Origin of the sequence: Rhizobium sp. PDO1-076, from assembly GCF_000247475.1 — a bacterium.
Taxonomy (GTDB): domain Bacteria; phylum Pseudomonadota; class Alphaproteobacteria; order Rhizobiales; family Rhizobiaceae; genus Allorhizobium.
Genome location: NZ_AHZC01000199.1, coordinates 1 through 44,088, shown reverse-complemented (window position 1 = coordinate 44,088; position 44,088 = coordinate 1). Strand labels below are relative to the sequence as shown.

Genomic DNA, 44,088 nt, shown 5'->3' with positions numbered 1-44,088 from the left:
GGTCACCATGTTTCCCATGGAAATACCAAGCGAGTCTTTGTCAGACAAAGGTGTGACCTCCTTCGAGAGGTCGCCGGCCGCAATCATGTTGGCGATGTCGGCCGTGCTCTTCAGGTTTGCTGTCATGCGATTGATCGTTTCGATGAGGTCCTTGATCTCGTCATTGCTCTTGACCTGGACATTCTGGTTGAGATCACCAAGGGCAACGGCTTCTGCCACGCCTGACACCTTACGAAGACCCGAACTGATGCCGAGGGCAATCCAGAAGGCGACGACGGTCGAGAACACGAGAACCGCAAGGACTATGCCGATCAGAATGCTTCTGGAGTTGTCGTATTGCACATTCGTGGCCTCATCGGTGGCCCGCAAGTCCTTGCCGATTTCTGCGTTGAGGCCCGACAATGCCGTTAGCAGCGTGGCGGTAACGCTTGCGCCTTCGCCCATCGAAATCTGACCGGCCAGCGCGTTGGATTCCGTGGTGTTTTCCTGCGCCAGTCTCAGAATGCGATCTTGAACCTCAAACCACTTTGGCAAATCGCCGCGAAACTCGGAGACCTTTTGTCTGATTGCAGCTGTGTCGTCATTGTCGAGCTGGCTCAATAGTTCGTTTATCTTAGAACGATCTTCCGCCACTTCGCGGGAATACGAAGTGATTTGAGCGGGATCGGTGTTCATCACAGCATTTTTCTCAGCGCGGATCGAACTATAGACGGAATCCAATAGATCGCTGGAATTTTGAAGATTGGTTGCAGGGCCTTCTACGATCTCGGTTATTGCCGAATTCAGTGAGGACAAATTTGTTACTGCCAACGCTGCCATGCCGCTGGTCATCAGAATGATGAGCCCAAAAGCCACAGCCAGCTTAAGCTTAATTGTGAATCTCATAATATCCCCTATCGCCACCCGAAATGTGGTGCGGTTGTCGTTGCTCAAATACTCAGTATCGTTCTGGTCGCGAGGTTGCAGGGCCGTGATGCATTCACCGCTGCCATTTGCGAGGTTTGGGATGTTCGGGTCCGGACAGCCGTCTTCCGGACCCAAGTGCCCCGGCAATTTCTGCCGGAGCGTCATTCACATGACGATTCGATTGTACTCACGCGCTCTGCTTGAAATGCGCGTCGTCTGCGTCCGGGCCGCCCATCGACAGGTCGAGGGCAAAGCCGTTGGCACGGGCCTGCTGGCCGGTGATGCTGTTGTCACCGTGGGCAGGCTTGCGAACCGCTGCGGCCGCTGCCGGACGGGCAACTGGAGCAGCCGGGCGGGCTGCCGGTTTGCGGATGGCGACAGGAGCCCGTTCGCCAGACCGGTCAACCCGGAAGAAGGCGATCGAGGTCTGCAGTTCCTCGGACTGGGCTGCCAGCTCTTCAGAGGTCGCGGCCATCTGTTCGGAGGCCGAAGCGTTCTGCTGGGTGACCTGGTCAAGCTGCTGGATTGCTTCATTGATCTGCGAGGCGCCGATGTCCTGCTCGCGGCAGGCTGCCGAGATTTCCGAAACCAGTTCGGCGGTCTTGCGGATATCCGGAACCAGGCGGCCGAGCATTTCGCCGGCTTCCTGGGCTGCCTTGACGGTGTCGCTCGACATGGCGCCGATTTCGGCTGCTGCCGACTGCGAACGTTCCGCCAGCTTGCGCACTTCCGATGCAACAACCGCAAAGCCCTTGCCGTGTTCACCGGCGCGCGCTGCTTCAACGGCAGCGTTCAGTGCGAGAAGGTCAGTCTGGCGGGCAATTTCCTGGACGATCGAGATCTTCTCGGCAATCGTGCGCATGGCACCGACGGCGCGGGTCACCGCGTCGCCGGATGCTTCCGCATCCTTGGCCGACTGGCGGGCGATCTTTTCGGTCTGGGCTGCATTGTCGGCGTTCTGCTTGATGTTGGCGGCCATTTCTTCCATCGAAGCAGAGGCCTCTTCGGCAGCAGCAGCCTGTTCGGTTGCACCCTGTGACAGCTGTTCCGAGCTTGCTGACAGTTCCTGGCTACCGGACGAGACGTTCGATGATGCAGAAAGGGCGTCGCCCACCACGCCACGCAGACGTTCGATCATGGCGTTGACGTAGGTCAGCAGGTCGCCGATTTCGTCGTTGGACTTGACCACGGCCAGCTTGGTCAGATCGCCGTCAGCAACACTCTGGACCGAGCTGACTGCGTTGCGCAGACCGCGATTGATGGACAGTGCGATCCAGACTGCGGCAGCCAAGGCGATCAGCAGGGCGGCGCCGGCAACCGCGAGCATGACATTGCGCGTCTGGACATAGTCAGCTCCGGCCGTCTCGTTGGCTTCTGCCAGGCGGCTGGTTTCCAGCGTGACAACTTCATCAAGCAATTCGTCGATTTCGCCGACGGTTACACGATTTTCGTTTGTCGAAATGCGCAGGGCGCCGTCACGGTCGCCAGCCATCATCAGGGCCTGGATGCGATCATCCTGTTCGCGGTATTCGGTGGCCATGCCATCCAGCTTGCCCCACAGGACCTTTCCTTGCTCCGTGGCTAGCAGCATGACGCTGTCGAACGCCTTGTCGAAATCCTGACGCTGCTGGGTGATCTTGGCGGAATAGTCCCGCATGGCGGCGATATCGGTCGCGAGCAGCATGTTCTTCTGCTGGCGCAGCTGCTGCAGCTGGGTAATGTTGAGTTCCTGGGCTAGCCTCAGGCGTGTTGCCGGGCCTTTCACGACATTTTCGAGCGTGGTGTTCAGATCGCTGAGGCTCATGATGGCAATGGTCGCGGTGGCCATGAGCATGATGATGACAAAGCCGAAGGCGACTGTCAGCTTGAGTTTAATCGAGGCGCGCATGTGGTTTTTCCTTTGCTGCGACTAGTTCTTCGACGGGTCCGCCGCATGGCGCTCATGGCCGACGGAGAAGATCGTTTGAAGGTTGGGAAGAATGATGAATTCGCCGCCACGGCGGACGAGGCAGTCGATGAAGTCGGAACGCCAGCGCATGCCGATGCTGGGTGGCGGTTCGCTGGCAGTCTTCATCAGGGACGTGACTTCATGCACTTTGTCGGTGCGGATGCCGGTCAGCGTCGGTTCGCCATCGACATCCAGCTCGATCACGATGATGCGGCTGTCGATCGTCGGCTTTGTCGCCTCCATGCCGAAGGCAAGGCGGATGTCGGCAAGCGGAATAACCTTGCCGCGGAAGTTGATGACGCTGCCGACGAAGGGCTTTGCACCGGGAACGGTCGTTTCAGGCAGGAGATCGAGGATTTCCTGCACCATGACCGCCTCAAGCGCGAACATTTCACCGGCAATGTCGAAGGTCAGGACTTCGAGTTCCTCGCTGACGCCCCAGAGATGATCGGGTATCTTACGTGCTGCTTCGCTCATCCTGCTGCGCGCAAATGCGCCTCCTGTTTCTGGCCTTCCAAGACGAGATGTCCCACGTCGAGGATGAGAGCCACGTCGCCGTCACCCAGGATCGTGGCGCCCGAGAAGGTCGCAACGTCGTGATGCAGTTTGGACATGGCCTTGATGACGGTCTGGTGGTCGCCGATGATCTGGTCGACGACGAGACCGACGCGTTCGGAACCGGTCGAGATGACCACCACCTTCTGGAAGGGGTCGGGTTTGCTGCCGGTGCGGAACAGTTCGCGCAGGCGAAGGTAAGGCACTAGGCTGTCGCGCAGCGAGATGAAGCTGCGACCGCGTGAACGCATGTCGTCTTCGACCGAAAGCTCGAGGCATTCCTCGACGGCCGAGAGCGGAATGACATAGCGGCCATTGCCGACGCGAACCAGCAGGCCATCGATGATCGCCAGTGTCAGCGGGATCGACAGCGAGACTTCCGATCCCTCACCTGGATGGCTGACAACGTTGATGGTGCCGCGCAGCGTATCGATCGTACGCTTGACGACGTCCATGCCGACGCCGCGACCGGAAAGGTTGGTGACTTCCTGCGCTGTCGAGAAGCCCGGCTGGAAGATCAGCTGGAGCAGTTCCTGGTCCGAGAGTGCCGCGTTCGGCTGGATCAGGCCCGAGGCTTCCGCCTTGGCCCGCACGCGATCGCGATTTATGCCGCGACCGTCGTCCTTGATGGTGATGATGACCTCGCCGGCCTGCTGGCGGGCCGAGAGCAGGATGCGCCCTTGCGGCGATTTGCCGGCGGCGCGGCGTTCTTCCGGTGGTTCCAGGCCGTGGTCGCAGGAATTGCGGACCAGATGAACCAGCGGATCGGCCAGCCGTTCGATGACGGTCTTGTCGACCTCGGTCGTTTCGCCTTCGGTTTCCAGTTCGATCGTCTTGCCGGTTTCGCGGGCAAGGTCGTGAACCAGGCGGCGGAAACGGCCAAACAGGCTGCCGACCGGGACCATGCGCAGCACCATCATCGTGTCGCGCAATTCGCCGGACAGGCGCTCGACATCTTCGGATACCGAGCGTAGCTGGATATTGGCGCTGATATTGGCCAGCTGCGACAGACGCGACTGGGCAATCACCAGTTCGCCGACACGGTCCATCAGTTCGTCCAGGCGTTCAGCCGGAACGCGGACGTTTTCAGCCGATTTGTTTGACTTTGCGTCTGCCGGACCAGTGTTCGTCGCGGCCTGCTTCTTCTCGGCAACGGGTTCCACGACCAGATCCGGTTCGGCCTGCTTCGGTGCCGGTTCGGTTGCTGCTGCCGCCTTGATCTCTGTGATTTCCAGCTGCATGTCGTCCATGACGAAGATGAACACATCCTCGATCGCCGAACGTGGCTGTTCGGTTTCCAGCGTGATGGTCCATCCGAGATAAAGGGTTGTCGGATCGATCTCGGCAAGACCGGGGATCGTGCTGGCGTCGACGGTGATCGTGCACTCTCCGAGTTCGCGCAGTTCGTCCAGCAGGCCTAGCGGGTTGGTGCCGTTGGCCATAGCATTGTCGGGCAGGCGGAACTTGATGACCCAATTGGTAGACGCGGCTTTGGCCGCAGCCGCAGCAGAGGGTGTAGAGGCTGGCACAACCACTGCCGGCCGTGCGGTTGCTGCATGACCATTCTTCCCGCCGACTGCCGCGTGCAGCTTGGCGAGAAGCTTCTGGCTCATGTCGTCATGATCGCCATTCGGCTTTTCGACCAGGGCCTTCATATGGTCCTGAGCTTCGAGAACGGCGGCAATCAGTTCGCTGGTTGCCTGGACCTCACCCTTTCGGACGCGGTCAAAGGCGGATTCGCAGTGATGCGTAAAGGCGGCGAGTGCCTCGAAGCCAAACATGGCTCCGGAGCCCTTCAGCGTGTGCAGTCCGCGGAAGACAGCATCGATCTGGTCCTGGTCGGACAGGTCATGGAGGAGATCGAGCAGACCGCTTTCGATCTGTTCGAAGAGCTCCGCCGCTTCCGTCCTGAAGACCTGGATGGGGTCCATTGTGTTCATTTGCCCAGTACTTTCCTGGCGATCTTGACGAGCTGTTCAGGGTCGAAAGGCTTTGTGATCCAGCCGGTGGCACCGGCTGCCTTGGCACGGCTTTTCATGTCCGCGTCGGATTCGGTGGTGAGGAAGATGATCGGTATGCCGGTGTGGGCCGGCGACTGACGCAATGCTTCGATCATCGCCAGACCATTCATGTTGGGCATGTTGAGGTCGGTGACGATCAGGTCGAAGCTGGCGCTCTTGGCCTTGTTCAGGCCGTCAACGCCGTCCACGGCTTCTGTCACCTTGTAACCGGCATTGGTCAGCGCGATTTTTGTCGTCATCCGGATGCTGGCCGAATCGTCGACGGTCAGGATGTTCGCACTCATTGTATTTCCTTCCGATGTAACCAAAATTGAGAAAAGGCGGGGTCCATATCCGAGAGAAAGCCGCCACGCTCGAGAACGTCGAACACGCGACCGTTCGCTGCAGTCTTGAGTGACAGGCGCTTGCCATGGGTGTCTGCATGACGCCGCGCTGCCTCGATCAACTGGATGAGGCTGAGATCGGCATCGCAGCCGTCGGGAAACTCCACCTCAACCGCTTCATGCTTTTCAAGGGTGGCCAGAAGCTGTTCGCGGGTGGTGGCTGCGTGGCGGATCGAGAGTGTGCTTGGCAGTATCAGTGGATGGCTCGGCATGTCTCTTCCTAGGCTCGGTGAGTGGCGGTTGTTTTGTCCAGGTATTCGCCCGGGTGTTCGTCCGGCTTTTCTGGGGATAGATGAACGGTCTTGGCGCTGCGGGCTTCGACAAGATCATCGCTTCCGGTCATCAATGCCTCGATTGCTGGCCACTGGCGCTCGAAAGCCGCGATGCAGGCCGGATCGAAATGTTTGCCGCTTTCGGTGCGCAGATACTCAAGCGCCTGCTGTGGGGCCCAGGCAGACTTGTATGAGCGTTCGCTGCACAGCGCCTCGAAGACGTCTGCGACGGCGACAATGCGGGCCTCGATCGGGATGGCTTCCCCGACAAGTCCGTTCGGATAGCCGCTTCCATCCCATTTCTCGTGATGGCCGCCGGCAATCTTTTCAGCCGTGCGCACCAGATCGGACGAGCCGTTTTCCAGAATCCTGACGCCGATCTGGACATGCTGGCGCATCTCGGCGATTTCGGCCTCTGTCAGACGGCCCGGTTTGGACAGGATATTGTCGGCAATGCCGATCTTGCCGACATCGTGGAGCGGGGCCGCCAGATAGATCATCCGGCAATAGGTGTGGTCGAAGCCGAGTGCTTCCGCGATCAGCCGGCAGATATGGGCGACGCGTGAGACGTGTTCTCCGGTGGAGCCGTCGCGATATTCGATGGCGCGAGCCAGGCGCCAGATGATTTCTTCCTCACGGACAGCCAGTTTTGCCGTCGCACTATTGACCAGCCGTTCCAGACCTTTTGCCTGATCGGCCAGATCAAGCTGGGCCTGCCGCAACGTGAGCAGATTGGCGACGCGCGCGCGCAGTTCAACACCGTCGAATGGCTTGCGGAGAAACTCGGTTGCTCCCGCCTCGATCGCTTCGATGCGGATGCTGCGCTCGGTTTCCGAGGTGACCATGATAATCGGGACATGCTGATAGGACGGATTTGCACGCAGTTGACGAATGACCTCGACGCCGTTCATCCGCGGCATCGTGTAATCGACCAGAACCAGGTCGAATGGCGTCGACTTGCACGCTTCCAGTGCCAGCACCGGGTCGAGAAAGGCTTCGACATGGATATCCACCAGCCCCAGGAGCGATGTTTGTATCGCTGCGAGCACAGACTTGCTGTCATCTATCAGAATAACGCGCACGGGCTCTCCGGCCAGCGCAAAGGCTGGCTAAAAAAATGGGCACGCTTCACCAGAAAGCGAAATGCCATAGGGGCACGCCGCCTGACGAAGGGCTAATTGACTAGATTGTGAGGATCGAGTGCTTCATGCAGCCGCTGGAACCGAGGCGTGTATTTCTGCGCCGTTTTAATGCGGTTCCTTGACACAATTTTGACTAGCAGAGTTAAAAGAAGCTTAAAGCCGGACGTGAATAGTTATCACGCCTGAGCTCAAGATATTGGATGGCGTGTTCACCGCCGGTCTTCACATGTTTCGACGCTGTGCGAGCAACAGGCCGCCGGTGAGGACGCGAAATTTATATGCTCTTCTCAAGCCGATCGTTCTTTAACTATATGTAATTATGTTATTTTACGCATTCTACCAAAACTTCGCGATGTTTTTTTTGATCATGCGCTTTCAGTGACTGGAAACGGCTGTCGCAATTTTGCACGTATTCTGCCACCTCATTTATGAGGGGCCCACTTGCCGTTTCGCTCCCGTTTGCTGCAACCAAAGCATGTAGAACAGCCCAAAAAAAATCTGCTGACGCACGTAGTTTTTACAGGCGATGGTGGCCATCGCAGGTTGCGTGGTTTGCCGGTCTGCTTTGGACGGGGCAGGTTTCGCTGCCGCAATCTCTGCATGGACACGGCGGGTCATCTGGGTTAAGGTGATTAAACGTTTAATCACGCCACTGGACAATCTCTTGGCCATAGCCCGCCCCGGATCGAGCCTTGCGCACATCGCCGAAGCCCTCGGCGTGTCGGTGGCGACTGTCTCCAATGCGCTGTCGGGCAAGGGCAGGGTGTCTCCTGAATTGATTGCGCGTGTGCGCTCCAAGGCGGCCGAGCTTGGCTATGTGCCGAGCCAGGCTGGCCGAGCCCTCCGCACCGGGCGTACCGGTGTTCTCGGCCTTGTCTTGCCGGATATCGCCAACCCGCTGTTTCCGCAGATCGCTCAGGCGATCGACTATGCTGCGAGCAAGGCCGGCTATGGTGTGCTGATCGCCGATTCCCGTGGGGATGTCGCGATGCAGACCGAAGCGATCAATCGTCTGATCGAACGCGGCGTCGACGGTATCGTCATCGTGCCTCGTCGCGGCACGCGCATTTCCGACGTCGGTTGCCCGATCGCTGTCATCGACAGTCCATCGACGCCGGGAAATACCGTGTCGGCGGATCACTGGCAGGGTGGGCAGATCCTGGTCGACCATCTGGGCGCACTCGGACATCGCAAGTTCCTGCTGATCGGCAACAACCCGGCATCGATTGTGCAGAACGACCGGATCGAAGGGATGAAATCCCGCCTTCCTGCCGGCGGCTGCTCCGAGGTGATCTGGATCGAGAAACTGGAAGCGACGAATGGCAAGGGCTGCACGCTTGGGCTTGCCGACATGGTCGCCAACGGCGTGACCGCCATCGCGTCCGTCTCCGACCTCCATGCCCTGCGTGCGCTCACCGAATTGCAGCGGGCCGGCGTCAAAGTGCCAGAGGATGTCAGCGTCGCCGGCTTCGACGATCTGGTCTGGTCGTCCGTGGTGACGCCGAGCCTCACCAGTATTCGCATGGACATGGCGACGATCGCAGACATCGCCGTCGGGGCGCTTGCGCGTGCCATTCTTGGTGAACCGACAACAGCTTCCAGCCCCGATAGCACGAACGGCAGCGTGGTTTCGGCGGATATTAAAAAAGTGCCGATGCAATTGGTGGTGCGACAGACGACCGCTCCGGTGGAAGAGCGCGTTGCATCATCATCCCCCCAGAAGGAGAACACAGATGATCATTAAGACAATGCTGGCATCGGCCACTGCGCTGATGCTGACCATGGGCGCTGCCCAGGCTCAGGAAAAGACGCTGACCATTTCGGTCTATGCGCTGGCGCAGGACGAATTCAAGGCGATCGTCTACGATCCCTTCGAAGCCAAGTGCGGCTGCAAGCTGGTGGTCGAGACCGGCAACAGCGTCGAACGACTGGCCAAGATGGAAGCCAACAAGGCCAACCCGGTCGTCGATATGGCCGTCGTCTCGATGGCGGATGCCTTGTCTGCCACGCGCAAGGACCTGATCGAAAAGATCGATACGTCGAAGCTGTCGAACTACGGCAAGCTCTACGACATCGCCAAGGATCCGAACGGCGACGGCATGAGCGTCGGCTACACCTTCTATGCCACGTCGATCGTCTACCGCACCGACAAGTTGAAGATCGACAGCTGGGCCGACCTGCTGAAGCCGGAAAATGTCGGCCATGTCGCCTTCCCGAACGTCACCACCAATCAGGGCCCACCTTCACTGTTCATGCTCGGCAAGGCCCTCGGCAATGATGCCGCCGATCTGAAGACCCCGATTGCTGCTGTTGGCGAAAAGAAGGACGAACTGGTCACCTTCTACGTCAAGTCGTCGCAACTGGTGCAGTTGATGCAGCAGGAAGAAATCTGGGCCGCGCCGATCGGCCGTTTCACCTGGGCACCGTTCAACAAGCTGGATCTGCCGCTCGCCTGGGCGACGCCGAAAGAAGGTCAGACCGGTGGCATGAATGTCATGGTTCTGGCCAAGGGTTCGAAAAACCAGGATCTGGCGCTGGAATTCATGGATTTCTGGCTCTCGACCGAAATCCAGACCAAGCTTGCCGAGCAGCTGGTCGACAGCCCGGCCAATGCGGAAGTGAAGGTTTCGGACGAGATCGCCGAAAACCTGACCTATGGCGAAGAGACAGCCAAGAGCCTGACACTCATTCCGTCGGCTGCCGCCCTCGACAACCGTGATGCCTGGCTTTCGGAATGGAATGCCAAGGTCGGACAGTAATATCCGGCCCATATGAATGCCTCCCAAGGCAAGGGGTGCGGTGGAGGAGCTTCGGCTCGCCATCGCACCTCGCTTGATCATTCTTCGCGCTGAAAGCCCTGTCTATGTTTCACAACCGTATGGAAGCCCTGGCGCTTGCTCTGCCCGCTGCGATCTTCGCGGCCGTGGTGTTCCTGGTGCCGGTCGTTCTGTTGTTGTCGGAAGGGTTCCGCAATACGGATGGATGGACACTGTCCGCCTTCACCGGTTTCTTTTCCGAGCCGCTCAATCGCACGGTCTTCCTGCGAACATTGCGTCTCGGCGCCATCCTGACCGTCGTGTCCGCAATCATCGGTTATGCTGCAGCCTATGCGATCGTCAGCCTTCCGCCGGAAGGCAAGGGTCGCATGGTTGGCCTCGTGGTCCTGCCGCTGATGATCTCGCCGGTGGCGCGTACCTATGCCTGGATCGTCATCCTGGGCCGCACGGGTATCGTCAACGAATTCATCACCGGGCTTGGCCTGTCCGAGACGCCGATCCGGCTGCTGTTTACCGAGACGGCCGTGTTCATCGGCCTGCTTCAGCTCTTCCTGCCGCTGATGATCCTGTCGCTGGTCAGCGCGCTCGAAAACATGCCACGCGACGCGGTGCCTGCAGCGCGCGTACTCGGCGCAAACTGGTTCCAGGTGTTCTGGAAAATCATCCTGCCGCTGACGAAGGAAGGTCTTGTCATCGGCGGAACTCTCGTCTTCACCGGTTCGATGACCGCCTATATCACGCCCGCAATCCTCGGCGGCTCCAAGGTTCTTATGCTTGAAACTCTGCTTTACCAGCGCGTGACGGTCGCCAACGACTTCGTGGCCGCCAGCGTCATCGCCTTCATCCTCATCGTCATGAGCTTTGCTGCGAATCTGCTGCTCAAGCGCTTGGCGACTGCAAGGAACCGCGCATGACCCAGCGTCTTTTCACCTGGGTTACGCTTGGGCTGCTGATGATCTTCCTGATCGGGCCGTTCCTGATCATCGTTGCCGCATCCTTTTCCGCCGGCGATACGCTCGCCTTTCCGCCGCAGGGCTTCTCGCTCAAGTGGATCGCGAAGGTCTTCACCGTCGAGAGTTTCCGCGAGAGCTTCGTCACCTCGATGTTCCTCGCGATCGGCGGCACCGGCGCCGCGCTGATCCTCGGCATTCCGGCCGCCTATGCCATGTCGCGCTACCAGTTGCCGTTTTCCGAGACGGTTAAAACCGTGGTCTCCGCGCCGATCATCGTGCCCGGCATCATCGTTGGCCTGGCGCTGCTGCGCTACTTCGTCGTGCCGTTCCAGATCAACATCACACTGGCCTTGTTTTTGGCGCATACGGCACTGGTTCTCCCCTATGCCGTGCGTGTTGTCTCCGCCAGCCTGAACAATCTGCGCTCCGATATCGAGGAAGCGGCTGTGCTTCTCGGCTCGACACGGCTCGGCGCCTTCTTTCGCGTCGTCATGCCCAATATCCGCGGCGGTATTCTTTCGGCTTTCATCCTCGGTTTCGTCACCAGTTTCAATCAGGTGCCGGTCTCGCTGTTCCTGTCGGGGCCGGGCGTGCGCACCCTGCCGATCGATATGCTCGGCTACATGGAAATCGTCTTCGACCCATCCATAGCAGCGCTCTCGTCGCTGCTTGCCTTCCTCTCCATCGGCATCGTTTTCCTCGCCGAGCGTTTTCTGGGGTTCTCCCGCTATGTCTGACCAAGATTTTCTGACACTCGACAAGCTGACACTGCGTTACGGCAAGACGCCTGCGGTCAAGGACCTCGACCTCACTATCCGCAAGGGTGAGTTGCTGGCGCTGCTGGGGCCATCCGGGTGCGGCAAGACGACGACGATGCGGTCCATCGCCGGGCTGCTCAACCCGAGTGGCGGGCGTATCGTGCTGGATGGTGTCGATATAACGCGTGTTCCGGCGAACAAACGCGCCGTCGGGCTGGTGTTCCAATCCTATGCGCTGTTCCCGCATCTGACGGTGTTCGAGAATGTCGCCTTCGGCCTCAAACTGAAAGGCATGCGCGGTGTCGAGTTGGAAGACAAGGTGCGCGGCGGCCTGAAATCAGTGGGGCTGGCCGAATTCGCCGGCCGCAAGCCGCCGGAACTATCCGGTGGCCAGCAACAGCGCGTGGCATTGGCGCGTTCGATGGTCATGGAGCCGAAAGTCCTGCTGCTCGACGAACCGCTCTCCAACCTTGATGCGCGGCTTCGGCTCGAAATGCGTACCGAATTGCAGCGTGTGCAGCGCGAGACCGGTGTGACGATGATCTTCGTCACCCATGACCAGGTCGAGGCGCTGGCGCTGGCTGACCGGATCGTGGTGATGAAGAACGGCGCGATCGAACAGATCGGCACGCCGGAGGAGATCTACAATGCGCCGGTTTCGCGGTTCGTCGCGGACTTTGTCGGCTTCGAGAATATTTTCGAACTTCGCGACGGCAAGCTGATGGTGGGCGACAAGGAAATTTCCCTTGGCGCCGGGGTTCCGGATGCTGCCGGTCTGGCCTGGCGACCGGGGGCGGTCCCGCTTGGCGGAGGACCGTTCACGGGGACAATCCGGGGAACCTCCTTTGCCGGCAGCAGCCGGGAATATGTGCTCGAAACGCCGATCGGATGGATCAAGGCGGAGACCGATGCCGAACGCCAGGCTTTCCTGCCGGGACAGGACATCGCCTTCGATCTGCCGGTCGACAAGGCTGCCCGGCTTGAGCGGTTTGCCTGACATGGGAATCTGGATCGATACCGATATGGGCTTCGACGACATCGCCGCCATCTTGACGGTGGCGCGGTCGGGGCTGGAAATCGACGGGATTTCGCTGGTATTCGGCAATACGCCGATGGATCAGGTTCGTCGAAATGCGGCGGCTGCACGTGCGGTGTTCGGCTGGCAGTATCCGGTTTCGATCGGCCGCGACCGCCCGGTGATCGGCCCCATCGAGACCGCGCAGGCGATCCTTGGCGATACCGGTATTCCGACGCTCGGGCTGACGCTGCCGGTGATGGAGCCCGTTCAGGGCGAACGAGCCTTCGATGCCCTGGTACGCTGGCTTGAGGCGGGAGACGAGCCGCGCCGGATCCTGGCGCTTGGACCGCTGAGCAATATCGCGGCGCTCGTTCTTGCCCGGCCCGATCTTGTCGAGAAGATTGGCGACCTGACCTGGATGGGCGGCGGTGCTACCCGTGGCAACCACACGGCGTCCGCTGAATTCAATGCCCTTGCCGATCCCGAGGCGGTGGCCATCGTTCTTGCACACGGTGTTTCGCTGAACGTGATTGATCTCGATTTTTGTCGTCAGATCCTGAGCTTGCCCGAAGAGGCTGATCATCTTCGTGGGTTCGGGGGTCGCAATGCGCCGCTGCTGGCGGACCTGTTCGGTGGCTTTGTCGCCATCGCAACAAGCAGAGGCCGAAAGGCCATGGCGCTTTACGATCCTGCGGCAGCGGCCGCGTTTGTCCACCCGGATCTTGTGACATGGCAGCCTGTCGGCTTGCAGATGGAACTTGCCGGGACGGTGACGCGCGGCCGCACAGTCGTCGAACACCGGGCCAGCCACGCGACCTTCAATGCACGGCTGGCGATTGACAGCGACCGTGACCGGTTGAAGTCTGTCATTCTCGATGCCCTTGCCTTCGAGGCTTCCCGATGACCGCTTCCCGGCTTGAACCGGCTGATCTCGCCAGTTCCGCGTTGCGCAGCCGTGGTGTTGCTGCTGCGCGGGGCGATACTGCATTCGATCGCCTGATCACCGGCGGCACTGTCGTTGATATGGTCACCGGCGAGCTGCGCTTGGCCGATGTCGGACTGGTCGGTCCCCTGATCGCCAGCGTGCACGCACCGGGCGCGCGCACCGATGCCGCCAAGGTTATCGATGCATCCGGGCTTTATCTTTCGCCCGGCCTGATCGACATGCACATGCATATCGAAAGTTCGATGGTTACGCCTGCTGTCTATGCGGATACCGTGGTGCCGCGGGGCGTCACGACCATCGTCTGGGATCCGCATGAGTTCGGCAACGTCCTGGGGATGAAAGGCGTCGAATGGGCGCTCGACGCCGCGGTGGATTTGCCACTTCGGGTCGTCATGCTGGCGCCGTCCTGTGTGCCATCGGCACCTGGACTGGAACTGGGTGGTGCGGACTTCGACGACAAAATCATCGCCGATCTCCTTGCAAATCCGGCTGTCGGTGGCATTGCGGAAATGATGAACATGCGCGGCGTGATCGAAGGCGATGCCCGCATGCATGCCATCGTCCAGGCAGGTCTTGCATCAGGGAAGCCGGTCTTTGGCCATGCCCGCGGTCTGGTCGGGCGCGACCTCAATGCGTTCATGACGGCAGGCGTCAGCTCGGACCATGAACTGACATCGGCCGAGGATCTGCTGGCGAAGCTGCGGGCCGGGCTGGCGATCGAGATGCGGGGGTCGCATGACCATCTGCTGCCGGAATTCGTCCAGGCGTTGAACGCACTTGGCCATTTGCCGCAAACGGTATCGCTTTGTACCGACGACGTCTTTCCTGACGATCTGTCAGAGGGCGGTGGTCTCGATGACGTCGTGCGCCGGCTCGTGCGCTATGGTTTGCCGCCCGAATGGGCCCTGAGGGCGGCGACGCTCAATGCGGCGCAAAGGCTCGGACGCAGCGATCTTGGTTTGATCGCCGCCGGTCGCCGGGCTGACATCGTGATGTTCGAAGATCTGGAGCAGTTCAGGGCGCGGCAGGTCATCGTCAATGGCGAACCGGTTGCACTTGAGGGGCGCTTGCTCAAGCGACCGAAGGCGCTGCCGGTTGCTGCCCTGACCCGAACAATGAAGATCGCGCCGCTTGTGGCCGACGATTTCCGGATCGCGTCCAGCGCCAGGAAGGTCAAGGTCGCGACCATCGACCGGCCGCGGTTTACGCAATGGGGCGAGCGTGACTCAGACGTGCGCGATGGTTTCGTCGTGCCGCCGGACGATGCGACGCTGATTGCCGTTGCCCATCGGCATGGGCTCGCCGACAGCCGGCCGCGCGTCGGTTTTCTTACCGGCTGGGGGCAGTGGCGCGGTGCCTTTGCCACGACCGTTTCGCATGACAGCCACAATCTGACGGTGTTCGGCTCCAATCCCGAGGATATGGCAATCGCCGCCAATGCCCTGATCGAGGCTGGTGGCGGCATGGTCGTGGTGTCGCAAGGCGCGATCGATGCGTTGCTGCCGCTACCCTTGGCCGGGCTCGTCTCGGATGCGCCGCTCTCGGACGTGGCACATGAATTCCAGGCCGTGCGCGCGGCCATGGACCGCATCGTCACATGGCAGCCGCCCTATCTCGTCTTCAAGGCCTGTTTCGGGGCGACGCTCGCCTGCAATGTCGGTCCGCACCAGACGGATCGCGGCATTGCCGACGTTCTGACCGGAAGACTGCTGGAAAGCCCGGTTGTCGAAGAACTCTAGAGCATTGCCGGCGAAAACGGTGTCGCCTTCAATGCTCTATCTGTTTGTTTTTACGCAATTCCGGACGCAAAAACGGTTCCCACTTTTGCCGGATTTGCTCTAGCTGGCGTTCAGTTCCTGCTCAACCAGTGTCGACCAATAGGCGATGCCATAAGCGATTGCGTCGTCGTTGAAGTCGTAAGCCGTGTTGTGGTGCAGGGCGCCATCGACGGCGGGGCCGTTGCCGAGCCAGACATAACAGCCTGGTACAGCGGCGCCGAAAAAGGCAAAATCATCTCCGGCCGTCGATGGCGGGAAAGCAGTGCGGGTCTTGTCGCCGAAGACCGATATTGCGGCGGCAAGCGCCCTTGCTGTCGCTTCGGCATTGTTGACCACCGGCGGTATGCGACGCTCGAAATGGTAGTCGGCGGCGATGCCGTACATTTCCGCCGTACCACGGGCGAGCCGGCCGATTTCGGTCTCGAGCTGGTCGCGGACCTCGGGTGTATAGGCACGGGCCGTGCCGCCGATCTCAACGATATCAGGGATGACATTCAATGCCTTCGGATCGCCTGCGCGGATCGAGCAGGCGCTGACGACCGATGGCTGCAGTGGGTCCACCACGCGGCCGGGAATGGTCTGCAGGGCGCTGAGAAACGTGCCCATCGCTGTGATCGGATCGCGCCCGAGATGCGGCTTCGCGCCGTGGGTTCCGGTACCGCGCAAGGTGACACGCCAGCTGTCGGAGGATGCAAGCTGCGGCCCCTCGACAACGGCGATCTCATCGACCGCGAGCCCCGGCATATTGTGCAGGCCATAGATGGCATCGCAGGGGAAAAGATCGAAAAGGCCGTCCTCGACCATACGCCGCGCACCGCCGCGGCCCTCTTCTGCGGGCTGGAAGATGAAATGCACCGTGCCGGAAAAATTGCGGCTGCGGGCAAGGTGAAGGGCGGCACCCAGCAGCATGACCGTGTGTCCATCATGGCCGCATGCATGCATCTTGCCGGGCACGGTGGATTTATACGGGCGCTCCGCCGTCTCCGGCATGGCGAGTGCATCCATGTCGGCGCGCAGGCCGATGCGCCTTGTGCCGTTGCCGATCTGCAGCGTGCCGACCACGCCGGTCTTGCCGAGGCCGCGGTGGACGCTGATGCCTGCGCCTTCCAGGATACGCGCGACGATGTCGCTGGTGCGATCTTCTTCAAAGCCCAGTTCTGGATGGGCGTGCAGATCGCGCCGCAGTTCTGTCAGCTGGGCGAGGTCGGCGGTAAATTTCTGATCAAACGACATGAAGCTGGGCATATCCCTTTGAAATGGCGTGGGACGGATGGTTGTGCATCGCTCCAACCTGCATAAAGGAAATGTCCGGAAAGTTGAACGAAAACCGCTCGGTTGACAGGCCAGGTTCAAGGTCTTCGACTGATTTTTCGACCGGTGCCCAAAAACGGAGACGATAGATGCAGCCTCATGACTTCTGGCAGGAGATCCTGCCAGCCGGTAGTTTGCCGAGCGACGGTCCCTTCACCGATTTCTTCTCGGCAACGCTCGACGACGGCCGGCAGCTTCGTCTTCCGATCCGTGCGCTGGCCGATGGGCGGCATGGGCTCGCGTCACTGATCGTCAATCAGGCAGGATTTGCAGTCCAGGATGTGCTGGCTGCGGCACTGGCGGAGAAGCTGAAGCATCTGGATCCGGATGTGATCGTCGGACTTCCAACCCTGGGTCTGACGCTTGCGGCCGCGGTCGCGCGCGCGCTGGGCCATTCCCGCTATGTACCGCTCGGTACTTCGCGCAAGTTCTGGTATGTCGATGACCTGTCCGTTTCGCTCACCTCGATCACCACCCCAGATCAGGTCAAACGTCTCTATGTGGATCCCCGCATGCTGCCGCTGATCGAAGGCAAACGCGTCGTGCTGATCGATGACGTCGTCTCAAGCGGCAGTTCCATGCGTGCCGGCATTGAACTCCTGACCGCGTGCGGAGTGCAGCCGGTTGCGCTCGGCGTCGCCATGGCGCAGAGCATGCGCTGGCGGGATCACCTGACCCTTGCCGGTCGGGATTGGTCGGATGCCGTGTTGAGCGTGTTTCAAACGCCGCGGCTGGTGAGGGGCGATCATGGTGGCTGGTTGCTTGAAGGCTGATCCTTCGCCTTAAACGAGAAAACGTTGCGCATCAGGCTGTCTCGTGTAGACTAACAACTTGTTGCAGCACAATATTATGCTGCAATGCGGTCTCGGCAGTTCTGCGTTGCAATGCAGCGCTTTATGCTGCAATGCACACCATATAATAGTACTTTTTCACTTTACAGATGCTTTTGTCTTGCCTAAGCATAATGCCAGACACCGTGGAGGCGGTGTCTTTCTCAGGGAGGACATCATGAACATTCTTCGTAAGCTTGCGCTCAGCGCAAGCGTGATTGCACTCGGCTGCACATCAGCCATGGCTGCCGATCTGACAGTCGGCTTTTCCCAGATCGGTTCGGAATCAGGCTGGCGCGCGGCGGAAACGTCGGTGACCAAGCAGGAAGCCGAAAAGCGTGGCATCACGCTGAAATTCGCCGATGCACAGCAGAAGCAGGAAAACCAGATCAAGGCACTTCGCGGTTTCATCGCCCAGGGCGTTGATGCGATCCTCGTTGCTCCGGTTGTTGCCACCGGCTGGGAAGACGTGCTGACCGAAGCCAAGGAAGCCAATATTCCGGTCATCCTGCTCGACCGTGGCGTCGACGCACCGCAGGATCTCTACCTGACGTCGGTCGCATCCGACCAGGTCAAGGAAGGCCGCGTTGCCGGCGAATGGCTGGTCAAGACTGTCGGCGACAGGCCATGCAAGGTTGTCGAGCTGCAGGGCACCGTCGGCTCGACGCCGGCGATCAACCGCAAGAAGGGCTTCGAAGAAGCGCTTGCCGGTCATGCCAACATCACCATCGCACGCAGCCAGACCGGCGACTTTACCCGCGCTAAGGGCAAGGAAGTCATGGAAGGCTTCATCAAGGCAGAAAATGGCGGCAAGGACATTTGCGCCATGTATGCCCATAACGATGACATGGCTGTCGGTGGCATCCAGGCGATCAAGGACGCGGGCCTGAAGCCAGGTACCGATATCCTCGTTGCCTCGATCGACGCCGTTCCGGACATTTTCGCCGCCATGGTTGCCGGTGAAGCCAATGCCACCGTCGAACTGACCCCGAACATGGCCGGTCCCGCCTTCGACGCGCTGGATGCCTTCCTCAAGGATGGCAAGGCGCCGGAGAAGTTCATCATCACGGAATCGAAGCTCTACACGCCTGCCGACAATCCGCAGGGCGAGTATGACAACCGCAAGGGTCTGGGCTACTAAGCTCCTCCTGGAACGGCCCTGTTTGCCCGAGCGGCAGCAGGGCCGTCTCCGCTTTCGCCCGAGTGCAATCGGGGTTAGCCTGCATGCATTCGAGGGGTGACGGAATCACATGACAGCAGTATCGGGGGTCGTGCTCGAAGCCCAGGGCATCACCAAGACATTCGGCAATCACACAGCCTTGAGCGGCGTGGATATCGCATTCCACAAGGGCGAAGTTCATGCACTGCTCGGCGAAAACGGCGCTGGCAAGTCCACGCTGATCAAGATTTTGACCGGGGCCTATATCGCGGATTCCGGGGTCATAACCGTTGATGGCGAAACCGTCAGCTTCTCTACTCCGCAACAGGCGCAGGTGCTGGGCATCGGCACGGTTTACCAGGAGGTGAACCTGCTGCCGAACATGACGGTCATCGACAATCTCTTCATCGGTCGCCAACCGCGGCGGTTCGGAATGGTGGACCGACGCCGGATGGAGCGCGAGTCGCGCGAGATTCTGGCGACCTACGGCCTTGATATCGACGTCAGGGCGGAACTTTCGACCTTTTCGGTCGCCATCCAGCAGATCATTGCGATTGCTCGCGCGGTCGAGCTTTCCGGCAAGGTGCTCATCCTTGATGAGCCGACTGCGAGCCTCGATCGGTCCGAGGTGGAGAAACTTTTCAGCATCATCCGGCAATTGCGCGACCGCGGCCTTGCCATCGTTTTCATCACCCACTTTCTCGATCAGGTCTTCGAGCTTTCCGACCGCGTCACGGTCTTGCGCAACGGTCGCCTGATCGGCACGGAATCGATCAAGTCGCTCGACCGCGCCAGCCTTGTTCGAATGATGCTGGGCAAGGATCTTGCTTTCCATCATGCCGAGCTTCTCGGTGAAGAGGCCGCAGCCGGTGAAACGCTGATGACATTCGAAAATTTCGGCCTCGCCGGCAAGGTGCAGCCGTTCGACCTCAAGATCCATCGGGGCGAAGTCGTCGGCGTCGCGGGGCTTCTCGGTTCCGGCCGAACCGAAATGGCGCGCCTGATGTTCGGTATCGACCATGCCGATAGTGGCGTGCTGCATATCGACGGCAAGTCGCGGCAGGTGAGAAACCCGCGCGAGGCCGTCGAACTCGGCTTCGGCTTCTGCCCGGAAGATCGCAAGATCGACGGCATCTTTGGCGAACTGTCAGTCCGTGAAAACATCGTCATCGCCATGCAGGCGCGTCTTGGCTGGTTCCGGGCGCTGAACCATGACGAACAGATCGAGATTGCCGGCAATTTCATCGAGGCCTTGGATATCCGTACGGCCTCCGCCGAACTGCCGGTCAAATTGCTGTCGGGCGGCAATCAGCAGAAGGTAATCCTAGCCCGCTGGCTGGCGACCGATCCACGTTTCCTGATCCTCGACGAGCCGACGCGCGGCATCGATGTCGGGGCTCATGCCGAAATCGTCCGCATGATTACCCGCCTGCGCGAAGACGGTCTGGCGCTTGTCGTCATCTCGTCCGAACTCGACGAAATCGTCAGCTATTCCTCGCGCGTCGTGGTTATGCGCGACCGCAAGATGGTCGCCGAACTGCATGGCGCCGACATCACTCCTGGCGTGATCGTCCAGACAATTGCCGCCCAGCCGGCGGAGGCCGAGGCATGAAAAGACTACAGTTCTCCCGCATCATTTCGCCGCAACTGCTGGCGCTTGCCGGTGTGCTGCTGTTCAACTGGATCGTTTTTCCGGGCTTCTTCGACGTCACCTGGAAAGATGGCCGCCTGTTCGGCAGCATGATCGACGTGATCAATCGCGGGGCGCCGGTAGCGATCCTTGCGATCGGCATGACGGCGATCATCGCCACCAAGGGCGTCGATCTCTCGGTCGGCGCGGTAATGGCGGTGGCCGGCGCCGTGGCCGCGACCTTTGCTGTTGCCGGGCAACCGCTTATCGTTATCCTCGCGGCGGCACTTGCCTGCGGCATTGTCTGCGGCTTGTGGAACGGCGCGCTTGTCGCCTATCTCGGTATCCAGCCCTTTGTCGCGACGCTGGTGCTGATGGTCGCCGGACGCGGTGTGGCGCAGCTGATCACCGAGGGGTCGATCGTTACTTTCTCCGATCCGGCTCTGATCTTTGTCGGCACGGGATCGGTGCTCGGGCTTCCGATGCCGGCGGTCATTGCGATCGTCCTGATGATCATCGCGCATATCGTCATGCGCCGCACGGCGATCGGTCTCTTCATCGAGGCGATCGGCACCAATCTGTCTGCCGCCAACTATACCGGCCTGCGCAGCCAGATGCTGATCCTGTCGATCTACGCCTTCGGCGGCTTCTGCGCGGCGATCGCCGGGATTATCGCAGCCGCCGACATCCGTGGTGCTGATGCCAACAATGCCGGACTCTGGCTTGAACTCGATGCCATCCTTGCCGTTGTCATCGGTGGCACGTCGCTGCTCGGCGGACGCTTTTCCATTCCGATGTCGGTGCTTGGTGCCGTCATCATCCAGGCGATGAACACGGGCGTGCTGGTCTCCGGTTTCCCGCCTGAGTTCAACCTCATCGTCAAGGCCGGCATGATCATCATCATCCTCGTCCTGCAGTCGGCGCGCATCGCCCAGGCCCTCGGTCGCAAGTTCGGCCCCAGACAGACTTCGGAACAGACACGATGAACCCGCGCTATCGCCCGCTCGCCGCCACGACCCTGATCTTCATCATCGCCTATGCGCTGTGCATCTTCCAGTATCCGGGCATGTGGTCGACCCGGGTGTTCGGCAATTTCCTCACCGACAATGCCTTTCTCGGCATTGCCGCCGTTGGCGCCACTTTTGTCATCCTGTCGGGCGGTATCGACCTCTCCGTCGGTGCGATCATCGGCTTGACCGGCGTGGTGACCGCCATCCTGATTTCCTGGCTCGGCCTGCATCCGCTGCTGGTCTTCGCCATCGTTCTGGTCCTGGCGGCATCGTTTGGCGCCGGCATGGGAGCCGTCATCCATTTTCTGCAGGTGCCGCCGTTTATCGTGACGCTCGCCGGCATGTTTCTCGCTCGTGGCCTCGCTTCGGTGCTGACCCAGGATTCGATCCCGATCGACCACGAGTTCTACCGGACAATCTCGACGCTCTATTTCAAGCTACCGGGCGGCGGGCGGTTGAGCTTCATCGGCATGCTGATGCTGGCGACGTTCGTGATCTGTGGCCTGATCGCACACAAGACCCGCTTTGGTTCCTATGTCTATGCGATCGGCGGCAATGCGACCTCGGCCTCATTGATGGGGGTTCCAACGGGGCGCGTGACGGTCGGCATCTATGCGCTGTCATCGTTCCTCGGCGGCCTGGCGGGCATCGTCTATTCGCTCTACACATCGGCCGGTTATCCCTTGGCGGCCGTCGGTATCGAACTTGACTCGATTGCAGCCGTGGTGATAGGCGGGACCCTGTTGACGGGCGGTTACGGGTTCATTTTCGGAACCCTGATCGGGGTCATGCTGCAGGGCCTCGTCCAGACCTATATCGTCTTTGACGGCACGCTCTCCAGCTGGTGGACCAAAATTGCCATCGGGTTCCTGCTGTTCATGTTCATCTTGCTTCAAAAGCTCGTCTTCAGCGCGCATTCCGGACGTTCGCGATTGAAGAAAGGCCCCGCATGAGCGAGCCGGGGAGCCTTCTTCGCTCCCTGTCCGGGCGGTCGACGGCACGAAACTTCCATTCGCATGTGATCAATGAAATCGGCGCCGGCGTGATCTCCGGTCGCTATGCGATCGGTTCGGTGCTGCCGAACGATGCCGAGCTGATGGTCGATTTCGAGGTGTCCCGCACCGTCCTGCGCGAGGCCTTGAAAACGCTCGAGGCCAAGGGTCTGCTGGAGGCGCGGCCAAAGGTCGGGACAAAGGTTTCCCAGAGAAACCGGTGGAACCTGTATGACCCCCAGGTGCTGGCCTGGCATCTCGAGGCGCCGGCGGACGAAGAGTTCCTTACCGGCATGCAGGAGGTGCGCCGGGCGCTGGAGCCGCTGGCTGCGGGCCAGGCCGCCAAGCGTCGTTCGGCCGACCAGATCCGCCTGATGCTCTACTGGATCCGGCAGATGGAAACATCGCTTTCCTCGGCGCAGAACTTTGTCCTGGCCGATTTCGAACTGCACCGGATTATCGCGGATGCCGCGCACAATCCGTTTTTGCGGGCGCTTTACGGCGTGATCGAACTGTCGCATGCCTTCGCTTATCAGCGGCTGGTGCGGCAACCGGACGAAGAGGCGCTTCTGCCGTTTCTCGACAAGCACCGTGCCCTGGTGACGCGCATCGAATACGGCGACGAGGCTGGCGCCCGCGATGCCATGCTCGATACGATCGCGCATGACTGCGCCATGGCGCTGCTTCTTTAGGAATGCGGCAGAGAGCTCTTTGGTTCAGCCCTTCAGCGCCGCTTCCATTCGGTCAAGACCCTCGGTGATCAGCGAACGCGGGCAGCCGAAATTGATGCGCAGATAATGGGTGTAGTCCGCCCCGAAATCCGAGCCGGCACTGAAGGCCACCTTGCCCTTGTCGAGGAAGAAGCGCTGCGGAGCATCAGGCAGATCGAGCGCCGAGCAGTCCAGCCAGGCGAGATATGTGCTTTCGGCAGCAATCATGCGGATTTTGGGGAAACGCCTGGCGATCTCGGCCTGCAGGTAGTCGCGGTTGCCTTCGAGGTAGGCGATCATTTGCTTCCGCCATTCACCTGCGCTTTCGTAGGCGGCCAATGTTGCTTGCAGACCGAAAACGTTGACGCTGTCGACCAGGCCGCTGCGGGCGGCGTTGACCCGCTGGCGAAGGGCAGGGTCCTGGACGATGGCGAAGGATGTCTTCAGGCCGGCGATGTTGTAGGTCTTGCTGGCCGACATCAGGGTCACGGTCCGCTTGGCAATATCCGGTGACAGGGAGGCGATCGGAATGTGCTTGCGGTCGTCGAAAACAAGTTCGCAATGGATCTCGTCGGAAATCAGCAGCAGGTCGTGGCGAATGCAGGCATCGGCGATCAGGGCCAGTTCCGTGGCGGTGAAGACCTTGCCGGTCGGATTGTGCGGATTACAGAAGAGGAAGGCTTTCGAACGGGCGAATCCGGCTTCCAGGACTTCCTCATCGATGACATAGCCGGCTTGGCTCGGCATCAGCGGCGCCTCGACAGATGTCAGGCCCCAGTGCTTGTGGGCCGTCAGGATCGGATTGTAGATCGGCGTCTGGATCAGCAGTCCGTCGCCGGCTTCAAGCTCCGAATTCAAAGCCATGTTGAAGCCCGCCTCGACGCCGGGCAGAAAGACGATGTCGTCGGCCGAAATCTGCCAACCGTATTTCTCGGCCATGTCGGCGACGATCCGCGACCGGATCTCGTCCTGCGGCAGGCAATAGCCGAAGAACGGATGGTTCATCCGCTTTTTCATCGCATCGATTACCGGGCCCGGTGCGGGGAAATCCATGTCCGCAATCCACATAGGCAGGATGTCGTCGCCGTAGAGCGCCCACTTCTTGCTGCCGGTGTGCTTGCGGTCGTGGACGGTGTCGAAGTCGAAGCTGGTCATGATGTGCGAAGATCCCGGGTGTCAGCGGTGAAGGGGCGGGGCAATCGCTAGCACAAGTCTTTCTCGCACGGGCAGGAAAATTGTCTCCATGACAGGCGGTGAGAGGGCTGCCGCATCGATGCAAAGGTCGAAATGCATGCTTAAAAACTGGGCTTTGCATGCCGCATTTATCCAAAATGTATGCACATTGAATGTGACCGTTTGCCGTATCATTGATTTCATGATGTTTTTTAAGATGGCATGCGGATTGCATTTTTACATCCGAGTTGGTGGCTAGGGTTCCGGTGCGGTTGCGCATGCTGGTCCGAGAGCTGCCACCGGCAGGGGAGACATCCTTGTCGGATGCACGGCGGGATAAAAGCCCGGGAGACCTCGTTAGCCAAGGGATTGGCGGCGCTGGTCTATGCCGATCCCTTTTTGGACAAAACAAAAAGGGGAATTTCAATGCAGACTTTTTCGAAACTTCTTTCCATCGCCGCGTTGACATCAGTCATCGCGCTGTCCGGTCTTGGTCCGGCACAGGCCGAAGCGAAGAAGGATTTCAAGGTTGCCTGGTCGATCTACGTCGGCTGGATGCCGTGGGGCTATGCCAGTGACACGGGCATCGTGAAGAAGTGGGCCGACAAATACGGCATCACTATCGAGGTGACGCAGTTCAACGACTATGTTGAATCGATGAACCAGTACACTGCCGGCGCCTTCGACGCGGTAACGCTGACCAATATGGACGGCCTGTCGATCCCGGCCGCCGGTGGTGTCGATACGACCGCCGTCATCGTCGGCGACTTCTCAAGTGGCAATGATGCAATCATCCTGAAAGACAAGGACAAGCTTGAGGACATCAAGGGCTCGAACGTCAACTTGGTCGAATTTTCCGTGTCGCACTATCTCCTGGCGCGTGCGCTCGAGACGATCGGTTCGTCGGAACGCGACGTGAAGGTGGTCAATACGTCGGACGCCGACATGGTCGGTGCCTACAAGGCCGATGACGTCACCGCTGTCGTGACCTGGAATCCGCTGGTTGCCAGCATCATGGAAGAACCTTCCGCCAAGAAGGTGTTCGACAGTTCGCAGATCCCCGGAGAAATCATCGACCTGATGGTCGCCAATTCCGACGTGCTGAAGGACAATCCCGATTTCGGCAAGGCGCTGGCCGGTATCTGGTATGACACGATGGCGGTGATGACCGCCGACACGGATGAAGGCAAGGCGGCGCGCTCGGCAATGGGTGCTGCCTCCGGCACCGACCTTGCCGGTTTCGAAGCGCAAATGGCGGCGACCAAACTGTTCGACAAGGCCGCCGACGCGGTTGCCTTCACCACATCGCCGGACCTCTCCAAGACGATGGATCTGGTGCGTGCCTTCCTGTTCGAGAAGGGCCTGCTCGGCAGCGGTGCGGCATCCGCCGACGTGATCGGCATCGAGATGCCGGATGGCGCGGTTCTCGGTGACAAGGGCAACGTTAAGTTCCGCTTCACCGCCACCTACATGGATGCAGCCGCCAAGGGCGCGCTCTGAGTTCAGCGCGGCCGGGATTTTTTCACCCGGCCTCCTGGCTGTCTTCGATGGAGGTTTCCCCGATGCGCTGGATCAATGCGCGACCGAGCAATGGTGCCCGTCTGGCGCTGACGCTTGCGCCTTTCGCCCTTGTGCTGATCGCCTATGCAATGGGCTCGGCAGCGCGGCTTGCCGACAATGCCAATGACAAGCTCTTGCCGGGCTTTGCCGGCTTTGCCGAGGCGATCAACCGGCTGGCCTTTGTCGCCGATCCGCGCACGGGCGATTACATTCTCTGGGCCGATACCTTGGCGAGCCTGCTGCGCCTGTCTGCCGGGCTCGGCATCTCGACGCTGATTGCGCTGATCATCGGCTTGCTGATCGGCATGCTGCCCTATGTGCGTTCACTGCTGGCGCCATTTGTCGCTGCGGTCTCGATGGTGCCGCCTTTGGCGCTGCTGCCGATCCTGTTCATCGTGATGGGACTTGGCGAAGCCTCCAAGGTGACGTTGATCGTCATCGGGGTTGCGCCGATCATGATCCGCGATCTGGCCTTGAAAGCGCTGGAATTGCCGCGCGAGCAGATCATCAAGGCCGAGACGCTGGGCGGCAATTCCTGGCAGATCGGCTTGCGTGTCGTGCTGCCGCAGGTCCTGCCACGGCTTTTGACCTGCCTGCGCCTGCAGCTTGGGCCTGCATGGCTGTTTCTGATCGCAGCGGAGGCGATCTCGTCCGACAGCGGTCTCGGTTACCGGATCTTCCTGGTTCGCCGTTATCTGGCGATGGATGTGATCTTTCCTTACGTGCTGTGGATCACGCTGCTTGCCGTGTTGACCGATTACCTGCTCGACCGCGTGCGCGTCGCTGTCTTCCCCTGGTCGGACCTGGAGAAGCAGGCATGAGCGCGATCAGCATCAAGGACGTCTGGAAGGAATATGGCGACCAGATCGTGCTGGAGAACGTGTCGATCGACATTGCTTCTCGCGCCTTCGTGGCACTGGTCGGTCCATCCGGCTGCGGCAAGACCACCTTCCTGCGCATGCTGCTCGGGCAGGAGCGTCCGACCCGTGGCACGATCCTGCTCGACGGCGAGCCTTTGCCGGCGGAGCCGGGGCCGGATCGCGGCGTCGTCTTTCAGCGGTATTCGGTGTTTCCGCACCTGACCGTGCTCGGCAATGTGCTGCTCGGCAAGGAACTCAGGGCGGCGCGGCTGAGCGCCAGACTGTTTGGCGCGGCACGGCGGCAGGCGGTCGAAGAGGCCCGTGCGATGATCGCGGCCGTCGGCCTTTCGGGTTCCGAAGACAAGTATCCGGCCCAGCTTTCCGGCGGGATGCAGCAGCGGCTTGCGCTTGCCCAGGCGCTGGTCATGCGGCCGAAGGTGCTGCTGCTCGACGAACCCTTCGGTGCACTCGATCCGGGCATCCGAGCCGAGATCCATGTGCTGATGAAACGTCTCTGGCATGACGCGCCGATGACCGTGGTCATGGTCACGCATGACATGCGCGAGGCCTTCACTTTGGCGACGCGGGTCGTTGCCTTCGAGCGACCGCGCGACCGGCCCGAGGAAAAGCTGCGCTACGGCGCCAATATCACCAAGGACATAACCATCTGGCCACCCCGCAAGGCGGGCGAGGCCTCTCTCATTCGACCCGACCGGGACGGCCCGGTTCCTAGCCAAGGTCACTAGCCGGGACGACCCGGCCATCCGATGATAGGAGACGAACCGTGCATATCAGACGTTCCCCCGAAGAAATCGCCGAAAACCGTGCGCGCTACGAAGAGCATCAGAAGAAGGGGCTTGAATTTGCCCCGAAGGCCTTGCCGGCCAAGAGCGAGAAACCGGCGCCTGCGATCGCGGACAGCGCTATCCTGCACCGCGAGGTCATTCCGGGTGGCTGGTACTGGTCAACCCGTGTCAGGACCAACGAGGTCTTGCGCATCGCGCTCGATCAGGGTCACTCGACTGTCTCCGTCGTCGCCTGGAACGCTGTCGATACGACCGAGCGCATGAACCTGCCGGATACGGTCAAAGTGCAGTGGACGACCGGGCTCGGCAAGGGCCGGGTGATCTTCTCCGACATGGGCAAGGTGATGTTCTCGATCGTCGAGGATTCGTCGGGCGCACATGACTGCCTGATGGGCGGTTCGACGACCGCGTCGAATGCTCAGAAATATGCGGGTGCCAATGGTCCGGCATTGCGCAATACGCGCGACAATCTCGTACTGCTGACGACCAAGGCTGGCCTCGACAAGCGTGACATCCCGGCGGCGCTTGCGCTGTTTGCGCCGGTGCGTGTTGACGCCGAAGGCAAGTTCCTCTGGAAGCCTGATCTCGTGGCGGATGGCGACTATGTCGAGTTGCGCGCCGAGATGGACATGATCGTCGGCTTTTCCAATTGCCCGCATCCGCTCGATCCCAACCCGGTCTATGCGCCCAATCCGGTGACTGTTACCCGCATCGCGGCTGTCGAGCCGGCGGCAGATGATCTTTGCCGGACCGCCACCGCCGAGGCCGTTCGCGGGTTTGAAAACAACGCGTTTGCAGCGATCTGAGAGGGAGCGGAGCCATGACCAATTTCATCCAGACGTCCGCCACCCGCACGCTCTCCAACGCCGTGCAGGATCACTACATTGCGGCCGAGGCGCCGTTCTCGACGGTGATCAAGGCCGGGCAGACCGTGCGCATCGAAGACAGCTATGGCCAGCAGGCGATTGACACGCTGTTCTACAATGCCGATGACTTCTCCGAGCGCTATTCCAGCCAGGATACGATGCGAGAGCAGGGAGCGGCCTACATCTCCACCGGCACGAGGGTTATTTCCAACGAGGGCCGGGTGATGCTGACCATGACGGCCGATACCTGCGGCCGTCACGACACGTCTGCCGGCGCCTGCTCCTGCGAGAGCAATACCGTGCGCTTCGGCCATGGCGTCAAATACCTGCATGCGTGCCGCGACAACTTCGTCATCGAGGTTTCCAAGCATGGCATGAGCAAGCGCGATGTCGTTCCCAACATCAATCTTTTCATGAATGTGCCGATCGAGCCGAGCGGGGAGATGACCATCGTCGACGGTATTTCGGCGCCGGGAGACTATGTCGAACTGAAGGCCGAGATGGACGTGCTGCTGGTGATCTCCAACTGCCCGCAGATCAACAATCCCTGCAACGGCTTCGATCCGACCCCGGTACGCGTGCTCGTCTGGGATGGTGAGGACGCCTGATGTTCAACAAGGTACTCATTGCCAATCGCGGCGAGATCGCGGTGCGTGTCATTCGCACGCTGCAGAAAATGGGGATCGCCTCGGTGGCGGTCTATTCCGATGCCGACCGGTTTTGCAAGGCCGTGTTGATGGCCGACGAGGCGGTGCGGCTCGGGCCGGCACCGGCTTCGGAGAGCTATCTGAATGTCGACGCGGTGATTGCCGCCTGCAGGCAGACGGGCGCGCAAGCCGTCCACCCCGGCTATGGTTTCCTCTCGGAAAACATCGGCTTTGCCGAGCGGCTGAAAACCGAGGGCATCAGCTTCATCGGTCCGAGCCCGGCCAATATTGCTGATTTCGGGCTGAAGCACACGGCGCGTGAACTGGCGCGCGACAGCGGCGTTCCGCTACTGCCGGGATCGGACCTGCTCGACAGCGGCGACGCGGCGCTGATGGCGGCGGAGACGATCGGCTATCCGGTGATGCTGAAATCGACCGCCGGCGGTGGCGGCATCGGCATGTCCCTTTGCCACGACGCCGAGAGCCTGAAGGCCTCGTTTGACAGCGTGCAGCGCACGGCGAAATCGAGTTTTGGCGATGCCCGCGTCTATCTTGAACGCTTCGTCGCCAAGGCCCGCCATGTCGAGGTGCAGATCTTCGGCGACGGCGCGGGCCGGGTGATCGCGCTCGGTGAGCGCGACTGCTCACTACAGCGGCGGAACCAGAAGGTGATCGAGGAAACGCCGGCGCCGGGTCTTTCGGACAGCGTGCGCGCGAGGCTGCATGCGGCGGCTGTCGCTCTCGGCCAGAAGGTGAAATACGCATCAGCCGGTACTGTGGAGTTCATCTACGATCCGGCTCGTGAAGAGTTCTACTTCCTCGAGGTTAATACGCGTCTGCAGGTCGAGCATCCGGTGACGGAAGCGGTCTTCGGTGTCGATCTGGTCGAATGGATGATCCGCCAGGCGGCGGGCGAGGATGTGCTGTCCGGCAATGAGGCGCTTCAGCCCAAGGGCGCGGCGATAGAAGCGCGGATCTATGCCGAGATGCCGCATGCGGGCTTTCGCCCCAGTGCCGGCCTGCTGACCGAGGTGGTGTTTCCGGACGGTGTGCGCGTCGATGGCTGGATCGAGACAGGTACCGAAGTGACGCCCTTCTACGATCCGATGCTGGCAAAGGTGATCGTGTCGGCCGATGATCGCGCCTTAGCGATCGCGGCATTGTCAAAGGCGCTGGAAGGTACGGCGCTATCGGGTATCGAGACCAATCTGGAATATCTGAAAGCCATTGCGGCGTCTGAACTTTTCAGCAGCGGTGATGTCGCGACGACAGCGCTGAAGGATTTCGATTTCGTGCCCGATGTGATCGAGGTGATTGCGCCCGGGGCGCAGTCAAGCCTGCAGGAATTGCCGGGGCGGCTCGGCCTCTGGCATGTCGGCGTGCCGCCGAGTGGTCCGATGGACGCGCGATCCTTCCGTCATGCCAATCGGCTGGTCGGCAATGGTGACGAGACGGCAGCGCTTGAGCTGACCGTGTCCGGTCCGATGCTGAAGTTCTTCTCCGATGTGGTTGTGGCACTTGCCGGCGCGGTGATGCCGATGGCATTGGATGGCAATCCGGTGCCGCACGGGACTCTGGTCAAGGTGAAGGCCGGGCAGACGCTGGCCATCGGCTCCATCCAAGGGGCAGGGCAGCGTGCCTATCTGGCGGTGGCGGGCGGCTTTGCTGCTCCGGTCGTGCTCGGTTCGCGCGCAACCTTCGGGCTTGGCCAGTTCGGCGGCAATGCCACGGGGACGCTGCGTGCCGGCCATGTGCTCAGGCTCGCTAGGGTACCGCAGCCGGCGGCGAAAGCCGCGAGCGAGCCTGCTGTGCTTTCCCGCGACTGGACCGTCGGTGTGGTCTATGGTCCGCATGGCGCCCCCGATTTCTTTCTCGAGGAGGATATCGAAACCCTATTTTCGACCGAATACGAGGTGCATTTCAACTCTGCCCGTACCGGAGTGCGGCTGGTCGGGCCTGCGCCGAAATGGGCACGCACCGATGGCGGCGAGGCGGGGCTGCACCCCTCGAACCTGCATGACAATGCTTATGCGATCGGCGCGATCGATTTTACCGGCGACATGCCGATCATCCTTGGGCCCGATGGGCCAAGCCTTGGCGGTTTCGTCTGCCCGGCGGTGATCGCGCGTGACGAGCAGTGGAAGATGGGCCAGTTCAAGCCGGGCGACAGGATCCGGTTTCATCCGGTGGCGCGGGATGGGGATGCCAGTCTCGATGATTCGAGAGTTGTGTCGGCTGCACCCCCCTCTGTCCTGCCGGACATCTCCCCCACACGGGGGGAGATCAGGGATGCCGTGGTCTCGCCTGCCGCTTCGGCTGAAATCGGGGCGAGGTTGCTTTCTGAAAGTGCCGAGGCGGGCGTGGCACAAATCTCCCCCCGTGTGGGGGAGATGCCCGGCAGGGCAGAGGGGGTGTTCACGAAGCCGTGGCGTCAGCCTCCCGTCTGGCACTCGCCATCGGCTCCCCCATTCTGGCCACCAACGACAGCGGCCCCGTTCATGTAGTTTACCGCCGCCAAGGCGATGACAATCTTCTCGTCGAATATGGCGAGATGCAGCTCGATATTTCGCTGCGCCTGCGCGTTCATCTGCTGATGCAGGCGGTGACGGCGGCAAAGCTGCCGGGGCTGATCGATCTGACGCCCGGCATCCGCTCGCTGCAGATCCATTATGACGGAACGACGCTGGCCCGCAGCCGCCTGCTCGGTCTGTTGAAGGAGATCGAGGCTGGCCTGCCGCCAGCGCAGGCGGTGACGGTGCCGAGCCGTACCGTCTATCTGCCGCTGTCGTGGAACGATCCGCAGGCGGAACTCGCGATGCGGAAATATCAGGAACTGGTGCGTCCGAACGCGCCCTGGTGCCCGTCGAACATCGAGTTCATCCGTCGCATCAATGGCCTTGCCGACGAGCAGGCGGTGAAGGACACGATCTTTAACGCCTCCTACCTGGTCATGGGGCTTGGCGATGTCTATCTCGGCGCCCCTGTCGCAACGCCGCTTGATCCCCGTCATCGGCTGGTGACCACCAAGTATAATCCGGCGCGCACGTGGACACCGGAAAACGCCGTCGGGATCGGTGGCGCCTATATGTGCATCTACGGTATGGAGGGGCCTGGCGGCTATCAGCTGTTCGGCCGCACAATCCAGGTGTGGAATACCTGGCGCCAGACACCGGTCTTCCACAAGGAAAAACCCTGGCTGCTCGATTTCTTCGACCAGATCCGTTTCTTCCCCGTCAGCCATGAAGAGCTGACCGAAGCGCGGGCTGCCTTCCCGCATGGCGGCTATCCGCTCAGGATCGAAGAGGGGGAGTTTTCCTACGCTGCCTATGAGGCGGAGCTTGCCGCCAATGCCGCGAGCATCGGCGCATTCAAGCAGAAGCAGCAGGCGGCGTTCGAAACCGAACGCCTGCGCTGGAAGGAACAGGGGCTCGACAGCTTCATCGTCAATGAAGGTGTGGGTCCCGGTCTTGGTGGCGATATTCCCGAGGGGTGCTTCGGGGTCGAAAGTGCGGTGCCGGGAAACATCTGGAAAGTGCTTGTCGAACAGGGACAGACGGTCGCGTCCGGCGATACGCTTGCCATCATCGAATCCATGAAAATGGAAATCAACGTCACCGCTCACGCCGCAGGCACGGTTCGCGATCTTCGCGCCGGTCCGGGGCGCAACGTCAAGGCCGGCGATGTGCTGGTCGTGCTGGAGGAAATCTGATGCTCCCCACCATTCTCGATCTTTCGTCGCTCAAGACCGCCTATGCCGCTGGTCTGACACCTCTCGCGCTGGTCGAAGAGGTGATTGCCCGTCGCAGGGCATCCGACGATCCGGCAATTTTCATCACCGAGACACCGGATGATGTTCTGCGAACGGCTGCCGGGGAACTTATGGCGCGGGCGCCGGAACCGAACAGCCTGCCGCTCTGGGGCGTGCCGTTTGCCGTCAAGGACAATATCGACGCGGCGGGCCTGCCGACGACTGCAGCCTGCCCGGCCTTTGCCTATGATCCGGCGACAGATTCCACCGTCGTTGCCCGGTTGAAAGCCGCCGGGGCGCTGGTGATCGGCAAGACCAATCTCGACCAGTTTGCCACAGGCCTGAACGGTACGCGCTCACCCTATGGCGCGCCGCGCTCGGTCTTCGACAAGGCCTATGTTTCGGGGGGGTCGTCTTCCGGTTCCGCCGTGACCGTCGCTTCGGGCCTCGCAAGTTTTGCGCTGGGCACCGATACCGCCGGTTCCGGCCGCGTGCCTGCCGCGTTCAACAACCTCGTCGGCATTAAGCCGACGCCAGGTCTGGTGCCGAATGTCGGCGTTGTGCCGGCCTGCCGCAGCGTCGATGTTGTCACGGTCTTCGCCGCGACCGTCGGCGATGGGGTCGCGATCCGCAAGGTCGTGGACGGCTATGATGCAGGCGATCCTTATTCCCGCAAGGCGGTTCCCGCCAGCCTGCCGGTCGCGGGGCTTCGGATCGGAGTGCTGGATGGCACTGAGCGCGAATTCTTCGGTAATCGTCAGGTGGAGGTACTATACGACGCGGCGATCGAGCGAGCAAAGTCGCTGGGCGCCACCATCGTGCCCTTCGATTACGCGCCGTTCCGCCAAGCGGCCGAACTGCTCTACAATGGCCCATGGGTGGCCGAGCGCCTGGCGGCGGTCAAGGATTTCATCGGCACCAATGCCGATGATTTCGATCCGACTGTGCGGACCATCATCGAGGGCGCCAAGGCTTATGATGCGGTTGCCGCATTCGAGGGGCAGTACAAGCTCGGCGCACTCAGGCAAAAGACGCTGGTCGAGTGGGAGAAGCTCGATGTGCTGATGCTGCCGACCTCGCCGACGACCTACACGGTCGAGGACATGCTGGCCGATCCGATCGTGCACAACGGTCATTTCGGCCGCTACACCAATTTCGCCAATCTGTTCGGCTATGCGGCGATCGCCATTCCTGCCGGTTTTGATTCCGACGATCATCTGCCAGCCGGCGTGACGCTGTTTGGCCCGTCCTTTTCCGACGATGCGCTGGCTCCATTTGCCGATGCCATGCACCGGACGCTTGCCGCCGGCATGGGCAAGGACAAGTCGGCTGTCATTCCGGATGCCAGTCGCGTCGGGGAACCGGACGATGGTCTCGTCACGATCGTGGTGGTCGGTGCGCATCTCACCGGCATGCCGCTCAACCACGAACTGACTGGTCCCGGTGGGCGGTTGGTGAAGACCTGCCGCACGGCGGCCGATTATCGCCTCTTTGTCCTGCCGAATACCGTGCCGCCGAAGCCCGGTCTGATCCGTGAGCCGGGCTTCGCAGGCAAGGGGCTGGAGGTCGAGGTGTGGAAGGTGACGCCTGCCGCCTTCGGACGTTTCGTGCAGAACATTCCGGCGCCACTGGGGATCGGCAAGGTGACGCTGGATGACGCGAGCCAGGTGTCCGGCTTCCTTTGCGAACCGTACGCGATAAAGGGCGCGCAGGAAGTGACCGAACTTGGTGGCTGGCGTGCCTATATCGCGTCGCGCAGCAAGGCATAACTCTACTGCCCTCCATGACCCGGCTGTTTCATATCATCGGGTCATGGCGATATTTCTCGCTTTCACCCCTGCATTGATCTTGGCCATGTGCTCGCCTAAGACGGCGTCTCAGGTGCCGACAAGGGCAGGGAGACACGAATGAAACTGTTGCTCATCCACACCGGGGGCACGATCGGCATGGTGCCGACACCGGACGGCCTTGCGCCGCAGGCCGGCATGGTGGAAGCCGCGCTGGAGGCGATGCTGCCGGCGGGGATAACGCTCGTTCGCCACATCTTCGACCCGCTGCTCGACAGTGCCGATGTTGGCCCCAGCCACTGGAATATCATGCTGACGGTGATCCGGTCGCATCCTGACATGCCGGTGATTGTGACGCATGGCTCCGACACTATGTCCTTCACCGGTGCCGCCCTGTCGCAGGCTTTGGCGGGAGAGGCGCGTCGCGTGGTCCTTTGCGGCTCGATGAAGCCGCTCGGTCAAAATGCCGATGCCGAGGGCAATCTTGCTCTGGCGATCGGCACTGCCCTTGCCCCAGGCGCTGGCGTGTTTCTGGCCTTCGCCGGCAAGCTTCTGCCTGCGGCCGGACTCGTCAAACACGACAGCCAGGCTGAGGATGCGTTCTGCTCCCAGCCCCAACCACCGCTGCAGCCGGCGCAATCGCGCCTGTTCTCCGACAAGCGCCTGGCCATTCTGTCTCTGTCACCCGGCATTGACGGGGTGTTCCTTGCGGCCGCGCTGGATGTGCTTGACGGCGCGGTGCTGCGGGTCTTCGGTTCAGGGACGGCGATGGCGGATCAGGCGGTGCTTGCTGCCCTTGCAAAGGCAGTCTCTGGCGGCAAGCCAGTTCGTGCGGTCAGCCAGTGCGAGGCTGGCGGGCTGCAGCCTGGTGCCTATGCTGCCGGGGCTGGTCTATGGGCTGCTGGTGTGGAAAACGGCGGGGCCGAAACGCCGGAGGCGGCACTTATCCATCTGTGGCTGAACTGAGCCGTCCAACTCACACCTTCAGAGCGCCAGGGCATCCTTCAGTGTCCGGGTCTCGCTCAGCGCCAGGTCGAGGTCGGCCTCGATGTGGTCGATATGGTGCATCATCAGATGCGTGGCGCGGGCAATGTCGCCTTTTTCCAGAGCGTCGAGAATGTCGCCATGTTCGTCATGGCCGCAGCTTGAAACGCCGGTTCGACCGTACAGCGCAATGACCAGCGAGGAGCGGGCCACGAGTTCGTCCATGAACTTTCCCAGCACCGCATTGCCTGCGACCCTTGCAAGCAGCAGGTGGAAGTCACCCGAGGCCTTGATCTCGGCGCGGCGCGCGCTGGCGCCGCGTTCGTTGCGATGGCGTTCTTCTTCATGCAACTGCTCGCGAAACAGAGCGATATCGGCTGGCGTCAGTCGTTCGGCGGCAGCTGCAATGATACCGGCTTCGATCAGGCGACGTGATGCAAAGACCTGGCGGGCTTCCTCGGTGCTCGGGTTGGAGACGAAGGCGCCGCGGTTGCGCTCGGTGCGCACCAGGCCTTCGAAGGCAAGCATCTGCAGTGCATCGCGCACCACCGTCCGGCTGACATCAAACAGGGTGCCGACCTCGGCTTCCGACAGCTTGGTGCCGGGCGCAAGGCGTCGATCGACGATGGCATCGCGCAGCGCATCGCGGATGGCGCGGGCGCGATCTTCCTGGTTCTGGTCGAGCTGGCGGTGAGACGTGACTTTGAGAGACATGGTTCAATCCGGTGTTGCCTCTATTTAGCGGCAGCTACGGAAAATTGAAACCCGCATTGTCTATGATCGCTTTTTCAGATTGCATACAATCTTGTGTATAGATTGATCGCAATCGATTAATTTTTGTGCATACAGGTTTGCCGGATGCTTATGTCTTTTGCGCAGTGCACAATGGCATTCGAGAATCCAAGCACTTAGCCGGATCGCCTGAAACTGGCACGGCATATGCATTCCCTTATTGCAGATGAGGGAGTTATCATGAGCAAAGCAGCAGAGATCGATATCGCCGCCGTCTCCAAGGTTTACGGCAATACCACTGCGGTGCATGCCATCAGTCTGAAAATACCGTCCGGCACCTATTGCTGCCTGCTCGGCCCGTCCGGTTGCGGCAAGACGTCGACGCTCCGCATGATTGCTGGCCATGAAAGCGTCTCCTCCGGCGATGTGCGTCTCGGCAATGCGGTGGTGACAGACCTGCCGCCGGCCAAGCGTGGCACGGCGATGATGTTCCAGTCCTATGCGCTGTTTCCGCATCTCGATCTTGTCGACAATGTCGCCTTCAGTTTGAAGATGAAGGGCGTCGAAAAGGAAGAGCGCCGTCGCAAGGCGATGGACATGCTGAAGCTGATGCAGCTCGAGCCCTATGCGACGCGGCGGCCGGCCCAGCTTTCCGGTGGGCAGCAGCAGCGCGTGGCGCTGGCCCGCGCCTTGATCACCAATCCCGAGGCGCTGTTGCTCGACGAGCCGCTGTCTGCACTCGATCCGTTTCTCAAGATCCGCATGCGGGCGGAACTGAAGAAGCTGCAGACCTCGCTCGGCATCACCTTCGTGCATGTCACCCATAGCCAGGAAGAAGCCATGGCGCTCGCCGACCTGATCGTGGTGATGAACGAAGGGCGCATCGAGCAAGCGGCCCATCCGCGCGTCGTGTTCGAGGCACCGGCGACTGCTTTTGTCGCGCGCTTCATGGGCGATCACAATGTGCTGTCGGGCCGGATCGTCGAGCGCACCGAAAACGGTCTTTTCATCGAGGTTAGCGGTGGCGGTCGCTTCTTTGCCAAAGGGCAGGCGCCGGTCGAAGACGAAACCGCCGATATCGCCATCCGCACGGACCATGTCCGTCTGGGCGCTGCACCGGCTACCGGGCTCGGTTTCGACGGGATCATTTCCAATCTCGAATATCTCGGTGCCAAGGTGAAGCTGACGATCACCACCGCCTTTACCGACGAGTTCACCGCAGTCCTCACCGACGCGGCCTTCTTTGCTGCCCCCGTCAAGGTTGGCGAGGTCGTCACCCTGTCATGGGATGACACGGATTCGATCGTTCTGGGACGTATCGGCCACTGAAACAATACCATCATAACAAGGAGAACAGCGCATGTCAGAGACAACCAAACCAACCAAGGGCATTAGCCGCCGCTCGCTTCTGAAAACGGCATCTGCTGCTGCCGGCCTTGCTGCCGGTTCTGGCGTGATCACCGGTTTCCCGACCATCTGGGCGCAGAACCCGATCACGCTGCGCCAGTTCGGCACCGGTGTGTCGAACCTCAATGCGATCGCCGAAAAGTGCAAGGCCGACCTCGGCATCACGCTGGAAATGACGGCAACGGACAGCGACGCCGCTGCCCAGCGCGCCGTGACCCAGCCGAACTCCTATGACATCGCCGACATCGAATACTGGATCCTGAAGAAGGTCTTCCCGGCCGGCGTCATCCAGCCGATGGATGTGAAGAAGCTGAAATATTACGACAAGATCGTGCCGCTGTTCAAAAACGGCAAGCTGACGCCGGACAGCGTCATCGCGCAGGGCACGGCTCCGCACACCGTCGGTTATGTCGAAAAGGCCGGCGACAAGACGTTCGCCAAGAGCGAAACGGAATTGTTCACGATGGTTCCGACCATCTACAATGCCGATACGCTCGGCATCCGCCCCGACCTCGTCGGTCGCGAAATCACCACCTGGGCCGATATCATGGACCCGGCCTTCAAGGGTAAGACCTCGATCCTGAATATCCCGTCGATCGGCATCATGGATGCCGCGATGATCATGGAAGCCATGGGCAACATCACCTATGCCGACAAGGGCAACATGACCAAGGCGGAAATCGATGCGACGATCGAATTCCTGATCAAGGCCAAGCAGGACGGTCAGTTCCGCGCCTTCTGGAAGTCGTTCGACGAGAGCGTCAACCTGATGGCCTCGGGCGAAGTCGTTATCCAGTCGATGTGGTCACCGGCTGTTGCTGCCGTGCGCGGCAAGGGCATCGCCTGCAAGTATCAGCCGCTCAAGGAAGGCTATCGTTCGTGGGGCGGCGGTCTGGGTCTGGCCTCGCATCTGCAGGGCGCGCAGCTCGACGCCGCCTATGAATACATCAACTGGTACACGTCCGGTTGGGTCGGCGCTTATCTCAACCGTCAGGGCTACTACTCCGCTGCCATGGAAACCGCCAAGGAACACATGTCGGCTGACGAATGGGGCTACTGGATCGAGGGCAAGGCCGCCCAGGGCGATATCGTCGCACCGGACGGCAAGGTCATGGAAAAGGCCGGTGCAGTCCGCGATGGCGGCTCGTTCGAAGAGCGCATGGGCAAGGTGGCGTGCTGGAACTCCGTGATGGACGAAGACCGCTACATGGTTCGCCGCTGGAACGAATTCATCGCGGCCTGATGCATACAACATCGCCCCTCATCCCCCTGCCGGGACCTTCTCCCCGCAGGCGGGGCTAAGGGGCAAAACGGCAACCGCAACGAACCTTCTCCCCGTTTACGGGGAGAAGGTGGCGGCAGCCGGATGAGGGGCAGACTTGGACTGATAACAGGAGACGGAAACCATGGCGACAGTGCGGTTCCTAGGCGTCGGCGAGCCGAAGCCGAAGCGTGTCATCAAACTGCCGTCGTGGCTGCCTGCCTATCTGCAGGCACTGCCTTTGACCCTCATCCTCGGCGGGTTCCTGCTGCTGCCGATCCTGATGATCAGCGTGGTCAGTTTCTGGGACTACGACTTTGCCCAGATGTACCCGGATTTCGTCACCTTCAATTATACCGAGACGCTGGGCTCCTGGGTCACCTGGAAGACCTATCTCAACACATTGAAATTCGCCTTCATCGTCTGGGCGATCACATTGTTCATCGGTTTCTGGGTCGCCTATTTTCTCGCCTTCCATATCCGCACCTCGTCGATGCAGATGGTGCTGTTTCTCGTCTGTACCGTGCCATTCCTGACGTCGAACATCATCCGGATGATCTCCTGGATCCCGGTGCTGGGCCGCAACGGGCTGATCAACAATACGCTCGTCGGCGCCGGCATCATTCCTCAGCCGATCGAGTGGCTGCTCTATTCCGATTTCGCCGTGGTGCTTGCGATGGTGCATCTCTACACACTGTTCATGGTGACGCCGATCTTCAACACGATGATGCGCATCGACAAGTCGCTGATGGAGGCTGCGCGTGATGCCGGCGCATCCGGCTGGCAGACGCTCACCAATGTCATCATCCCGCTGGCCAAGCCCGGCATGGCGATCGGAACGATCTTCGTCGTGACGCTTGTCATGGCCGATTTCTCCACCGTGCAGGTGATGTCCGGCGGCCAGAGCGCTTCTGTTGCGTTGATGATGAAGAACCAGATGTCGCTGCTACAATATCCGGCGGCGGCCGCCAATGCCGTGGTTCTCCTGATCATCGTGCTGATGATGGTTGCGGCCATCCTGCGCGTCGTCGATATCCGCAAGGAACTCTGAGCATGAACAGCGAAACCCGCTCCCGCGAATTCTACGTCCTGGCGATCTTCTTCGCCCTGTTTGTCCTCTTCCTCTATGGACCACTATCGGCGATCCTGATCCTGTCTTTCCAGGGTCCGAATGGCGGCCTGACCTTCCCGCTGAACGGTGTCTCCGTCCACTGGTTCATCAACCTGTTCCAGACCCAGGCGGTCGGCGATTTCGGCGGTTCGTTCCGGCGTTCGTTGATGCTCGGGCTGATGGTCATGGTGGTGACGGTGGTTGTGTCGCTGCTTGCCGGTCTTGCGTTCCGGCGCAAATTTGCAGGTGCCACGGCGCTATTCTATCTGTCGGTCGCCAGTCTCGTGGTGCCGTCGATCGTTATTTCTCTCGGTATCGGCGTGCTCTTCCAGCAGATTGGCCTGCAGCCGGCCTGGTATTCGTCCGGCTTCGGCGCACATCTGACCTGGACACTGCCGTTCGGCGTCTTGATCATGTTTGCCATCTTCAACCGCTTCTCGCCGGCCTATGAAGAGGCGGCGCGCGATCTCGGCGCCACGCCGTGGCAGACCTTTGCCCATGTCGTGCTGCCAATCATCGCACCGAGCCTGATCGGTGTCGGCCTGTTCGGCTTTACATTGTCCTATGACGAATTTGCTCGTACCCTGATGACGGCCGGCACATACAACACGCTGCCGCTGGAGATCTACGGCATGACGACCAATGTGACGACGCCGGTGCTGTATGCGCTCGGCACCGTGACGACGGTCTTTTCCTTCCTCGTGATTGCCGGAACACTGGGCCTGATTGTCGGCATGAGCCGCCGCAGGAACCAGGGTTGAACGCATGAAAATAGCAGTCATCAATCCGAATACGACCGCCAGCATGACGGCGACGATCGCAGATGCAGCGCGTCGCGTGGCCAATGCCGGCACCGAGATCGAGGCGATCACCTCGTCGATGGGGCCTGTGTCGATCGAAGGCTATTACGACGAGGTCTTTGCTATTCCGGGGCTTCTGGTCGAAATCGCCAAGGCGGAACGGGCAGGGGCGCAGGCAATCGTTATCGCCTGTTTCGACGATACGGGGCTCGATGCGGCACGCGCACTGGCCTCGATCCCGGTCATCGGCATTTGCGAGGCGGCGGTGGCCGCGACATCGTTTATTGCACAGCGTTTTTCCATCGTCACCACGATGGAGCGGTCGCGGCTGCCGGTTGAACATCTGGTGCATCGCTATGGCATGAGCGGACGCTGCAAGGTGCGGGCCGCCGACGTGCCTGTGCTGTCGCTGGAAGATCCGAATTCCAACGCGCGCGACAGGTTGCGCCGCGAGATCGCGGCGGCGCTTCGCGACGACCGCGCCGAGGCGATCGTGCTCGGCTGTGCGGGCATGGCCGACCTCACGCTTGAACTGCGCCACGAATTCGGCGTGCCGGTGGTCGATGGTGTGGCCGCAGCAGTGAAGCAGGCCGAAGCGCTGGTTGCGCTTGGGCTTTCGACCGCAAAATCCGGCGCCTATGCGACGCCGATCGACAAGCCCTATCTGGGCGTGCTCGAGCGTTTCTCGCCAGCCGTCATGGCTGGGTGAGGGCAGCATGGCTTCTGCCGAAATCCGCGTATTGACCTTGGGCGAAGTCGAGAAGCTGGTCGACTGGGCGGCAGACGAGGGCTGGAATCCGGGCTCGGAGGATGCTGCCGCTTTTCGGGCGGTTGATCCGCAGGGATTTATCGGCTGTCTGGTCGATGGCCGTTTGGCAGCTGGTATCTCGGCTGTCTCCTATGGCGGTTTCGGCTTCATCGGCCTCTATATCTGCCATCCGGATTTTCGCGGACGGGGCCTTGGTCGCCAGGTCTGGGATGCTGGCATGGAGCATCTCGGCGATGCGGTGATCGGGCTCGACGGCGTGGTAGAGCAACAGGAAAATTATGGTCGCATGGGCTTTATTCCGCATTATCGGACATTCCGTTGGTCGGGCCGTTGGTCCGGCCGTTGGTCGGGGGCCGGCACGGGTGCCAACAGCGGTGTCGAGACGAATGTGAGTCGTGCTGGACCGAACGATGCGGCTGAAATCGTTGCCTTTGATCGGCGGTTTTTCCCGGTTGCACGCGGCAGTTTCTTGCAGGCATGGCTCGGCGCGCCACGGGAGGTGATGATCAGCCGCAAGGATGGGCACCACGTGGGGGATGTTGATGGCTACGCGGTTCTGCGGCCTTGTGTCGATGGCTACAAGATCGGGCCATTGTTTGCGTCCAGCGAGACCGTTGCCATCGCACTGCTCGATGCCTGCCTTGACCGCCTTGCCGGCGCCGCTGTGCATGTCGATGTACCGGAATACCAGCAGGCGTTCAGTGTGCATCTGGCGGCCTGCGGGTTCAAGCGCGGCTTCATGACGGCGCGCATGTATCGCGGAGCACCGCCGGCTGTGGAAGCGGATGGCGTGTTTGCGATCACGACGCTTGAGCTCGGCTGAAACCTAACCCGAGACGCCGCTCGGGGCTGCGGTCGGGATCATGCCGCGATAGATGCCGGGCTTAGAGCCCTCGATCGGCACCGCGCCGACGCTCTTCTGATAAAATTCCATCGGTCCGGCACCGCCGATGATCGCATAGGCATAGCCCTGGGCATGCATGTCGAGCAGCGTGGTGATCAACAGAGCATGCCCGACGCCCTTGCCGCGTGCTGCCTCGTCGACGCCGGTCGGGCCGAAGAAGCCCTTCATCGTCGCATCATGACAGGCGAAACCGAGCAGCACGGGCCCCTGGTGTGCGATGAAACAGGTGACCGGCTGGCGCATGATGGCGGCTGTCGCTTCGGCTGCCCAGCCGGAACCAAAACGTGGTTCGATCCAGTCGCAGATCGACTTCAGTTCCGGGACCAGCGCTCGGCGTAGCCTGATATCCTGATTGGCCATTCGTCGATCGAGACCGGCATCGGGCTGCAAATCGTAGAGCTTGACCAGCATGTCCATCAAATGGTCCTCAGGCGTGAACCCATGTCCCTGGCCGCACTCAGGCCGAGCACGGCAGCGCCGATCAGGCCGGGCTCGACGCGGCATTCGGCTGGAATGACGATCGGTTTTTCGAAACGCCGCAGGATGCGGGTTCGCACGGTGGTGTCGATGGCGGAAATCAGAGCCGGAACGTTCGACAGCCCACCACCGACCGGCAGGATCGTCGTCCCCGTCAAGTTGATGACCAGCGCCAGCGGATCGGCGATGATGTCGACATAGACGTCGATGGTGCGTTCGGCCAGCGGATCGCCCTTTTGCCAGTCCGACAGGATTTCCTCGCTGGTCAGCGCCTCGCCATGCAGATGCTGGTGCAGTTTCTCCAGTCCGCGCGCGCTGCAGATCGCATCAATGCACCCCTTCTGTCCGCAGCCGCACTGGAACCGTGGAATGCGGGCTGGCGGATCACCTGCTTCGGTTGCGGAAATGGGGCCATGGCCCCACTCGCCGGCAAAACCGCCGTCGCTGTTGATCAGCTTGCCATCGATAACCAGACCGCCACCGACGCCGGTGCCGAGAATGATGCCGAAAACGACGCGATGCCCCTTGGCCGCACCGATGCTGGCCTCGGCGAGGACAAAACAATCGGCGTCATTGGCAATTATCACGGGCAGGCCAAGGCACTGTTCGAGATCGGCTTGCAACGGTCGCCCATGGATGCATGGTATATTGGCAACGACGGCATTCGAAGTGTCGGGGTCGATCACGCCGGCAATCGAGATCGCGACGCAGTCCGGTCGTGCCCCGGCCTCGGCAATGACGGAAGCCAGCGTCGCGACGAAGGCGTCGAAGTCATGGATCGGTGTCGGATGGCGGGGAAACGGGCGGATATCGTCGGCACTGTAAGCCACGGCACCCTTGATGGCGGTGCCGCCGATGTCGAAACAGACGATCATGCGCTGGCTTTCCGGCGTTCGGCCTCGGCCTCATGGACGCAAGCGCCCCCGATCCAGGTTGAGAGGAGGTCGAGATCTTCGCTGAGGACGATGAAATCGGCGTCGTTTCCGGCCGCCAGGCTGCCCTTGCGATCTGCACCGATTGCTTGTGCCGGATAGAGGCTGGCCATGCGCAATGCCTCCTCGAGAGGCTGGCCGAGGCGTTCATGGGCGAAGCGCACG

Annotated in this window: 41 protein-coding genes, 1 pseudogene and 1 riboswitch; of the genes and pseudogenes, 28 read left to right on the top strand and 14 right to left on the bottom strand. The window is 60.9% G+C overall.

Features of this window, described 5'->3' with window-relative positions; translation table 11 throughout:
* The 8 genes from PDO_RS12340 to PDO_RS28615 form a co-directional block, all read right to left on the bottom strand.
* The coding region (locus tag PDO_RS12340; RefSeq protein WP_009110008.1) for a HAMP domain-containing protein at positions 1-1,071 on the bottom strand (1,071 nt) is incomplete at its 3' end.
* A 22-nt stretch (positions 1,072-1,093) separates the two neighbouring features.
* Positions 1,094-2,794 carry a methyl-accepting chemotaxis protein gene (locus PDO_RS12335; protein ID WP_009110006.1) on the bottom strand — a complete coding sequence of 567 codons (1,701 nt, stop codon included), beginning with the start codon at positions 2,792-2,794 and terminating at the stop codon, positions 1,094-1,096.
* Between the two features lie 21 nt (positions 2,795-2,815).
* Positions 2,816-3,331, bottom strand: coding sequence for a chemotaxis protein CheW (locus tag PDO_RS12330; protein WP_009110004.1), 516 nt, complete (start codon positions 3,329-3,331; stop codon positions 2,816-2,818).
* Entirely contained in the window at positions 3,328-5,349 is a 2,022-nt protein-coding gene (locus tag PDO_RS12325) for a chemotaxis protein CheA (RefSeq protein ID WP_009110001.1), read from the bottom strand. The genes PDO_RS12330 and PDO_RS12325 overlap by 4 nt, the downstream gene beginning before the upstream one ends.
* Positions 5,346-5,714 (bottom strand): response regulator, encoded by a 369-nt coding sequence (locus PDO_RS12320; protein ID WP_009109999.1) that lies wholly within the window; start codon positions 5,712-5,714, stop codon positions 5,346-5,348. Before PDO_RS12320 ends, PDO_RS12325 begins: the two co-directional genes overlap by 4 nt.
* Positions 5,711-6,025: an STAS domain-containing protein gene (locus PDO_RS12315; RefSeq protein WP_009109997.1), complete on the bottom strand. Its 315-nt coding sequence runs from the start codon at positions 6,023-6,025 to the stop codon at positions 5,711-5,713. Before PDO_RS12315 ends, PDO_RS12320 begins: the two co-directional genes overlap by 4 nt.
* A gap of 8 nt (positions 6,026-6,033) precedes the next feature.
* A complete protein-coding gene (locus PDO_RS12310; RefSeq protein ID WP_009109995.1) occupies positions 6,034-7,167 on the bottom strand; it encodes an HD-GYP domain-containing protein in 1,134 nt (377 codons plus the stop codon).
* A gap of 486 nt (positions 7,168-7,653) precedes the next feature.
* A complete protein-coding gene (locus tag PDO_RS28615; protein WP_192814369.1) occupies positions 7,654-7,899 on the bottom strand; it encodes a hypothetical protein in 246 nt (81 codons plus the stop codon).
* Between PDO_RS28615 and PDO_RS12305 the strand changes: the two genes are divergently transcribed.
* From PDO_RS12305 to PDO_RS12275, 7 genes are all read left to right on the top strand, one after another.
* On the top strand, positions 7,898-8,971 hold the full coding sequence (locus PDO_RS12305; protein ID WP_052023445.1) for a LacI family DNA-binding transcriptional regulator: 1,074 nt from the start codon (positions 7,898-7,900) through the stop codon (positions 8,969-8,971). The two genes, PDO_RS28615 and PDO_RS12305, sit on opposite strands and share 2 nt — an antisense overlap.
* Entirely contained in the window at positions 8,961-9,986 is a 1,026-nt protein-coding gene (locus PDO_RS12300; RefSeq protein ID WP_009109991.1) for an ABC transporter substrate-binding protein, read from the top strand. The genes PDO_RS12305 and PDO_RS12300 overlap by 11 nt, the downstream gene beginning before the upstream one ends.
* Before the next feature lie 104 nt (positions 9,987-10,090).
* Entirely contained in the window at positions 10,091-10,918 is an 828-nt protein-coding gene (locus PDO_RS12295; RefSeq protein WP_009109988.1) for an ABC transporter permease, read from the top strand.
* Entirely contained in the window at positions 10,915-11,694 is a 780-nt protein-coding gene (locus PDO_RS12290) for an ABC transporter permease (RefSeq protein WP_009109987.1), read from the top strand. The genes PDO_RS12295 and PDO_RS12290 overlap by 4 nt, the downstream gene beginning before the upstream one ends.
* Entirely contained in the window at positions 11,687-12,712 is a 1,026-nt protein-coding gene (locus tag PDO_RS12285) for an ABC transporter ATP-binding protein (RefSeq protein ID WP_009109985.1), read from the top strand. The genes PDO_RS12290 and PDO_RS12285 overlap by 8 nt, the downstream gene beginning before the upstream one ends.
* Position 12,713: 1 nt before the next feature.
* Positions 12,714-13,637, top strand: coding sequence for a nucleoside hydrolase (locus PDO_RS12280; protein ID WP_009109983.1), 924 nt, complete (start codon positions 12,714-12,716; stop codon positions 13,635-13,637).
* Complete coding sequence (locus tag PDO_RS12275; RefSeq protein WP_009109981.1) at positions 13,634-15,418, top strand: adenine deaminase; 1,785 nt, start codon at positions 13,634-13,636, stop codon at positions 15,416-15,418. The genes PDO_RS12280 and PDO_RS12275 overlap by 4 nt, the downstream gene beginning before the upstream one ends.
* 99 nt (positions 15,419-15,517) lie before the next feature.
* Here the strand turns inward: PDO_RS12275 and PDO_RS12270 are convergent, their stop codons facing one another.
* Positions 15,518-16,690 carry a M20 aminoacylase family protein gene (locus PDO_RS12270; RefSeq protein ID WP_009109979.1) on the bottom strand — a complete coding sequence of 391 codons (1,173 nt, stop codon included), beginning with the start codon at positions 16,688-16,690 and terminating at the stop codon, positions 15,518-15,520.
* A gap of 167 nt (positions 16,691-16,857) precedes the next feature.
* Between PDO_RS12270 and PDO_RS12265 the strand changes: the two genes are divergently transcribed.
* The 6 genes from PDO_RS12265 (at position 16,858) to PDO_RS12240 (ending at position 23,081) form a co-directional block, all read left to right on the top strand.
* On the top strand, positions 16,858-17,541 hold the full coding sequence (locus tag PDO_RS12265) for a phosphoribosyltransferase (RefSeq protein WP_009109977.1): 684 nt from the start codon (positions 16,858-16,860) through the stop codon (positions 17,539-17,541).
* A gap of 241 nt (positions 17,542-17,782) precedes the next feature.
* Complete coding sequence (gene ytfQ, locus PDO_RS12260) at positions 17,783-18,739, top strand: galactofuranose ABC transporter, galactofuranose-binding protein YtfQ (RefSeq protein ID WP_458574650.1); 957 nt, start codon at positions 17,783-17,785, stop codon at positions 18,737-18,739.
* Between the two features lie 109 nt (positions 18,740-18,848).
* Positions 18,849-20,369 carry a sugar ABC transporter ATP-binding protein gene (locus PDO_RS12255; RefSeq protein ID WP_009109973.1) on the top strand — a complete coding sequence of 507 codons (1,521 nt, stop codon included), beginning with the start codon at positions 18,849-18,851 and terminating at the stop codon, positions 20,367-20,369.
* Positions 20,366-21,373 (top strand): ABC transporter permease, encoded by a 1,008-nt coding sequence (locus PDO_RS12250; RefSeq protein ID WP_009109971.1) that lies wholly within the window; start codon positions 20,366-20,368, stop codon positions 21,371-21,373. Before PDO_RS12255 ends, PDO_RS12250 begins: the two co-directional genes overlap by 4 nt.
* Entirely contained in the window at positions 21,370-22,350 is a 981-nt protein-coding gene (gene yjfF / locus PDO_RS12245; protein ID WP_009109969.1) for a galactofuranose ABC transporter, permease protein YjfF, read from the top strand. The genes PDO_RS12250 and yjfF overlap by 4 nt, the downstream gene beginning before the upstream one ends.
* Entirely contained in the window at positions 22,347-23,081 is a 735-nt protein-coding gene (locus PDO_RS12240; protein ID WP_009109967.1) for a FadR/GntR family transcriptional regulator, read from the top strand. Before yjfF ends, PDO_RS12240 begins: the two co-directional genes overlap by 4 nt.
* Before the next feature lie 24 nt (positions 23,082-23,105).
* On the opposite strand, the gene PDO_RS12235 is transcribed toward PDO_RS12240, so the two are convergent.
* Positions 23,106-24,254, bottom strand: coding sequence for a MalY/PatB family protein (locus tag PDO_RS12235; RefSeq protein WP_009109965.1), 1,149 nt, complete (start codon positions 24,252-24,254; stop codon positions 23,106-23,108).
* A 262-nt stretch (positions 24,255-24,516) separates the two neighbouring features.
* A riboswitch (guanidine-I (ykkC/yxkD leader) is annotated at positions 24,517-24,625 on the top strand.
* A 73-nt stretch (positions 24,626-24,698) separates the two neighbouring features.
* Between PDO_RS12235 and PDO_RS12225 the strand changes: the two genes are divergently transcribed.
* From PDO_RS12225 to PDO_RS12185, 9 genes and pseudogenes are all read left to right on the top strand, one after another.
* On the top strand, positions 24,699-25,772 hold the full coding sequence (locus PDO_RS12225; protein ID WP_009109963.1) for a putative urea ABC transporter substrate-binding protein: 1,074 nt from the start codon (positions 24,699-24,701) through the stop codon (positions 25,770-25,772).
* A gap of 62 nt (positions 25,773-25,834) precedes the next feature.
* Positions 25,835-26,653: an ABC transporter permease gene (locus tag PDO_RS12220; protein ID WP_009109961.1), complete on the top strand. Its 819-nt coding sequence runs from the start codon at positions 25,835-25,837 to the stop codon at positions 26,651-26,653.
* Positions 26,650-27,438 (top strand): ABC transporter ATP-binding protein, encoded by a 789-nt coding sequence (locus PDO_RS12215; protein WP_009109959.1) that lies wholly within the window; start codon positions 26,650-26,652, stop codon positions 27,436-27,438. The genes PDO_RS12220 and PDO_RS12215 overlap by 4 nt, the downstream gene beginning before the upstream one ends.
* A 38-nt stretch (positions 27,439-27,476) precedes the next feature.
* Positions 27,477-28,304 (top strand): urea amidolyase associated protein UAAP1, encoded by an 828-nt coding sequence (locus PDO_RS12210; protein WP_009109957.1) that lies wholly within the window; start codon positions 27,477-27,479, stop codon positions 28,302-28,304.
* Positions 28,305-28,318: 14 nt separating this feature from the next.
* A complete protein-coding gene (locus tag PDO_RS12205) occupies positions 28,319-28,972 on the top strand; it encodes an urea amidolyase associated protein UAAP2 (RefSeq protein ID WP_009109954.1) in 654 nt (217 codons plus the stop codon).
* Positions 28,972-31,515 (top strand): 5-oxoprolinase/urea amidolyase family protein, encoded by a 2,544-nt coding sequence (locus PDO_RS29350; RefSeq protein WP_009109952.1) that lies wholly within the window; start codon positions 28,972-28,974, stop codon positions 31,513-31,515. Before PDO_RS12205 ends, PDO_RS29350 begins: the two co-directional genes overlap by 1 nt.
* A pseudogene (locus PDO_RS29345) lies at positions 31,470-32,720 on the top strand (carboxyltransferase domain-containing protein); the annotation flags it as partial. The gene PDO_RS29350 and the pseudogene PDO_RS29345, both read left to right, overlap by 46 nt.
* Positions 32,720-34,528 (top strand): allophanate hydrolase, encoded by a 1,809-nt coding sequence (gene atzF, locus PDO_RS12190; RefSeq protein WP_009109948.1) that lies wholly within the window; start codon positions 32,720-32,722, stop codon positions 34,526-34,528. The pseudogene PDO_RS29345 and the gene atzF, both read left to right, overlap by 1 nt.
* A 138-nt stretch (positions 34,529-34,666) precedes the next feature.
* The gene (locus PDO_RS12185) at positions 34,667-35,512 is read left to right on the top strand and encodes an asparaginase (protein WP_009109946.1); all 846 of its coding nucleotides are present in this window, start codon (positions 34,667-34,669) and stop codon (positions 35,510-35,512) included.
* An 18-nt stretch (positions 35,513-35,530) separates the two neighbouring features.
* Here PDO_RS12185 and PDO_RS12180 read toward each other — a convergent pair whose 3' ends face one another.
* Positions 35,531-36,244, bottom strand: a complete 714-nt coding sequence (locus tag PDO_RS12180; RefSeq protein WP_009109944.1) for a GntR family transcriptional regulator — start codon at positions 36,242-36,244, stop codon at positions 35,531-35,533.
* Between the two features lie 258 nt (positions 36,245-36,502).
* Between PDO_RS12180 and PDO_RS12175 the strand changes: the two genes are divergently transcribed.
* The 6 genes from PDO_RS12175 to PDO_RS12150 all read left to right on the top strand — a co-directional run bounded on the left by PDO_RS12175 (position 36,503) and on the right by PDO_RS12150 (position 42,433).
* On the top strand, positions 36,503-37,591 hold the full coding sequence (locus PDO_RS12175) for an ABC transporter ATP-binding protein (protein ID WP_009109941.1): 1,089 nt from the start codon (positions 36,503-36,505) through the stop codon (positions 37,589-37,591).
* Positions 37,592-37,622: 31 nt separating this feature from the next.
* Positions 37,623-38,912, top strand: coding sequence for an ABC transporter substrate-binding protein (locus tag PDO_RS12170; RefSeq protein ID WP_009109940.1), 1,290 nt, complete (start codon positions 37,623-37,625; stop codon positions 38,910-38,912).
* Positions 38,913-39,075: 163 nt separating this feature from the next.
* Positions 39,076-39,981: an ABC transporter permease gene (locus PDO_RS12165; RefSeq protein WP_009109939.1), complete on the top strand. Its 906-nt coding sequence runs from the start codon at positions 39,076-39,078 to the stop codon at positions 39,979-39,981.
* 2 nt (positions 39,982-39,983) lie between these two features.
* Positions 39,984-40,802: an ABC transporter permease gene (locus tag PDO_RS12160; protein ID WP_009109938.1), complete on the top strand. Its 819-nt coding sequence runs from the start codon at positions 39,984-39,986 to the stop codon at positions 40,800-40,802.
* Between the two features lie 4 nt (positions 40,803-40,806).
* Positions 40,807-41,550 carry an aspartate/glutamate racemase family protein gene (locus PDO_RS12155; protein WP_009109937.1) on the top strand — a complete coding sequence of 248 codons (744 nt, stop codon included), beginning with the start codon at positions 40,807-40,809 and terminating at the stop codon, positions 41,548-41,550.
* Positions 41,551-41,557: 7 nt separating this feature from the next.
* Positions 41,558-42,433, top strand: coding sequence for a GNAT family N-acetyltransferase (locus tag PDO_RS12150; RefSeq protein WP_009109936.1), 876 nt, complete (start codon positions 41,558-41,560; stop codon positions 42,431-42,433).
* A gap of 3 nt (positions 42,434-42,436) precedes the next feature.
* On the opposite strand, the gene PDO_RS12145 is transcribed toward PDO_RS12150, so the two are convergent.
* From PDO_RS12145 to PDO_RS12135, 3 genes are all read right to left on the bottom strand, one after another.
* Positions 42,437-42,931 carry a GNAT family N-acetyltransferase gene (locus PDO_RS12145; RefSeq protein WP_009109934.1) on the bottom strand — a complete coding sequence of 165 codons (495 nt, stop codon included), beginning with the start codon at positions 42,929-42,931 and terminating at the stop codon, positions 42,437-42,439.
* Entirely contained in the window at positions 42,931-43,866 is a 936-nt protein-coding gene (locus tag PDO_RS12140; RefSeq protein WP_009109932.1) for an ROK family protein, read from the bottom strand. The genes PDO_RS12145 and PDO_RS12140 overlap by 1 nt, the downstream gene beginning before the upstream one ends.
* The coding region (locus PDO_RS12135) for an amidohydrolase family protein (RefSeq protein ID WP_037073722.1) at positions 43,863-44,088 on the bottom strand (226 nt) is incomplete at its 5' end. The genes PDO_RS12135 and PDO_RS12140, both read right to left, overlap by 4 nt.

Bases quoted from the DNA above. Each gene is read 5' to 3' on its own strand.
- PDO_RS12335 (WP_009110006.1), bottom strand. From the start codon at position 2,794: ATGCGCGCCTCGATTAAACTCAAGCTGACAGTCGCCTTCGGCTTTGTC.
- PDO_RS12330 (WP_009110004.1), bottom strand. From the start codon at position 3,331: ATGAGCGAAGCAGCACGTAAGATACCCGATCATCTCTGGGGCGTCAGC.
- PDO_RS12325 (WP_009110001.1), bottom strand. From the start codon at position 5,349: ATGAACACAATGGACCCCATCCAGGTCTTCAGGACGGAAGCGGCGGAG.
- PDO_RS12320 (WP_009109999.1), bottom strand. From the start codon at position 5,714: ATGAGTGCGAACATCCTGACCGTCGACGATTCGGCCAGCATCCGGATG.
- PDO_RS12315 (WP_009109997.1), bottom strand. From the start codon at position 6,025: ATGCCGAGCCATCCACTGATACTGCCAAGCACACTCTCGATCCGCCAC.
- PDO_RS28615 (WP_192814369.1), bottom strand. From the start codon at position 7,899: ATGGCCAAGAGATTGTCCAGTGGCGTGATTAAACGTTTAATCACCTTA.
- PDO_RS12300 (WP_009109991.1), top strand. From the start codon at position 8,961: ATGATCATTAAGACAATGCTGGCATCGGCCACTGCGCTGATGCTGACC.
- PDO_RS12295 (WP_009109988.1), top strand. From the start codon at position 10,091: ATGTTTCACAACCGTATGGAAGCCCTGGCGCTTGCTCTGCCCGCTGCG.
- PDO_RS12290 (WP_009109987.1), top strand. From the start codon at position 10,915: ATGACCCAGCGTCTTTTCACCTGGGTTACGCTTGGGCTGCTGATGATC.
- PDO_RS12285 (WP_009109985.1), top strand. From the start codon at position 11,687: ATGTCTGACCAAGATTTTCTGACACTCGACAAGCTGACACTGCGTTAC.
- PDO_RS12280 (WP_009109983.1), top strand. From the start codon at position 12,714: ATGGGAATCTGGATCGATACCGATATGGGCTTCGACGACATCGCCGCC.
- PDO_RS12275 (WP_009109981.1), top strand. From the start codon at position 13,634: ATGACCGCTTCCCGGCTTGAACCGGCTGATCTCGCCAGTTCCGCGTTG.
- PDO_RS12270 (WP_009109979.1), bottom strand. From the start codon at position 16,690: ATGTCGTTTGATCAGAAATTTACCGCCGACCTCGCCCAGCTGACAGAA.
- PDO_RS12265 (WP_009109977.1), top strand. From the start codon at position 16,858: ATGCAGCCTCATGACTTCTGGCAGGAGATCCTGCCAGCCGGTAGTTTG.
- PDO_RS12255 (WP_009109973.1), top strand. From the start codon at position 18,849: ATGACAGCAGTATCGGGGGTCGTGCTCGAAGCCCAGGGCATCACCAAG.
- PDO_RS12250 (WP_009109971.1), top strand. From the start codon at position 20,366: ATGAAAAGACTACAGTTCTCCCGCATCATTTCGCCGCAACTGCTGGCG.
- yjfF (WP_009109969.1), top strand. From the start codon at position 21,370: ATGAACCCGCGCTATCGCCCGCTCGCCGCCACGACCCTGATCTTCATC.
- PDO_RS12240 (WP_009109967.1), top strand. From the start codon at position 22,347: ATGAGCGAGCCGGGGAGCCTTCTTCGCTCCCTGTCCGGGCGGTCGACG.
- PDO_RS12235 (WP_009109965.1), bottom strand. From the start codon at position 24,254: ATGACCAGCTTCGACTTCGACACCGTCCACGACCGCAAGCACACCGGC.
- PDO_RS12225 (WP_009109963.1), top strand. From the start codon at position 24,699: ATGCAGACTTTTTCGAAACTTCTTTCCATCGCCGCGTTGACATCAGTC.
- PDO_RS12220 (WP_009109961.1), top strand. From the start codon at position 25,835: ATGCGCTGGATCAATGCGCGACCGAGCAATGGTGCCCGTCTGGCGCTG.
- PDO_RS12215 (WP_009109959.1), top strand. From the start codon at position 26,650: ATGAGCGCGATCAGCATCAAGGACGTCTGGAAGGAATATGGCGACCAG.
- PDO_RS12205 (WP_009109954.1), top strand. From the start codon at position 28,319: ATGACCAATTTCATCCAGACGTCCGCCACCCGCACGCTCTCCAACGCC.
- PDO_RS29350 (WP_009109952.1), top strand. From the start codon at position 28,972: ATGTTCAACAAGGTACTCATTGCCAATCGCGGCGAGATCGCGGTGCGT.
- atzF (WP_009109948.1), top strand. From the start codon at position 32,720: ATGCTCCCCACCATTCTCGATCTTTCGTCGCTCAAGACCGCCTATGCC.
- PDO_RS12185 (WP_009109946.1), top strand. From the start codon at position 34,667: ATGAAACTGTTGCTCATCCACACCGGGGGCACGATCGGCATGGTGCCG.
- PDO_RS12180 (WP_009109944.1), bottom strand. From the start codon at position 36,244: ATGTCTCTCAAAGTCACGTCTCACCGCCAGCTCGACCAGAACCAGGAA.
- PDO_RS12175 (WP_009109941.1), top strand. From the start codon at position 36,503: ATGAGCAAAGCAGCAGAGATCGATATCGCCGCCGTCTCCAAGGTTTAC.
- PDO_RS12170 (WP_009109940.1), top strand. From the start codon at position 37,623: ATGTCAGAGACAACCAAACCAACCAAGGGCATTAGCCGCCGCTCGCTT.
- PDO_RS12165 (WP_009109939.1), top strand. From the start codon at position 39,076: ATGGCGACAGTGCGGTTCCTAGGCGTCGGCGAGCCGAAGCCGAAGCGT.
- PDO_RS12160 (WP_009109938.1), top strand. From the start codon at position 39,984: ATGAACAGCGAAACCCGCTCCCGCGAATTCTACGTCCTGGCGATCTTC.
- PDO_RS12155 (WP_009109937.1), top strand. From the start codon at position 40,807: ATGAAAATAGCAGTCATCAATCCGAATACGACCGCCAGCATGACGGCG.
- PDO_RS12150 (WP_009109936.1), top strand. From the start codon at position 41,558: ATGGCTTCTGCCGAAATCCGCGTATTGACCTTGGGCGAAGTCGAGAAG.
- PDO_RS12145 (WP_009109934.1), bottom strand. From the start codon at position 42,931: ATGGACATGCTGGTCAAGCTCTACGATTTGCAGCCCGATGCCGGTCTC.
- PDO_RS12140 (WP_009109932.1), bottom strand. From the start codon at position 43,866: ATGATCGTCTGTTTCGACATCGGCGGCACCGCCATCAAGGGTGCCGTG.